The sequence below is a fragment of the Micromonospora zhanjiangensis genome, assembly GCF_042650605.1.
GTDB classification, from domain to species: domain Bacteria; phylum Actinomycetota; class Actinomycetes; order Mycobacteriales; family Micromonosporaceae; genus Micromonospora_J; species Micromonospora_J zhanjiangensis.
The window spans coordinates 282,849-338,497 of record NZ_JBHSBN010000001.1; the positions used below are offsets into that span (position 1 = coordinate 282,849).

A 55,649-nucleotide genomic window follows, 5' to 3' on the forward strand; every position below is an offset into this window, starting at 1 on the left:
TCGGCGTCGTTCAGGAAGACGCACGGCCCGTCGGCCGAGCGGGTGGCCGTACGCCGGGCCGGGGTCTTGCCGTCGACGGTGTCCATCTCGGTGTAGTTGCGGAAGCCGCGCCGGTGCCGCTGCCAGGTCTGCGGGGTGAGCTTCCGGGCCGCGGCGCGGACCCGCTTCTCGTCGTCGGCGTCGGTGAAGAAGGCGCCGTGCGAGCAGCACCCGTCCTCGGCCCGGCCGGCGACGATGCCGTGGCAGCCCTGGCCGAAGACGCACGTCCAGCGGGACATCAACCAGGTCAGGTCGGCCCGGATCAGATGCTCGGGATCGGCCGGGTCGACGAACTCCAGCCACTCCCGGGGAAAGTCGAGCGGAACCTCGCGGCTGCGGGGTTCGTCCGGGTCGTCGACGAGTCCGGAAAGTTCGGTGCGGCCTGCCATTACGCCAGCGTACGCCCGGTAAGTGCGGAACACCGGCCAGGCACGCACGCGCGGCGCGCGACCGCTTAGGGTCGGTGCCATGCGGCTGGGTGTGCTCGACGTCGGTTCCAACACCGTCCACCTGCTCGTGGTGGACGCCCACCACGGCGCGCATCCGTGGCCGGCGCACTCGGAGAAATCGGTGCTGCGGCTGGCCGAACAGATCGGCCCGGACGGCGAGCTGACCCGGGCCGGGGAGGACGCCCTGGTCGCCGCCGTGGCCGAGGCCCGCGCCGCGGCCGACCGGGCCGGCGTCGACGACCTGCTCACCTTCGCCACCTCGGCGGTCCGGGACGCCACCAACGCGCCGCAGGTGTTGGCCCGGGTACGCGCGCAGACGGGGGTGCGGCTGCGGGTGCTCTCCGGCGCCGACGAGGCCCGGATGACCTTCCTCGCCGTCCGCCGGTGGTTCGGCTGGTCGGCCGGTCGGCTGCTGGTGCTGGACATCGGCGGCGGCTCGCTGGAGGTGGCCGCCGGCATCGACGAGCAGCCGGACGTCGCGCTCTCCGTCCCGCTGGGCGCCGGCCGGCTGTCCCGGGAACGGCTCCAGGTGGGCGAAGACACCGCGACGCCGCCGGCCGCCGAGCGGATCGAGAAACTCCGGGAGTACGTCGAGCAGACCCTCGACCCGGTACTGGAGAAGATGGGCCGGGCCGACTGGGAACGGCCGGTGGCCACCTCGAAGACGTTCCGGATGCTGGCCCGGCTGGCCGGCGCGGCGCCGTCCGGGGCCGGCCTGTGGACCCGGCGGACGCTGACCCACACCGGGCTGCGGCAGGTGATCGGCTTCATCCGGCACATCCCACCGAGCCAACTGTCCGAACTGGAAGGGGTCGGCAGCAGCCGGGCCCACCAGTTGCTGGCCGGTGCGGTGGTGGCGGAGGCCGCCATGCGCCGGCTGGGCGTCGAATCGCTGGACATCTGTCCCTGGGCGCTGCGCGAGGGCGTCATCCTGCGCCGGCTGGATCAACTCGAACCGACGTGATCTGCGCTGCGCCGACGGTCGTTTTGGGGCGGCTCGTCCCGGTGGCCGTCGCCGGGGAGGGCTACCCTGGGGTTCGTGAGTTCCCGTGTCCCCGTACTGCTGTCCAGCTCCTCGGTCTTCCCGGAGCCCACGGCGGCGGCCTTCGAGATGGCCGCCGCGCTGGGCTACGACGGCGTCGAGGTAATGGTCTGGACGGACGCGGTCAGCCAGGACGCCGGGGCGCTGCGGGGCCTTTCCGCCCACTACGGCGTACCGGTGCTGTCGGTGCACGCGCCGTGCCTGCTGGTCACCCAGCGGGTGTGGAGCCCGGACCCGTGGCAGCGGCTGCGCAAGGCCGCCGAGCTGGCCGAGACCCTCGAGGCCCCCACCGTCGTGGTGCACCCGCCGTTCACCTGGCAGCGGGACTACGCCCGGTCGTTCGTCGACGGGCTCGGCACGCTGGCCGGGCAGTTCGGCGGGCTGCGGGTCGCCGTGGAGAACATGTACCCGGTGAAGATGGCCGGCCGGCGGTTCGTGCCGTACCTGCCCGGCTGGGACCCGACCGCGACCGGCTACGACGCGTACACGCTCGACCTGTCGCACTGCGCCGCGGCGCACACCGACTCGGTCGAGATGGCCGACCGGATGGGCGCCGGACTGGCCCACGTCCACCTCGGCGACGGCACCGGCGAGGGCCGCGACGAGCACCTGGTGCCGGGCCGCGGCAACCAGCCGTGCGGCGAGCTGCTCGCCTCGCTGGCCGGTCGCGGCTTCACCGGCGCGGTCGCGGTCGAGGTGGCCACCCGGGGCGCCAAGAGCCGGCCCGACCGCGAGGCCGACCTGCGGGCGTCCCTGGAGTTCGCCCGCCAGCACCTGACCGCGTCCAGCCCGGTGGACGTCTGACCGGTCAGCTCACCCGGGTCAGCGCCCCGCCGGCCCGTCCGGTCGGCGTGTCGGCCCGCCCGGCGGGTACCGCGGCAGGTGTCACCGTCCGCCCGGCGGCCGGGGCCGTCTCCGGTTCGGCCGGCGCGGGCTGCCCGGGTGCGCCGGTCCGCTCGCCACCGGCGGCCCGCTTGCGGGCCCGGTGGGCGGCCACGTGCGACCGGGTGGCGCAGCGTTCCGAGCAGAACCGCCGGCAGCAGTTCGAGGACGTGTCCAGGTAGACGTTGCGGCACCGGTCGTCGGCGCAGACGCCGAACCGGGCGCTGCCGTACTCGCACAGCCACACCGACAGACCCCAGGCGGCGCCCGCCAGGTATTCGGCGCTGACCGAGGCGCCCCGGCTGGTCACGTGCATGTGCCAGTCGCTGGAGTCGTGTCCGGAGATGCGCGGCTGGACCGGGAAGGCCTCCAGCAGCGCGTTCAGTTCGGCGACGGCGTCGGCGTCCCGGCCGGCGGTGCCGTACTCGAAGACGTCCCGTAGGCGCTTGCGCGCCCGCCGGAAGATTGCCACGTCCCGTTCGGTGACCTCGTCCCGCATCCAGGCGTTCTCCGCCGGGAAGATGGCACGCAGGTCGTCGAGGTCGTCCAGCCGCGCGTTGACAAGGTCAACCCCGGTCCGGGCGTACGCGTCGAAGTCCACCCGACAACCGTAGACGACTCACGGCCCCCGTGGCGCGTCCACGTAGTGGGGAAGGAACCGAGCGTACCCGTCGGTGATCAGCCCGGGGCTCTCCCGGATGCCGGCGCCGGCCGACTCGCCGTCCACCACCCAGCTGCCCAGCACCATCCGGTTGCCGGCGAAGTCGGGCAGCGCCCGGAACTCCTGGTAGCACCAGCCCTCCTCGCCGTAGCTGCCCGGATTGCTGATCTCGCCGCCGGCGGTGACGATCCGCACCGAGCCACCCTCCCGGCCGAGCAGCGGCTTCGCCACGTACTCGGACATTCCGCGCGGTGAGTCGAGAAACGCCGGCAGCAGGTACGGGTGGTCCGGGTACAGCTCCCAGAGCACGGCCAGCAGCGCCTTGTTCGACAGCAGCAGCTTCCAGGCCGGCTCGATCCAGGTGGTCGGGGTGCCCGGCTCCAGCGCCGGCCGGCCGTACGGCTCGGCCAGCATCCACTCCCAGGGGTAGAGCTTGAAGCAGGTGGTGATCGGCTCGTCGGCGGCGTCGACGAACCGGCGACCCTCCCAGCCGATCTCCAGCATCGGCAGCAGTTCGGTCTTCAGGCCCGCCTGCCGGGCGGTCTCGGCCAGGTAGCCGGCGGTCATCAGATCCTCGCCGGTTTCCTCCTCGTTCGACCAGGCCACGTGCAGCCGCCGGTCGTGCAGCCCGGCGCCGATCCGGCCCCAGGTGCGGACCAGCAGCTCGTGCAGGCTGTTCCACTGGTCCAGGTCCGGCCGGGTGTCCTCCAGCCAGTACCACTGGATGATCGCCGCCTCGACCAGCGCGGTCGGCGTGTCGGCGTTGTACTCCAGCAGCTTCGGCGGCCACGAGCCGTCGTACCAGAGGTCGAACCGCCCGTACAGGCTGGGCGGACGCTCACGCAGGGACCGGCGGACGGCCTCGGCCGCCCACGGCGGGATGCCGAAGTCGGCGAACCGGTCGCGGGCCACCACGTGTTCGGCGGCGGCCACCGACATCTCGTGCAGTTCCTCCGTCGCCTCCTCCAGCCGGAGCACCTCGGCCAGGTCGAGCCGGTAGCAGGCGGTCTCGTCCCAGTACGACATGATCCCGCCGTCCGGCAGCTCGGTGTCGACGTAGACCAGCCCCTGGCCGCGTACGGTGGCGTCCCAGTCCGGCCGGGGCGCCGAGTCCTCCCGACGCACGCTCAGCCGCCGCAGGAGGCCAGCTGGGTGCCGAACCCGCCGCGGTCGGGCAGCGCGGCGGTGGTTGTCTGCCCGCCGGTCGACCCGGTCGACCCGGCGGCCAGGACGGTCACCGAGCCGGCCGCCACGGTGACCCCGGCGGCGGAGGACCGCTTGCGGTCACTGTCGCAGCCGTCGCCGGTGGGGTCGCAGGCGGTGAGGCTGAGGGCCAGGGCGGTGACGGTGCCCAGCCGAACGCTGGTCGAGCGGAGCCGGCGGTGCGGAGTGCTGTTCACGTGAACGTTGTAGCCGATCCGGACCAGTCCCGCCGCCCGGCCTCGGCGCCGGATCGCCGGCCAGCCCTTACCCGGGCCACTGCCGCGACCGGTCGGGCGACGGAGGTTACTCTCAGCTCATGCTCCGATCGGTCATCCTCGCCGCGGCCCGGTCATCCCGGGTCGAACGGCTCGTCGAGACGGCCCCGTTCACCCGGGACGTCGTCCGCCGGTTCGTCGCCGGCACCGCCACCGACGACGCGCTGCGCGCCACCCGCGAGCTCGTCGGCGATGGACTCACCGTCACCCTCGACTACCTGGGCGAGGACACCGTCATCGCCGAACAGGCGGCCACCGTCCGGGACGCCTACCTCGAACTGCTGGCCACGCTGTCGGCCGCCGGGCTGACCCCGGCCGCAGAGGTGAGCGTCAAGCTCTCCGCGCTCGGCCAGAAGTTCGACGAGCAGCTCGGCTACGACAACGCCCGGGCGATCTGCGCCGCGGCGGCCGAGGCCGGCACCACGGTCACCCTGGACATGGAGGACCACACCACCACCGACTCGACCCTGGACATCCTGGCCAAGCTGCGCGGCGACTTCCCGGGCACCGGCGCGGTGCTGCAGGCGTACCTGCGGCGGACCGAGTCCGACTGTCGGGAACTGGCCACCACCGGCTCCCGGGTACGGCTCTGCAAGGGCGCCTACAAGGAGCCGGAGTCGGTGGCCTACCAGTCGGCCGTCGAGGTGGACAAGTCGTACGTCCGGTGCATGAACATCCTCATGTCGGGTGACGGCTACCCGATGCTGGCCACCCACGACCCGCGGCTGATCGCCATCGGCCAGGACCGGGCCCGCTGGTTCGACCGGGACGTGAACTCCTTCGAGTTCCAGATGCTGTACGGTATCCGCCCCGAGGAGCAGGCCCGGCTGGCCGCGCAGGGGCACACCGTCCGGGTCTACGTCCCCTACGGCGACGAGTGGTACGGCTACCTGATGCGCCGCCTCGCCGAGCGCCCCGCCAACCTCGCCTTCTTCACCCGCGCCCTGGTCTCCCGCAGATAGCGCGCCCCCGCCTCGCCGACCCCGCTCGCGCCGGCCCCGCTCGCCGCCTTCATGATCATTGACAGTTTTTCGGCTCCTCCAACGGCGTGTCGAGCCGAAAAACTGCCAGCGTTCATTCGTTGCCGGGGTGGCCGCTGGTCACCACGGTCGGAGGGGCGGCGGGAACTGTGAGCGCCAGTCCCGCATCGCGTTCTTGATCCGGGTGTTCTCGTCCCGGGTCCAGGCCAGCTCGTTGCGGACGGCGGCCAGCTCGGCGGCCACCCGGTGCAGGAACAGGTCCACCTCGGCCGGGTCGAGTCCGCGCCAGGCGCGCGCGAACCGTTGCGTACGGATCTGCCGCTCGCTCAGGGCGGGCCGGGCGGTGGAGCGGTAGTAGGTGCCGGCGTTGGGCCGGCGGGTCTCGGGGCGTGGACCGGCCGCGTGCCGTGGGGCGGAGCGCGGCCAGAGGCGTCGAAGGAACCTGCGCACGATGAGGGCACCTTCCGTCGTAAAGGGGTGGGTGGATGGGCGGCCCGACCGCGACCGCGTTCGTGGTCGGGCCGCCCGGCCCGGCAGCCGCAGCCTCCCTCGGCGAGTACGGCCACCGGACCCTCTCGTGGGTCGGGGCGGGGGGACCCTTCCATGCCGTTTTCCCGCCCCGACCGGGGGACGAGCTCTCGTCGTTGCCACGCGAGGAGCGCTCGACAGCCAACATAACCATTGAAGCCATTGAAGACAAGATGAATGGCTTCCTCTTGTCGAATTTCTGCCTGCCGTGATCGAATGGAGGTGCCACGCGAGGAGCGCCGATGCCTGCTACCCCGGATTACATCCGGATCTCCGCTGAGATCATGAACGACGTCAGGTCGGGCCGGTACCAGCCGGGCGACAAGCTGCCGTCCATCGCCCAGTTGTGCGAGCAGTACAACGTCAGCTCGTCGACCATCCAGATCGTGCTCGTCCGGCTCGAAGCGATCGAGGCCGTAGACCGCAGGCAGGGCAAGGGCGTCTTCGTGACCGATCCGAGTACCTGGCTCCGCAAGCCCTGACCGAATCGCGTCAGCGCGGCTACCCGGTCGATCCTGGCGCGGGTCACGCTATCCTCATGGGTAAACTGGGTGGCGTCTTGAGCCCTGACGTGCAGACTTTTCGCACGAGAGGGCACAAGGCGGGGTTCGTTGGTCGGAGAGGACGAGGCGGTGCTTCTGAGTTTCCGGGTTGCCAACCACAGATCGATTCGCTCGGACCATCACTTTTCCTTGGTTGCGACCGAGTTCAACGAGGGCACTGCCCGGCCGACCGGCGTCCGTGCCGAGGGGCGTGAGATCGAGGCCGTTCCGGTGGCCGGGATCTTCGGCGCCAACGCCTCTGGAAAGTCCAATTTGCTCGCCGCCCTGTGGGCTATGCGGGAGGCCGTGCGGTCGTCGCTGGCGCAGTGGGCACAGGACGCCGGCGTTCCGCGAGAGCCCTTCGCCCTCGATCCGGCGGCCCGGGACGAGACCACGCTGTTCGAGGTCGACCTCCTGTTGGGCAAGGGGCCGGTCCGCTACACGTACGGCTTCGAGCTGTCGGACGAACGGGTCGAGGCGGAGTGGTTACACGCTTATCCCCGTGGCCGTAAGCAGGTCTGGTTCGACCGCGAGGCGGATCGTGAGCACGGGGAGGAGTTCCTTTTCCCCGGCGAGGGCCTGAAGGGAGGCAAGGAGCGACTCGCTGAGTTCACTCGGCCGAATTCGCTGTTCCTGACGGTAGCCGCGAGTCTGAACCATCCTCAACTCAGCGCTGTCCATCGCTGGTTTCTCGACGGTCTGCGGATTGTCGCCCCCGGCGATGATTTCCGGGCCCGGAGCGAGGACACCCGTCGGCTGCTCACGGAGCCGCGCGACAACGGCGAGCGTCGACGGCAGATCGAGGCGTTACTACGGGTGGCCGACCTGGGCGTCGTCGGCCTGAAGATCGACCCGTCTCTCGTGCCGGAGCAACAGGTCCGTCTCCTGCACCACAGCACCACCGGCACGCCTGTCCCGTTGGAATTCGTACGGCAGGAGTCGTTGGGTACGTCGGCCTGGTTCAGCTTTCTCGGCCCGCTGCTTGATGTCCTCGACCAGGGATCGGTGCTCATGGTGGACGAGTTGGACGCCAGCCTGCATCCGATGCTCGCCGCCGAAGTAGTCAGACTTTTCCAGGACCCGGCCGCCAACCCGCGCGGTGCCCAACTGATCTTCACCACTCATGATGCCACGCTACTGGGCCCTTCGATGGTCGACCGGCCGCTCGACCGTGACCAGGTCTGGATAACGGCCAAGCGGCAGACTGGTGAGACGGAGCTGTATCCGCTGATTGACGCGAGGCCGCGTCGAGAAGAGAACCTGGAGCGCGGTTACCTTCGCGGTCGCTATGGCGGGGTACCTCGCGTGACCAGTGGCGAGTTGGCCAGAGAGGTCGCACGGGCGCTGGCGGAGGCCGCATGAGTCGGCGCCGCCGTAGCGATCCCGAAGCGGAACGTCGTGTTCACCGAGGCGCCGCACCGGCCTGGCGCGGCAACCGGGTGTTCTACGTAGCGGTCGAGGGCGAGTCGACCGAGCCGGACTACCTGGCCTTTCTCAACCACGAGTTCGGCTCCCAACACCAGTTCCTCATTCACCCACTGTGGAAACGCAACGGTATGACGCCGCGTCGGGTCGTCGAGAGAGCCCTGGAACAACGGGACGAGGTGACCGTCGGCGAAGATCGGGTGCAGCTCTGGGCCATGTTCGACCGTGACCAGCACCGTGACATTCCGCAGGCGATGCGGTATGCCCGGGACAATGGCGTGCGGGTCGCGTTCTCTCATCCGTCCTTCGATCTGTGGTTGCTCCTGCACTTCACCGGCGTATCCGGTCGGCAAGGCGGATCGAGCCGAACCGTCCACCAGAAGCTGCGGGAGTTCGCCGGGTTCGAGACATTCGACTCGCACAACGACAAGAGCATGACCGGCCGGCGGGCCCTGGCATTGCAGGGCAGGCACCTGGCCGCCGCCAAGCGGGCGAAGAGGCTGGTGGACGACTGCCCGACCGGGGACTGCACGAGCAGCGGGGGTCATGCGAACCACTGCGATCCGTTGCGTCGGGACCCGTCGACCGACGTGTGGATGCTTCTCGTTGAGCTGGGCATTGTCCAGCCGTGAGTGCTGCGGGCGATCGTGGCTATCGATGACTTCGCGGATCGTGTGTTCGGCTCTCCCAGGCCGGCTGTTGGGGCTCGTCGTTGTGCACGATGATGTCGGCGTGTTCGGTCGGGCGGACCGTGGCGAAGTAGAGCCGCTGGGCGGGGAGGTAACGCTCCCGCCAGCGCCGTTCGACCTCGGCCCGGGACGACACCTGGTGCTCCCGGATCACGGCACGATCCACGGTCTTGTCGAGGTCCGTCGAGACGAAGACGCGCAGCTCCCACCGGTCGATCAGTTCCGGGCGCAGCAGGAAGACGCCGTCGAAGACCAGCACGGCGTCGGCGGGGGCGGTCGTGCCCGGTAGGGACAGAGCGGTGTCCGTTGCGTGGTCGTAGACCGCGGGTCGGAAGCGTCGATCTCCGCCCGGACCGAGCGGATCGAGCAGCACCCGGTTCAGCGCGTGGTGGTCGTGGGCGTCGAGGTAACAGCCCTCGGCCGAGTACTCGCCGCGCGGATAGCGCCGTGCCCGGGGGAAGAGGAAGTCGTCGATCGTGGCGCGGATGACGTCGCGGCCCTGGTCGCGCAGCGCGACGGCCAGTTCGTCGGCGAGGGTGGTCTTGCCGGCGGCGGGCGGCCCGTCGACGGCGACCCGCGTCGGGTGCGCGACGGCGACGGACTCGACCGCCTCCGCCAGGCGGCCGAGCAACTCGTCGCGGGTGCCTCGCTCCATGTCCGCCCCCGTCCCGGTCTCGCGAAGGCCGCCGTGTGCGGCCGACCCTGTCCCGAGCTGGTCGCGCGACGTCCCCGTCACCGCGGCGATGAGTCTCCCATCCCGAGGGGGTCTACCGCTGCGACGGCAGGAGGACATGATGGTCACGGTTGAGACCCCGACGGGTGAGCGGGAGGCACGGTGAGCGGCACCAGGGTGTTGGTGACGGGGGCGAGCATCGCGGGGCCGGCGCTGGCCCACTGGCTACGCCGGCGGGGGGCCGAGGTGACCGTGGTGGAGCGGGCACCCGAGCTGCGTCCCGGCGGGCAGGCGGTGGACGCGCGCGGGGTGACCAGAGAGGTCATTCGGCGGATGGGGCTGGACGCGGCCGCGCGCGCGGCCCGCACCGAGACCGCTGGCGCGTACACCGTGGATGTGGACGGGAACGTGATCGAGACCTTCCGCGCCGATGACGACGGCGGCGACGGGTACATCGCGGAGATCGAGATCCTGCGCGGAGACCTGTCCCGGGTGCTCTACGACGACACCCGGGACGGTGTCGAGTACGTCTTCGGCGACCGGATCGCCGACCTCACCCAGGACGCGGACGGGGTCGACGTGACCTTCGCGGGCGGCGACCGGCGGCGCTTCGACCTGGTGGTGGGGGCGGACGGGCTGCACTCGGCGCTGCGCGTGATGATCTTCGGGCCGCACGAGCGGTATGTCCGCCACCTCGGACGCATGATGGCCTTCTACACGGTGCCCAACGAGTTCGGGTTGGACCGCTGGCTGATCTCCTACGAGGAAACCGGGACCGGGCGTACCGCCGGCCTGCGGCCCATCCAGGACGCCACCCGGGCGATGGCCCTGTTCTCCTTCCCTACGGTCGACCTCGCCGTCGACCAGCGCGACGTCGCGGCCCAGAAGCGCCTGCTGCGCGAGCGGATGGCCGGAATGGGCTGGTTGGCCCCGCGCATCCTCACCCGGCTGGACGACACACCGGACTTCTACCTGGACCAGGTCGCCCAAGTGGTGCTGGACCGCTGGTCGAGCGGCCGGGTCGGGCTGCTCGGGGACGCGGCGTTCAGCTCGTCGCCGCTGTCCGGCCAGGGCACCGGCCTGGCCCTGGTCGGCGCCTACCTGCTGGCCGGGGAACTGGCCGCCGCCGGCTGGGACCCGGCGGCCGGGTTCGCCGGCTACGAGCGGCGGATGCGCCCGTTCGTCGAGGCCAACCAGGAGATCGGTCGGGCGCACGCACGCAGCCTCGACGTTCCCGGACCGGACGCCGCGACCGGCCCGGAGGACTGGCCTGCCGACCTGATCGAGCGCGCGCTCAACGGCGTTGAGCTGCCCGACTACGCGGGGGTGCCGGACTCCGGGGCGCCGGCCGGGCCGCCGGTCGCCTCGTCGGCCCTGCCGTAAGCCGTCGTTGCCGTCGTTGCCGTCGCGCGAAGGTAGACCGGCTGGCCGGCGAAGTTGCCGACCGGGTCGATCCAGCCGGGCACGGCTTCACGATCCCCCTGTCGTCCCCGGCCGGTCCGGCGGCCGGTCTGCCCGCCGGACCGGGTCCGGTGTTCTGAGCCGAGCCGGCCCTCGACGCGCACCGTGCGGAACTGCGTCGGACGTGGACCGGGGGGCCGGCTTCGTCGTACCCTCCGGCAGTGACCGACGGGACCGACCAGCCGCCGCCCGACGAACCTCCGCGACCCCCGGCCGGTCCGCCGGCGGACCGGGCCGTGTCGCCGGCGGGCCGGGCCGTGTCGCTCGCGGTTCAAGCGGACCCGGCCGTGTCGCCGGCGAGTCAGGCGGACCCGGGCGGGTTGCCGCGCGGCCGGTGGTGGCGGTGGTTCGGGCTCGGGCTGGTCGCGGTGCTGCTGCTGTGCGGCGCTCCGGTCGCCGTGCTGGCGGCGGTCGGGAAACTGCCCGGACGGTCCGCCGACGCCGCGCCCGGTCCGGCCCGCAGCCCGCGCCCCGGTGATCCGGACGAGGTGGTCGGGGCCTGGCTCGCCGAACGGATCCGGGAGCGACTGGACCGGCAGGCCGAGGCGCTGCTGCGCGGCGACGAGGCCGGCTTCCTCGCGGTCTCCGATCCGGCCCGGCCGGGCGCCGCGCAGTTGCGTCGGGAGTTCCGGTCGTTGCGCGCGCTGCGGGTCGTCCTCTGGCGTCCGGAACTGCGCACCGGGCCGACCCGGGTGCCGGACCGGCCCGGCGAGTGGCGACAGCCGGTCACCTTCCAGCACTGCTACGCCGCGCCCGGCTGCCCGCCGGGCGGCGTGACCATGGTGACCCGATGGGCCGAGAACGGGGCCCAGCCGCGGCTGGTCGGGATCGAACCCTCGGTGTCGGCGGACGAGGGGCCCCGGCCGTGGGAGGTGGACGACCTCGTCGTGGCCGCGGGGCGGCGGGTCGTCGTGGCCACCACGGCCGACCTGCGGGGCCGGCTGTCCGGACTGCTGGCCGAGGCCGACCGGGCCGCCGCGGTGGCCGACCGGTACGCGGTGACCGGCGCGCCGCCCGACCGCTACCGGATCTTCCTCGCCGGCCCGCCGCAGTGGAAACGGTGGTACGGCGGTGACCTGCCGGAGTGGACGGCCGGTTACGCCGCGTCGGTCGGCGGTGGCGGGCACGAGGTCGTGCTCAACGCCAAGGGCCTGACCGACGGCGCCGCCGACGAGCTGCTGCGGCACGAGATGACCCACGCGGCGTCGCTGGTCGGCCGGGACAACGTCGACAAGGCGAACTGGTGGCTGGTGGAGGGGATCGCCGAGCACGCCGCCGCCGCGGGCCGGCCGCCCCGCCGCTATCCCGGCCTGCCGGACGTACGGCGGCTGCTCGGTTCCGGTTGGGACGGCCGGCTGGCCGACCTCGAACCGGCCCGGGACGCGGCGGGTTGGCGGGTCTCCGGCAGCTACGGCATCGGTTACCTGGCCTTCCGGCACCTGGTCGACCGGTACGGCGAGAGCACCGCGCGCGCCTTCTTCACGGCGGTGGTCCGCGACGGACGGTCGGCCGAGGAGGCCGCGCGGAAGGTGTTCGGCGAGGACTGGTCGGCGCTGCACGACGACTGCGTGGCGTACCTGCGGTCGGTCACCGGCTGAGCCGAGGCCGACGGACGAGGGGCGGCCTGGGACAGACCGTCGCGGGGTGGCCTGAGATAGTGGAGGCCGCTCCCAGCGCGGAGCCTCGGCTCGCGTCCGGAAGCGGGCCGGGGCACCCGTCCGGTGGCTCCGGTGGCGCCGCCGGAGCCACCGGGCGCCTTCCGCGGCCCGGATCGAGCGGCCACGCACCGCGAGGAAAGATCAACGTCGGGTCACAATCACTTCATGATCAAGAGTGCGAAGGGATCGCGCCGGTAACAGCAGTCCCGCTACCGTACTGATAACACGCGCGTTGCCCGCCGGGGCGCGGAGCATCCGGCCCGGCGGCACGCGCCGGGGATGGGATTGGGTTGGTGAGCCATGGCGGGATCACCACAGGCCGAGGACCGGCTGTCGGAGGTGCGGTTCCTGACCGTCGCCGAGGTGGCGGCGCTGATGCGGGTCTCCAAGATGACCGTGTACCGGTTGGTGCACTCCGGTGAGCTCACCGCGGTGCGGGTCGGGCGGTCGTTCCGGGTGCCGGAGCACGTCGTGCACGAGTACCTCCGGGGCGCCTTCCAGCAGTCGGCCTGACGAGCGGGCGGGTAGGCCCCGCCGGCGGGTCGGACCGGGTGCCGACGGGGTCGCGTTGGCCCCGCCGGATGCCGGCGGCTACCCTGGACCGCGACCGCGGCCCGGAACAGGTGTGTGCCACACCCACCCGACGGGCCCGGTCCGCTGTCCAACTCGGGTGCCGGTTCGCCGCAGGGCGACTCCGGCCCGATCCGCATGTTGTATTGGAAGGGCTGTCGTATGGGCTCGGTGGTCAAGAAGCGCCGCAAGCGCATGGCTAAGAAGAAGCACCGCAAGCTGCTGCGCAAGACCCGCGTCCAGCGTCGCCGCCTCGGCAAGTGACCGCGGCCGGGCGGTCGCCCGGTTCGCGGACACACCGGCTTCTCCTCGATCCTCGGAGGCGCGTGTGAAGAGGTCGCGGCAACGCGGGCTCGGCCCGTGCCGGCCGGTGGTCAGCGCGCGATGAACCCCGGTCACTCTCCGGATGTGCCCGGGGTCGTCGTCGTGACCGGGGTCAGCCGGTATCTGGGCGCCCACGTCGCCGCCCGGCTCGCGGCGGAGCCCCGGGTCGGCCGGGTCGTCGGGCTGGACCCGCACGATCCGTCGCCGGAGTTGGCTTCCCTGCTGACCGGGATCGAGCGGATCAGGGCCGACGCCGGCTCGGCGGGCACCGTGATCGCCGATCTCGGCGCCGAGGCGGTGGTGCACCTCGCTTTGGTCACCGCGCCGGAGAAGCAGCACGGCGGCCGGGCCGCCATGAAAGAGCAGAACGTCATCGGCACGATGCAGCTGCTCGCCGCCTGCCAGCGGGCCCCCCGGGTCCGCAAGCTGGTCGTCCGGTCGTCCACCGCGGCGTACGGTGCCTCGTTCCGCGACCCGGCGGTCTTCACCGAGGAAACCGAGCCGCGGGAGGTCCCCCGCGGCGGGTTCGCCCGGGACATCCTCGACATCGAGGGGTACGTCCGCGGCTTCCGCCGCCGCCGGCCGGACGTCACCGCCACGGTACTGCGGTTCGCGCCGTTCATCGGGTCGGCCGCCGACACCACGCTGACCCGCTATTTCTCCCAACCGGTCGTGCCCACCGTACTGGGCCGCGACCCCCGGCTGCAGTTCCTGCACATCGACGACGCGCTCGAGGTGCTGCACCGATCGGTGGTGGAGGACCACGGCGGCACCTACAACGTCGCCGGCGCGGGGGTGCTGGCGCTGTCCCAGGCGATCCGCCGGGCCGGTCGGATCGGCGTACCGGTCGTCGAGTTCGGGCTCTCCGGCGCCGCCGGGGTGGCCCGCACCCTCGGCATCGGCCGGTACGGATTGGACCAGGTCGACCTGATCGTGCACGGTCGGGTGGTGGATACCACCCGCCTGATCGACGAGTACGGCTTCGCGCCGCGTTCCACCGCCGAGGCGTTCTACGACTTCGTCCGGGCCCACTCCGGCCGTACCCTGCTGCGCGACGGCCAACTCGCGCAGGCGGAGCAGGCCGTGCTGGACGGCATCCGGCAGATCCGGGCAGCCGTCCAGGAGCGATCATGAGTGAACCCGGCCACAACGGGCACCCGGTCGGACCCGTATCCGCGCGGGACGGAGCGCCGCCGGCGCACGCCAACGGGCACAAGCCGGTGGCCCGGCCGGCGCCTGCCGTGTCGGACCGGCCGGGCGACGTCTGGGACCGTCGGGTGGCGTCCGGGCTCGCCTTCCTGCGTCGCCGGCTGACCGGCCAGTACGAGGTCGACGAGTTCGGCTTCGATCCCGAGCTGACCGACCAGCTGTTCCACCCGGTGCTGCGCCGGCTCTACCGGGACTGGTTCCGGACCGAGGTCAGCGGGCTGGAGCACCTGCCGACGGACGGACCCGGCCTGGTGGTGGCGAACCACTCCGGCACCGTCGCCCTGGACGCGTTGATCCTGTCGACCGCGGTGCACGACAGTCACCCGGCGCGTCGCTACCTGCGGCTGCTCGGCGCCGACCTGGTCTTCCGGATGCCGGTGGTGTCCGAGCTGGCCCGCAAGTCCGGCGGCACGGTGGCCTGCAACCCGGACGCCGAACGACTGCTGAACCGGGGCGAGCTGGTCGGGGTGTTCCCGGAGGGCTTCAAGGGGATCGGCAAGCTCTACTCCGAGCGCTACAAGCTGCAGCGGTTCGGCCGGGGCGGCTTCGTCTCCGCCGCGCTGCGTACCGGCACCCCGATCGTCCCGGTGGCGATCGTGGGGGCGGAGGAGACGTACCCGATGCTGGCCGACGTGAAGCCGCTGGCCCGGCTGCTCAAGCTGCCGTACTTCCCGGTGACGCCGACGTTCCCGTGGTTGGGGCCGCTCGGGATGGTGCCGCTGCCCAGCAAGTGGTTGATCGAATTCTGCCCGCCGATCCCCACCGACCAGCTGACCGACCAGGCCGACGACCCGCTGGTCGTGTTCAACCTCGCCGACCAGGTGCGGGAGACCATCCAGCAGACCCTGCACCGACTGCTGGAGCGCCGCCCGGACCCGTTCGGCCCGTGACCCGCCCCCCGACGCTGACCGCGACGCCTCGCCGGCGACCCCGGCCGCGATGCCTGGTCGGCGGCCCCGGCCGCGATGTCTGGTCGGCCGCCGGACCGCCCGGTCGGGCCGGGTCAGCTCGCCCGGCGGCGGCGGTGCAGTGCCAGTCCGGCGGACGCGGCGCCGGCCAGTAGCCCGGCCGCGACCGTCGACGGTACGGCGATCCGGGCGGCCCGGCGGACGGTCCGGAAGTCCCGTACCTCCCAGCCGTGGGACCGGGCCGCGCGCAACAGAGCGGGATCCGGGTTGACCGCGACCGACCGGCCGACGGTGGAGAGCATCGGGATGTCGTTGACGGAGTCGCTGTACGCGGTGCACCGGCTCAGGTCGAGGCCCTCGGCGGCGGCGAGCTGGGTGATCGCCTCGGCCTTGGCCGGGCCGTGCATCAGCTCGCCCACCAGCCGTCCGGTGTACACGCCGTCGCGTATTTCGGCGACCGTGCCGATGGCGCCGGTCAGCCCCAACCGTTCCGCGATCACCCGGCCGATCTCGACCGGGGCGGCGCTGACCAGCCAGACCCGCTGCCCGGCGGCCAGATGGAGTTGGGCCAGCGCCCGGCTGCCGGCCCAGATCCGGGGCGCCATCAACTCGTCGAAGATCTCCGCGGTGAGCCGCTCGATGTCACCCACCCGCCAGCCCTCGACGAACGCCAGCGCCGCCTCCTTGGCGTTCGACATCGCGCCGGCGTGTTCGGTGGCGAGCAGCCGGAACCGTAGCTGCTGCCAGGCGAACCGGGCGAGGTCGGCGGCGGTGAAGTAGCGCCGGGCGGCCAACCCGCGGGCGAACCAGTAGAGCGAGGCGCCCTGCATCATCGTGTTGTCGACGTCGAAGAACGCGGCGGCCGAGTCATCCTGTCCGGCGGCACCGGGGGCCAGGTCGGTGGTGGCCCAACCGGTGGTGTGCCCGTGCCGGTCCGTGCTGACGGTCACCTTGCCGCTGCTGGCCAACGCCGGTCCCGCTCCGCTCGTCGGACGCCAGGTACGCATCCTGCGAGGGTATCCGGCCAGGTCGACGGGCCGGTGACGGCCGGGAAACAATCCGTCGCCGGGGTGGGCCACGTGCGTCGGCGCGGCCCGACCCCGGCGACGGGCGGGAAACGGTACGGGTTATCCGCGGGGCTGCAGCGGTAGCGGCGGGGCCAACTTCTCCTGGTTGTCGTCGACCGGTTCCTGACTCTGGACGGCCGACGAGCCGGGCTGCTCGGTGCTGCGTTCCCGCCGGGGCTGGTTGCCGGAGCGGGGCGCGCTGGGCCGTTGGTCCGGCGTCGGGGTGCCAGGCTGACCCCCGGTCGGGGTCCGGGAGTCGGTGCAGGTGCGCGGCAGCGGCCCCAGCGCGTCGGCGCGGACCGACTGCTCCGCACCGCAGGTGAGGCCGGCACGCAGCCCGTCGGCCCGGTTCCTGATCTGGTCGAGTAGGGCGAGCGAGTCGGTCACCCGTTCCCGCTCGACCGGGCCGGCGCCGTTCAGCAGGGCGCCCACCTGGGCCCGGTGCCCGGCCACGAAGCCGCCGAGGGCGTCGAGCGCCGCCGCCTCGTGCCGCTGGACCGCGGCCGTGGTGAGCAGCTTGACGCCGTAGCGGGTGTCGGCGTCCATGTCGTCGAGCACGGCGGCGAAGCCGACCGCGTCGCCGCGGACCACCACCGCCTCGGCGAGCCTGGTCCGGGCGAAGTTCAGGAAGAGTTGTCCACGGCTCAGGTCGGAGGTGGCAAGCGCCAACTGGGCCCGCTCGGTGGACCGCTTCATCCCGTACAGCGGGTCGCCGGGGACGGCGTTCTCGCTGGCCGCCGACATTCCGGAGACGGCCACCGCACCGGCCGCGATGCCGATCAGGATCGCGCCCCGGGCCCGGGTACGCGAGCTGTTCAGCGACCCGCGACGGGTGCCCCGGGTGGCCGGGTCCGGATCGGCCGTCGCGGTGGCACCGATGCCGTCCCGTTCCGCGGCGGCCATCAACACCGCCCGCAGGCCGGTACGGAACTCGGGCTCGACAGTCACCTCGGGTCGGGCCGCCCGTATCCGGTGTCCGACCGCCACCAACTCGGCCAGCTCGTTGTCGACGTGGGATCGAACGCGGTGGCGACGGACGCCGTCGGCTTCGTTGAGCAGATGCGCGAAGCGCTCGGCGCGCCGGCGGTAGAAAGTTGGAGTTGTCACCGCCGGCACCTCCCTTCGCTGGTCACGGCCATCCGGCCGGCATCGGTTACCGGCCGGGGCGACGGGGAGTTCGAGCCCTGTGCGCAACCACAACGGTTTCGGAGCGGGGGACGCGGCGCCCGACCCTCTCGGGGTTCGCGGGAGACCGGGCCAACCACCCGTCGTACCCGGACAAACGGTCGGTGGGCCGGAGCGGTTACGGGCGGGTCAACTTACCGCCGGACAACCGTGACAGACGTCACCGGCACGGGCAGGTCAGGGCTGGAAGCCGTCCGGCAGCAACCGGGCGAGCGCGCGGACCGCGCGGTACTGCAGCGCCTTGATCGCTCCCTCGTTCTTGCCCATCGCCCGGGCCGTCTCGGCGACCGAGAACCCCTGCAGGAACCGCAGCACGATGCACTCCTGCTGCTCCGGGTTGAGCCGCTTCACCGCCGACAACAGCGCCACGTTGGTGATGTGCTCGACCACGGCGGCCTCCGGGCTGCCCTCCGGTCCGCGGTCCTCGCGTTCGGCGTCGAGCACGTCCCCGGTGGTGACCTCCAACCGGTAGCGACCCGACTTGAAGTGGTCGGCCACCAGGTTGCGGGCGATCGTCACCAGCCAGGCGCCGAGGTCCCGCCCCTGCCAGGTGAAGCTGCCGATCCGCTTCAGGGCCCGTAGGAAGGTGTCCGAGGTGAGGTCCTCGGCGAGTTGCCGGTTGCCGACCCGGAAGTACACGAACCGGAAGACCGTGTCGACGTACCGGTCGTAGAGCAGGCCGAAGGCCTCGGCCTCGCCGGCCTGGGCCCGCTCGACCAGCGTCCAGACCTCGGTGGCCGGATCGGACGGGTCCGGTCGGTCCGGATAGCCGCTCGGCGGGCCGGCCGAGGGTGGCTCCTCCCGGTCCGCGATGACCGGGAGGATCGTGGTCTCCGCGTTCGACGCCTCGGGCCGGTCCTTGTCGGCAGTTGGGGGGTGGCCGGCCGGCGGCTGCGCCGGCATCGCCGGTCGGGCCGGCGATGCCACCCGGCCGTTGCCGAGTGGCTTGGCGTTGGCGCCCGGCGTGTGGCGTACCGGGGTCTCGTTCTGGTGCGGTCGGTTGCGTACCCGTCTGGATCCGCCGTCGTCGCGCACCGCCAGGCTGACCATGTCGTCGACCGACGCGCGTAACTGGCCGAGCCCTTCGCCGAGTGGCCGGCGCGCGGCCGGCACCTCACCGTTGATCAGACCGTCACCGTAGACGTGTGAAGTCACAGGCCCTCCCCGACCGGACCGCCTCCGGACAGGACCGGCTGGCCGGTCCCGCCCGTGGCGGCGAAGCGGCGTGGTCCCCGGTGGGCGTACTGGCCCACGGCGGGGGTGGGGCGTGCCGGCCGGCGGCACGCACCCATGAGGTGCTGGTGCAGTGCTCTGACAGGCACGGCGGCCTCCTCGGGCTGAGGGGTGTCGACTCACGCCAAGCCGGGTGGGCCGACCCGAGTGATGATAGGGCCAACGTCACCCATGTGTGGTGGGTCCATTACACAGAGCCAAAGTTTTTCCCGAATTCACGCGGGGACGCCGCACGCTTTGTGCGTTGTCGGATGCCGGACAGTCGGCAAAATGGAGAGTTTTACCAGCGTGGGGGAGCACGAAACGCCGGGGGAGCGGCGCGGCTCCCCGGCGTGTCGGGAACGGTAGCTATCGATGCCTCGGTGGTCGCCGTCCCTGGCTCAAACCCCGGTCCCATCGACGGTACCGCCGGGATCCGGCACCCGTCGAGAGCCGGCGGCGAACGAAGTGCAAATTGCCGATGAATGCCACCCCCGGGTCGCGGGCGGCGCGGGCGGACCGGCTGTGCCAGACTCGGCGACCGTGCAGCAACGACCTGGTGTTCCCGCCGCGGAGCCGGACCGGACGCTCGCCGACCGGGTCCGCCGCGCCGCGCTCGACCGGCCCGACCGTCCGGCGCTGATCTGGTACGACCGGACCATCACCTGGTCCGAGCTGGACGACGCGGTCGACCGGGTGGCCGCCGCGCTGGCCGCCCACGCGCCGCCGACCGGGGACCACCCGGCCCGGATCGCCGTCGCGCTGCCCAACTCGCCCGACTTCGCGGTCGCCTTCTTCGCCATCCTGCGGGCCGGGTTGGTCGCGGTGCCGGTGAACCCCGGCTTCACCCCGCCCGAACTGCGCCACGTGCTGTCCGACTCGGGCGCGTCGGTGCTGATCGGCACGGACCGGGTGTGCGACGTCGTCGCCGGGCTGCGGTCCGAGCTGCCCGCCCTGACCACCGTGCTCGGCAGTCTGCCGACGGGCGTCGACGGCGTCCGGGCCGAGCCGGTCCCGGTTGACCGGGAGGCACTGGCCCTGTTGCTCTACACCTCGGGCACCGAGGGCCGGCCGAAGGGCGCCATGCTGTCGCACCGCGCGCTGCTGGCCAACCACGAACAGATCGACCGGATCGAACCGACGGTGCTCGGCTCGGACGACACCGCCCTGCTGGCCCTGCCGTTCTTCCACGCGTACGGGTTGAACAGCGGGCTCGGCGCGGTCGCGTACCACGGCGCCTGCGGCGTCCTGGTCGAGCGGTTCGACCCGGGCGAGGCGCTGTCGGTGATCGCCCGGCATCAGGTCACGGTGCTGGTCGGCGTGCCCTCCATGTTCCTGGGCTGGTCCCTGCTGCCGGACCTCGACGAGGCGATGGCCACCGTCCGGGTGGCGGTGTGCGGCGCGGCGCCGCTGGAGAACAGCACCGCGAGCCGGTTCACCGAGGCGACCCGGCACCCGGTCTTCGTCGGCTACGGACTGACCGAAACCGCCCCGGTGCTCACCTCGACGCTGGTCAGTCCGGTCGCCAAGGCCGGCTCGATCGGCCGGGCGATTCCCGGTGTCGAGGTCCGCCTGGTCGCCGCCGCCGGGGAGACCGTCTGGGCCGGCGCCGACACCGGTCCCGGGTACGACGACCCGGACGAGCCCTACCTCGACCTGGAGTCGGCCGGCACCGACCCGGGCGAGATCGTCGTGCGTGGCGCGAACCTGTTCTCCGGCTACTGGCCGGACGGGCGGGGCGGTCCCGACCCGGCGGGCTGGTGGGCGACGGGCGACATCGCGTACGCGGACGCCGACGGCGATCTGTTCCTGGTCGACCGGCTGGGCGAACTGATCCTGGTGAACGGCTTCAACGTCTATCCGCACGAGGTCGAACTGGCGATCGAGGCACACCCGGGCATCGCCGAGTCGGCCGTGGTGGGTATCCCCCACCCGTACACCGGACAGACCGTCAAGGCGTACGCCGTCCGGGTGCCCGGCGCCGCGGTCGGTGCGGAGGAGTTGCTGGAGCACTGCGAGCGCAACCTGGCCCGGTTCAAGTGCCCCACGGCCGTGGAGTTCGTGGCGGAACTGCCGCACTCGGCCATCGGCAAGGTCCGCAAGACGATGCTCCGGACCGGTACGACCGGCGCCCCGGGACCGGCCGGCGACCCGGGACCGGCCGATGCTCCCGCGATGCCGGTCGGCGGGCCGGCGACCGAGCCCACGGAGGTGCCCGATGCCCGGTGACCCGCGGCTGACCCTGATCACCCGGCCCGGCTGCCACCTGTGCGAGGTGGCCAGGGAGGCGATTGACCGGGTGGTCGCCGTGACCGGCGACCGCTGGGTGGAGGTGGACGTCACCGGGGACCTGGAGCTGGAACGGGAGTACGGCGACCGGCTGCCGGTGGTGCTGCTCGACGGTCGGGAACACGGCTACTGGCGGGTCGAGGAGGACCGGCTGCTGCGCGATCTGACCGCGCCCCACGGCGGCCGGTGACCGGTTCCCGCCGCCCGGCCGGACGGGCGTAGGGTGCCCGGGTGACCTCCGCGCGCGACCACCTCGTCTGGGACTGGAACGGCACCCTGCTCAACGACCTCAGCCTGGTGGTGACCTCGACCAACGCCGCGTTCGCCAGCGTCGGGTCGGTCACCGTCTCGGCACAGGAGCACCGGGTACGGTTCCGCCGGCCGGTCTCCGACTACTACGCCGAGGTGCTGGGCCGGGCGGTGGACGCCGAGGAGTTCGGCCGGCTCGACAAGATCTTCCATGACGCGTACCGGATCGGCCTGACCAACTGCGAACTGGCCGACGACGCCGTCACCGCGATGCGCGCCTGGACCGGCACCCAGTCGCTGCTGTCCATGTGGTTCCATGACGAACTGGTGCCGACGGTGGCGGGCTACGGACTGACCGAACAGTTCGTCCGGGTGGACGGCCTGCGGGCCAGCCTCGGCGGCGGCCCGAAGGCCGAGCATCTGGCCGAGCACCTTGCGGCGATCGGGGTGGACGGCGCGTCGACCGTGCTGATCGGCGACTCGATCGACGACGCCGACGCCGCCACGGCGGCGGGTGCCCGGTGCGTGCTCTACACCGGCGGGTTCACCGATCCGGACCGGCTGCGCGCGGCCGGACACCCGGTCGCCGACACCCTGACCGAGGCCGTCCGGTTGGCCGCCACCCTGCGTTGACTTCCTCCAACGCCATGAATGGCGGGGATTCCCTCCACGCTGCGCATGGAACGCGCAGCGTCCGGGCGGGTTCCTGTTTCACCGCGCGGTGCCGGGACGAGTCTCGGTCTTACCCGCGCTCCACAGGCGTTTTCCGTCTCCGCAAGCCCAGCGGCGACGTTTCGTGCTTGGACCCGGGCTTGGTTATCGCCCGGATCCGTTTCGACCGTACCACGGTCAACGGCACTGCTCGGGCCTTGGCGGCCCTCCCAGCGCGGGCCTTCACCCCGGCCTGAAGGCCGGAGCACTGGCCCGCATTCCGGTAGCGACCGCGCGGCCAGCGGCCGGCGCACCCGGCGGGGGTCGGGCGGGTCGACCGACCCGGCTCAGGCCCGCAGGTAGGCCAGGACGGCCAGCACCCGGCGGTGCTGCTCGTCGTCGGGTGGCAGTTGGAGCTTGGTGAAGATGTTGCGGACGTGCTTCTCGACCGCACCGTCGCTGACCACCAGGGCGCGGGCGATCGCCGTGTTCGACCGGCCCTCGGCCATCAGCCCGAGCACCTCCCGCTCGCGCGGGGTGAGCTGCTGCAACGGGTCGTCCCGGCGGCGCCGGACCAACAACTGGCCGACCACCTCCGGATCGAGCACCGTGCCGCCGGCGGCGACCCGGTCCACCGCGTCCAGGAACTCGCCGACGTCGGCTACCCGGTCCTTGAGCAGATAGCCGATGCCGCCGGCCGCGTTCTGGCCGCGGCTGGGCCGGACCGTGGCGAGCAGGTCGTCCGCGTACGACACCTCGACGTACTGGGAGAGCACCAGGATCGGCGAACGGGGAACCAGCCGGCGGGCCTCGACCGCGGCGCGCAGCCCCTCGTCGGTGTGCGACGGGGGCATCCGGACGTCGACGATGGACACGTCGGGCCGGTGCGTCACCACGGCCTCGACCAGGGCCGGTCCGTCACCGACCGCGGCGACCACCTGGTGACCCTGCTCGGTCACCAGTCGGATCAGGCCCTCCCGCAGCAGGACGGCGTCGTCGGCGATCACTATGCGCATGGCTGGTAGGTCCACCAGTCGTCCAGTCGGTTCGTCAGCAGGGCAGGTCGGCGTGGATCAAGGTCGGACCGCCCACCGGGCTGTCCACCGAGAGGGTACCGCCGGCCGCCCGTACCCGGTCGGCGATGCCGGCCAGGCCGTGGCCCTTGGCCAGGTGCGCGCCGCCCTCACCGTCGTCGGCCACCTCGATGACCAGCCGGTCGACCGCTCGCCGCACGGTGAGTCCGCAGGCGGTCGCCCGGCTGTGCTTGGCGACGTTGGTCAGTGCCTCGGCCACCACGAAGTAGGCCGCGCTCTCCACGCCGGGTTCCAACCGGCCGGCCGAGGTGCCCAACTCCGGATCGACGGTGAGTTCGATCGGGATGATCCCCCGGGCGGCCAGGGCGGCCAGCGCGCTGGGCAGGCCCCGGTCGACCAGGATCGGCGGCGCGATCCCGCGGGACAGCGCGCGCAACTCGGCGAGCGTGTCGCGGGTCTGGGTGACCGCCTCGTCCAGAGCGCGACGGGCGGCCTCCGGGTCGCTGGTCAGCTGGTGGCGGACCCGGCCGAGATCCATGGCGAGCCGGACCAGCCGCTGCTGCGGTCCGTCGTGGATGTCACGTTCGAGTCGCCGCAACGCGGTGGCCTCGGCGGACTGGGCGGCGCGTTTCTGCTCCTCGAGGACCGTGATCCGGTTGCGCATCTCGGCCACGCCGGTCAGCAGCGCCTGGCCGGCGGCGGCCTGGAACAGGGCGCAGCCCCGGGCCACGATCGGCAGGGTGATCAGGAAGAACACCCCGAACGCGCTGTTCAGGCCGATCCGGGCGCCGGCCGAGTCGCCCAACCCCAGCAGCCCGCTCAACTCGCCGTTGCCGGGGGAGTGCGGCAGCGCCCAGTCGTACGCCCAGTAGAGGCAGCCGCAGACGGCGCCGGCCCACCAGACCACGGTGATCACGAAGGCGATGGCCGCCATCGGCAGCCGCAGGACGGTGTGCGCGACGTCCAGCCACGACTGGGAGTCCGTGATCGGGACGAAGATCCGGCGCCAGGCGGTGGCGCCCGGTTGCGCGGCGAGGTACCGCGGGCGGACCCGGGGCTGGCGCAGCACCGCGGGCAACCGGAGCCGCTCGAGGTCGGCGAAGCCGCGGGCCACGTACAGCACGCCCGCGATGATCGGCAGGCCGACGACCGTGACCACCAACCCCAGGCCGACCGCCAGGCCCACGACCACGACGACGAAACTGACCAGGGCGAGCGGGAGGCCGAGCAGGACGTACCCGGAATCGGCGCCGAGTTGGCGCATCATGCCGGGGTGCTGGGGGCCGGGGTCCGGCGTGGTGACGGTGGTCATGGTGACGACGGTAGGCAATGCCGCCGGAGATCCCCATCCGGTCGGCCGGCATGTTATGGGTAGGGCTGGCACCACCGGATCGGACGGCCGCGGCCGGCGGGTCGGCGCTGCACGGGCCGCCCGCACCGGAACCAAGATCGACGGGTACGACTCGCCGGGTTGGCCGAAGAAGTCGGAATTGAGCAATAATCGCCAGCGGCCCGGGACGGCCGACTAAACGATCTTTGAAATGGAGCACCTGGTGGGAGTGGGCAGCGATTTATCAAGATCGCGATTTGTGCACGCCTTCACAAGCGCCTACTCTGTAACTCCGACGAGCCCCGTTAGCACAGCCGGTCACAGCGGTTGTCGGCGGGCGTCCCACAGCGGCCCGCCGGTCTGGCTGGTCGAGGATCGCATCGCACGGAGTCATATGAGTCAGCACCGCCCCGCAGGCGCGTCCGGCAGCCCCGGTGTCGTCCCGGCACTTCCGGACCTCCCGGAGGCGACAGTGGCCCGGCTCCCCGAGTACCTCCGCGCCCTGCACCACCTCGCGGAGAGTGGTCACGACACCGTCTCCAGCGAGGGCCTGGCCTCGGCGGCGGGGGTGAACTCGGCGAAACTGCGCAAGGACCTGTCGCACCTCGGCTCGTACGGCACCCGGGGGGTCGGCTACGACGTCGCGCTGCTGGTCGAGCAGATCGAATACGTGCTCGGGCTCACCCAGCGGCGGGCGGTCGCCCTGGTCGGCGTGGGTAATCTCGGTCACGCTCTGGCCGGCTACGCCGGCTTCGGCACCCGGGGCTTCCGGATCGCGGCCCTGTTCGACGCCGACCCGGGCCGGGTGGGCGAGCAGATCAACGGGCTGACCGTGCGGCACATCGACGAACTGCCGGCCTGTGCCGCACAGGAATCGATCGCGATCGGCGTGATCGCCACCCCGGCCCGGGCCGCCCAGACCGTCGCCGACCAGTTGGTCGCCGCCGGTGTGACGAGCATCCTCAACTTCGCCCCGTGCGTACTCTCGGTTCCGGAGGGGGTCGACGTGCGCAAGGTCGACCTCGCGATCGAGCTGCAGATACTGTCCTTCCACGAGCACCGCAAGGCGTCCCTGACGGCACTGCCCGACACCCCCGGAGCGGGCATCGCCGCGATCCCGAACCGGCTCGGCGGGGGCGGGCTCGGCTCATCCGGCACCCAGGAGGCGGTCGGCTCGTGAACCTGATCGTCGTGGGCGCGTCCCACCGCACCACTCCGGTTTCCGTACTGGAGCGGCTGGCGGTGGCACCCGTCGACCAGTCACGCATCCTGGACCGGCTGCTCGCCCAGCCGTACGTGGGGGAGGCGGTGGTGGTCTCGACCTGCAACCGGGTCGAGGTCTACGCCGCCGTCTCCGGCTTCCACGGCGGGCTCGGCGACATCTGCGCGGTGCTCGCCGCGCACGCCGGGGAGCAGCCGGCCAGCCTGGCCAACCACTTCTACGTGCACTACGACGGCGCCGCCGTCGAGCACGCCTTCCGGGTGGCCGCCGGACTCGACTCGATGGTGGTCGGCGAGGCGCAGATCCTCGGTCAGCTCCGCGACGCGTACCACGCGGCGACCGAGGTGGACGCCGCCGGCCGGCTGCTGCACGAGCTGATGCAGCAGGCGCTGCGGGTCGGCAAGCGGGCGCACGCCGAGACCGGTATCGACCGGGCCGGCCAGAGCGTGGTCAGCGCGGCCGTCGACGTCGCCGCCGGCCACTTCCCGGACGGGCTGCCCGGCCGGCCGGCGCTGGTGATCGGTGCCGGCGCGATGGGCGCGCTGTCCGTGGCCACCCTGTCCCGACTCGGCGTCGGGCCGCTGACCGTCACCAGCCGGGGGGCCGACCGGACGGTCCGGCTGGCCGAGACGTACGGCGCGACGGCGCTGCCGATCGCCGAACTGCCGGCGGCGCTGCGCGAGGTGGACGTGGTGGTCACCGCCACCGGGTCCACCACGCCGGTGCTCACCCGGGAGACGGTCGGCCCGGCGTTGGCGCAGCGGTCCGGTCACCGGTCCGGACCGTTGGTCCTGCTCGACCTGGCGGTGCCGCGCGACGTCGAACCGGCGGTCGCCGAACTGCCCGGCGTCGTGGTCGTCGACATCGACGGGCTGGCCGCCGGACTCGCCGACGGACCGGCCGCCGCCGACACCGCTGCCGTACGGCAGATCGTGCTGGCCGAGGTCGAGGCGTTCACCACCTGGCTGCGCGGCGCCGACGTGGCGCCGACCGTGGCGGCGCTGCGCAGCCGCGCCGAGGACGTGGTCACCGCCGAGCTGCGCCGGCTCAACCACCGGCGCCCCGAGCTGACCGACGACCAGCGGGCCGAGGTGGCCCGCACCGTGCACCGGGTGGTGCAACGACTGCTGCACTCGCCGACCGTACGGGTCCGGCAGCTCGCCGCCGAACCCGGCGGCGACCAGTACGCCGCGCTGCTGCGCGAGCTGTTCGACCTGGACGTGCCGCCGACCGCGGGGGCGGCCGACGTCGTCCCGGACCTCTCCGCGCCGGCCGGGTCGCACCGGCCCTCTGGAGGTGACCGATGAGCGCCCCGTTGCGACTGGGTACCCGGGGCAGCGCCCTGGCGATGGCCCAGTCCGGCCACGTGGCCGACGCCGTCCGGGCCGCCACCGGCCGCGAGGTCGAACTGGTCGAGGTGATCACCGCCGGCGACCGGTCCAGCGCGCCGGTGCAGCGGCTGGGTGTCGGCGTGTTCGTCTCCGCGCTGCGCGACGCCCTGCTGGCCCGCGAGATCGACTTCGCCGTGCACTCCTACAAGGACCTGCCCACCGGCGGTGAGGGTGGGCTGCACATCGCCGCGGTACCGCCCCGCGAGGACCCGCGCGACGCGCTTGTCGCCCGCGACGGTCGTACCCTGGCGGAGCTGCCCCCCGGTGCCACGGTCGGCACCGGGGCGCTGCGCCGGATCGCCCAACTGAACGCGCTCGGGCTCCAGTTGACGGCCCAACCCATCCGCGGCAACGTGGACAGCCGCATCCGGCGCGCGCTGGGTGCGGACGCGGATCTCGACGCGGTGGTGCTGGCCCGGGCCGGGCTGGCCCGGCTGGGTCGTACCGCCGAGATCACCGAGACGCTCGATCCGATGCTGATGCTGCCCGCGCCCGCCCAGGGTGCCCTCGCGGTGGAGTGCCGGATCGACGCCCTGGACCTGGTCGAGCAGCTCGCGTTGCTCGACCACGCACCGACCCGGGCCGCGGTCACCGCGGAACGGGCGTTGCTCGCCACCCTGGAGGCCGGGTGCAGTGCCCCGGTCGCCGCCTACGCGGAACTCGCCGAAGGCGACGACCGCGAAGAGATCTACCTGCGCGGGGCGGTGATCAGCCCGGACGGTTCGCGAGACATCCGGCTGTCCCGCACCGGTACGCCCGCCGACGCGGCGGAGATCGGCAAGGCACTCGCCGCCGAACTCCTCGAACTCGGCGCCGACTCGATCCTCGGCCCGCCCGGTGGGCCCGGCACGAGGACCCAGCAATTTGGGAGCACAGAATGACCCGCACCCGTAAGCCCGCAGGCCACATCGCGTTCGTCGGGGCCGGCCCCGGCGACCCTGGCCTGCTGACCCGTCGGGCGCACGACGCCCTGGTCGACGCGGACCAGGTGGTCTTCGACCGGGGCGTCCCCGAGGGGCTGCTCGACGCCATCCGCGCCGAAGCCCGCTCCGACGCCCAGTTCAGCCCCGCCGAGGGTGCCCCCGGTGACGTGGCGAAGGTGCTGCTGTCGGCGGCCCGCTCGGGCCTGGCGGCGGTGCACCTGGTCGCCGGGGACCCGTTCGGGCACGACACGGTGGTCAAGGAGGTGCAGGCGGTGGCCCGCACCGCCGTGCCGTTCGAGGTGATCCCGGGGGTCGGCCAGGCCGAGGGCGTGGCCAGCTACGCCGGCGTGCCGCTGCCCGGGGTGCGCACCGCGGCCGACGTCGACGACGTCGCCACGCTGGACTTCGAGGCCCTCGCCGCGGCGGTGGCCCGCGGTACGCTGGCGCTGGCGGTGGACGCCGGTGACCTCGCGGCGGTCCGGGACGGTCTGCTGGCCGCCGGGGTCGACGGCGCGACGGCGGTCGGCGTGACCGGCGACGGCACCGGCGAGACGCAGTACACCACCACGTCGAGCGTGGACAGCTTCGTCGCCGCGGCGCTGGGTTTCACCGGCCGGGTCGTGCTCACCGTCGGCGCCGGCGTCACCGCCCGGGACAAGCTGAGCTGGTGGGAGAACCGCCCGCTGTACGGCTGGAAGGTGCTGGTCCCGCGCACCAAGGAGCAGGCCGGCGTGATGAGCGCCCGGCTGCGGGCGTACGGGGCGATCCCGTGCGAGGTGCCGACCATCGCGGTCGAGCCGCCGCGCACCCCGGCGCAGATGGAACGGGCGGTCAAGGGCCTGGTCGACGGCCGGTACGCCTGGGTCATCTTCACCTCGGTCAACGCCGTCCGCGCGGTCTGGGAGAAGTTCGCCGAGCACGGCCTGGACGCCCGGCACTTCGGCGGCGTCAAGATTGCCTGTGTCGGCGAGGCGACGGCCGGGGCGGTCCGCGCCTTCGGCATCCAGCCGGAGCTGGTGCCCGCCGGTGAGCAGTCGTCCGAGGGACTGCTGGCCGAGTTCTCCCCGCACGACGAGATCCTCGACCCGGTCGGTCGGGTGCTGTTGCCGCGCGCCGACATCGCCACCGAGACCCTCGCCGCCGGGCTCACCGAGCGCGGCTGGGAGGTCGACGACGTGACCGCCTACCGGACCGTCCGCGCGGCGCCGCCGCCGGCCGACATCCGGGACGCCATCAAGTCGGGTGGTTTCGACGCGGTGCTGTTCACCTCGTCCTCGACCGTCCGGAACCTGGTCGGCATCGCCGGCAAGCCGCACGCGCGTACCGTGGTAGCGGTGATCGGCCCGAAGACGGCGGAGACCGCCACCGAGTTCGGCCTGCGGGTCGACGTCGAGCCGAGCCAGGCGTCGGTACCCGACCTGGTGGAGGCGCTCGCGTCGTACGCGGTGGAACTGCGGGAGAAGCTCGCCAGCATGCCGGCGAAGCAGCGTCGCGGCTCGAAGGTGCAGGGGCCGACCGCACTCCGGTTCCGGTAGTCCACACGGAGGTTTCCCTCATGCCGTACCCCGAGATCCGGCCCCGCCGGCTGCGGCGCAACCCGGCGCTGCGCCGGCTGGTCGCGGAAACCCGGTTGTCACCCGCCGAGCTGGTGCTGCCGATGTTCGTCAAGGAAGGGCTGTCCGAGCCGCGGCCGATCGCGTCCATGCCGGGGGTGCTGCAGCACTCCCGCGACTCGCTGCGCAAGGCGGCGGCCGAGGCGGCGCAGGCCGGGGTCGGCGGCATCATGCTGTTCGGCGTGCCGACGGCCAAGGACGCCACCGGCTCGGGTGGGATCGACCCGAACGGCGTGCTGAACGTCGCGATCCGGGACGTGGTCGGCGAGGTCGGCGACGCCACGGTGGTGATGAGCGACCTGTGCCTGGACGAGTTCACCTCGCACGGGCACTGCGGCCTGCTCGCCGAGGACGGCACGGTGGACAACGACGCGACGCTGGCCGCGTACGCCGAGATGGCGGTCGCCCAGGCCGCCGCCGGGGTCCACGTGGTCGGGCCGTCCGGCATGATGGACGGCCAGGTCGGCGTGGTACGCCGGGCGCTGGACGCCGCCGGGCACCAGGACACCTCGATCCTGGCGTACGCGGTGAAGTACGCCTCCGGCTTCTACGGTCCGTTCCGCGAGGCGGTGGAGTCGAGCCTGGAGGGCGACCGGCGCACCTACCAGCAGGATCCGACGAACCTGCGGGAGTCGCTGCGTGAGGTGGAGCTGGACGTCGCCGAGGGCGCCGACATGGTGATGGTGAAGCCGGCGCTGCCCTACCTGGACGTGGTCGCCGCGGTCCGGGCCGCGGTGGACGTCCCGGTCGCCGCCTACCAGATCTCCGGCGAGTACGCGATGGTCGAGGCCGCCGCCGCCAACGGCTGGCTGGACCGGGAACGGGTCATCCTGGAGACGTTGACGTCGATCCGGCGGGCCGGTGCGCAGATCACCCTGACCTACTGGGCCGTCGAGGCCGCCCACCTGCTGCGCCGGAACTACTGACCGCGGGCGGTCGGGTTCGGTCGGTCAGCCGGTGGCGGTGTCCAGGCGGTGCACCAGTTCGGCCACGTCGACGCCGTACTCGCACCACTCCCGGTCGGGCTCGTAGCCCAGGTCGGCGTTGACTTTGATCATCGCCTCGTTGGCCTGGGCGTTCCAGGTCTGCACGGCGGACACCACGGGCTCGGCCGACCGGAGTTCCAGCAGCATCCGCGCCTTGATCGCCCGGTCGATGCCGTAACCGCGGTGCTCCTGGGCGACGATCGTGTCGTACTGGTCGGCCCGGGTGGGGTGCTGCGCCGACACGACGACCTCGGTCAGGCCGGCCACCTCGCCGGACCGCTCGTGCAGGGCCAGCACGATGTACGGTTTCATGCCGCGGCGGTGCAGGCAGTCCAGGCTGTCGCGCAACCGCTGCGGATCGTACGAGCTGGGCCGCAGGTCGAGGTCGCCGTCGTCGACGTCACGCACCGCGGCCTTGGCCCGGGCGTACGCCTCGAGCAGTTCCTCCGGCGGCCCGCCCGGGTGGAATTCGAGGTGGTAGCCGGCGGCGATGCCTCCGGCCATCTCGCCGACGGCGGCCCAGTCCACCTTGGACAGCCGCAGCACGCTGCGGGTCTCGACGAACTCCCGGACGAAACCGAGCGACTCGTAGAAGCCGACGGCTGGCGTGCCGCCGACGACCTCGACCCCGATCGAGCTGAAGCCCTCGTGGTAGACCCGTCGGGCGGCGGTCGCGACCAGCTGCCTGCCCAGCCCTCGTCGTCGGGCCCGTGGGTGCACGACGACCTCCATCACACCGATGTCGCCGAGCAGCAGGACCTGGATGTGGCCGGCCACCTCGCCGGTCCCGTCCGGGGACGTTGGCTCCTCCTGCGCGATCCAGGAGATCCGGCGCTCACCGGGCATCACCTCGGAGAGGTACTCCCGCATGGAGCTGTTGTGCCACGGCGGGTCGCCCGGCAGATCCGTCGCCAGGACCGCGTTGAGCGTATCCAGCAGCGAATCAATCTCCGCGGAAGACGCGGTACGGGAATCCCACTCGCGCACCATCACCTGTACAGCTTGCCGCCATCTTTGGCCAGGCGAAAGTGGCCAGTTCGGCAATGTGTGGACGCCGTTACGCTAAGTGCGGCTCCTTGATCCGTACACGTTGGCGAACTGATACACCGATTCGGCGTAAGTCTGCACGTCGTTGTAGGACAGGATAGCGTTCCACCAGTCCTGTGCGACCGACAGATTTCGGTCACCGCTGCACAGATAGTTACCGGCGGCGAGTGCGGAATCGTAGATGTTCTGCGGGTTCTTCTGCCCGTCGTTGTCCGCGTCAACGCCGCTGGTGCGCCAAGTGCCCGGAATGAACTGCATCGGCCCTAATGCCCGGTCATAGGTCGGATCGCCGTCCAGCGCGCCCAGGTCGGTGTCCGCCACCTTCTGCCGGCCGCCCGTACCGTCCAGCGGCAGCCCGATGATCGGCGGGTCGGCCAGCCCGTCCGGCGACAACCGGCCACCCCGCACGGCCCCGTGATTGGACTCGACCTGCCCGATCGCCGCCAGCGTGGTCCAGGTCAGCCGGCACTGCGGCTTGGTCTGACCGAGGACCAGTTCGGCGTAGCCGTACGCCTGCATCGCCACCTGTGGGATGCCGGCCCGGGTCCCGACCTGGCGGGCCCAGTCGGCGAGCACGTCGGCGGGACGCCCGGCGCCCGCACCGGGCAGGCCGGGGGTGGGGGTGCCGACCGGTCCGTCCGGTCCGATCGGCGCCGTCGGCGTCGGCGGCGCCGGGCTCGGCAGGTCGGGAGAGGGCGAGGCGGTGCCGGCGGCGGCCGGTCGGGGCGCCCGGACGGCCGTGGGTACCAGCACGGCGCCGGCCGCGCCGGCGGCGACCACCAGCACCAGCAACATCGCGGCCGGCAGGGCGAGCCGGCCGCTCGGCCGACCGGACCAGGCACGCACCGCGCCCGCGCCGGCCGCCAGGTTGCGCGGCGTGGGAGCCAGCCGGCGCGCGGTGCCGACCAACCGCCGCCTCCGCCCCGCCGGTACGTCCGACCCGGTTGTGGGCTCCCCGGCCGCCGGTTCGACGGCGGTCCTGTCGGCGTCCGGCCCCGACGCGAGTTTGTCGCCGTCCGGCGCGGTGGGCGTCTTGTCGCCGTCCCGCCCGGTCGCCGTTCCGTCGGCGTCCGGAAGGGTTGTCGTGCTGGCGGCGTCCGAGCCGCCGGTCGGGGTATCGGTGGATTCGGTCGGCGCCTCGTCGGGCCGCGGGTCGGTTCCGGTCCGGCCCGGTGCGAGTTCGGGGCCGTCCGCGGGTTCGGCGGCACTCGCCGGGTCGGGAGCGTCCGCCGGGTCCGGCCGGCGCGCGTGCCGGGGCGGGTAGCTGCGCTGGGCCGGTACGACCGGCCGGTCCTCGGTGGACGACCGGTCGGGCGCCGCCCCGGAACTGGCCAGCGGTCCCTCCATCGCCGGCGCCGCCGGACGCAACTTCCGAGTCTTCGGGGTCTCCTCGCCGTCCGCCACGCGTCGAGTATTACCCATCCACTCCGACGGCGCGGGCCGCGCGCCCCGGGCACGACGGCCGACCGGCGGAAGGACTCGGAGTGCGACATCGACCCGTCGGCGGGCCGTACCCTGGTGCCATGCCCCGGTACGAATTCCGTTGCCGCGCCTGCGGCGACACCTTCGAAGTCAGTCGGCCGATGGCCGACGCGTCGTCACCCGCCGCCTGTCCACAGGGGCACGACGACACCGTCAAACTCCTCTCCACGGTCGCGGTCACCGGTCGCGGTGCCGGTTCGGCCGGTCCGACCGGTCCGCCCGCTCCGGCGGGCGGCGGCTGCTGCGGTGGCGGGTGTGGTTGCTGATCGCGGGGTGCCCGTGTTCTCCTAAGGTGTCGCTTCCAGCCTGATCAGTGCGGATGACCCGGTCTGCCGAGATCTTCTCGCGATCACCGATTGGCACCTTGGGACGGCCCCTCGCCATCCGTTCCTACGATGCGCCAGCCCGCGGTTGTGCGACAGCATGAACGCGACTTCCAGGGGCGGAGGTTCCACGCATGTCGGCACGGATCCATTTGCCGAGTGGGTTGGTCACTTTCATGTTCACCGACATCGAGGGCTCGACCCGGCTCGCCCAGATGCTCGGTTCCGGCTACCGGCCGGTGCTCAGCGAGCACCGCCGGCTGCTGCGGGCCACCCTGGCGGAGAGCGACGGCACCGAACTCTTCACCGAGGGGGACTCGTTCTTCGTCGCCTTCGCCGACGCCTCCGCCGCGCTGGACGCTTGCCTGACCGCCCAGCGGGCGCTGGCCGGTCATGACTGGCCCACCCCGGAGTCGGTGCCCCGGGTCCGGATGGGCCTGCACACCGGCCACGCGGAACCCCTCGCCGGCGAGTACGCCAGCGCCGAGGTGCACCGCGCGGCGCGGATCGCCGCCGCCGCGCACGGCGGTCAGGTGCTCTGCTCGGGCGCGACCGCCCGGCACGCGGCCCCGCTGCCGGACGGCGCCTCCCTGCTCGACCTGGGGCTGCACCGGTTGCGCGGCTTCGACGACCGGGAACGACTGTTCCAACTCGTCGCGCCGGGGCTGGAGCGGCAGTTCCCCCGGCCGCGTACCGCCGAGGCCGTTCCGCACAACCTGCCGACCCAGATCACCTCGTTCGTCGGTCGGCGTACCGAACGGACCGCGCTGGACCGGCTGGTCAAGGCACACCGGCTGGTCACCGTGGTGGGCGCCGGGGGTGCCGGCAAGACCCGGCTGGCGGTCGAGCTGGCGTCCGGCGTCGTCGAGTCGTATCCGGACGGGGTCTGGTTCGTGGACATCGCGCCGGTGACCGATCCCGGCCTGGTCGCCTTCGCCGTCGCCGCCGTGCTCGGCCTGCGCCCGGAACCCGGCCGGCCGATGGTGGACACCCTGGTCGAGTACGCGGCGTCCCGTCGGATGCTCTTCGTCCTGGACACCTGTGACGCGCAGCCGGCCGCCTCGGCGGAACTCATCGCGCGGCTGCTGACCGGCGGCGGCGGGGTACGGGTGCTGGCCACCAGCCGGGAGTCCTTCGGGCTGCCCGGCGAGGTGGTGTGGCGGATCCCGCCGCTGTCGGCCGACCCGGATCCGGCCGGTGGTCCCAGTGACGCGATCGCCCTGCTGCTCGACCGTACCGCCGCGGCCCGGGGCGGCCGGGACGCCGGTGCCACCGAGACCGCGGACCTGCAACGGGTGGTGGCCCGGCTGGACGGTCTGCCGCTGGCGATCGAACTCGCCGCCGCCCGGCTGCGGGTGTTGTCGGCCAGCCAACTCGCCGAGCGGCTGGACGACGTGCTCGGCGCGTTGGACGCCGGGCGGGAGGCCGCGCAGCCCGCTCCGGCGGCCGGTCGGCGGTGGGTGGCCAACCAGCACGACACCGTCGACCTGGCGGCCGCCGCGCTGGGCGGTGCGCCGCCGCCGGCCGCCCGGGCGGTCCAGCGCTCGGCGACCCAGCGGCACGTGACCATGGAGGCGACGGTCACCTGGTCGTACCGCACGCTCGGGCCCCGGGCGTCCCGGCTGCTGCGCTGGCTGGCGGTGTTCTCCGGCCCGGTCGACCTGGCCACCGTCGAATGGTTGCTCGACGACGATCCGCTGGACCCGCTGTCGGTGCTGGTCGACAAGTCGATGCTCCAGGTGGAGCCGCACGCGTCCGGGAGCACGTACCGGATGCTCGACCCGATCCGCGCGTACGCCGCCCGGCGGTTGGTCGAGGCCGGTGAGGAGCAGACCGCCCGGGACCGGCACCTCGCCTGGTCGTTGCACGCGCTGCGACGGGCCTACCTCGGTCCGGACGACCGGCCGGTGACCCTGTCGCTGTACGCGCTGGACCCGCTCGCCGACGAACTGCGGGCGGCGTTGCGGTGGACCGTCACCGGCGGCAGCGCCCGCAGCGGGCTGCAACTCGCCGGCGGGCTGGACCAGTGGTGGCGGGAGCGGGGCCTGGCCCGAGAGGGCCGGCTCTGGCTGTTCCGGCTGTACGGCCGGATCGCCGAGACCGGAGAGCGGGTGCCGGAGGCCGAGCTGGCGGCGGCGTACCACATGCACTCGTTGCACGCGGGGGCCGACGGTGAGTTCGCCGAGGAGATGCGGTTCTCCCAACGGGCGGAGGCGGCGGCTCGGCGGGCCGGCGACGCCGGCCTGCTGGCCCGGGTGCTGGCCGGTCGGGCCGGGTCGTTGGTGGACATGGACCAGTTCGCCGAGGCCGAGCGGGTCTGCCGGGAGGTCATCGACCGGGCCGAGGAGGCGGGCGTGCCGGGCGACGGCCTGTTCGCCATCTACCGGCTGGCCGAGCTGCTGTGGCGGCGCGGCGTCCTCGACGAGGCGGCGGAGCTGCTCGGCCGGGCCCGGCCGAGCGAGGCGGCCCGACCGGCCGAGCGGGGGCGCCGCTCGGTCGACATGCTGCTCGGCATGGTCGCGCTGACCCGGGGCGACCTGGTGGCCGCGCACGATCACCTGGTGGTGGCGTTGCGGTCCCGGATGAGCCACGGTTTCCACGGCCGGGCCTGCGACACCCTCCAGGCCATCGCGGTGCGGTGCGCCTGGGGCGGTGATCCGGTGCTCGCCGCCCGGCTGTTCGGGGCGGCGCAGGCGACCCGGTCGGCCCTGCGCTGCTCACCCGGCATCTACGGCCCGTACTGGTCGGAGGAGCAGGCGGCGCTGCGCGCGGTGCTCGGCGACGAGGCCTTCGACGGGGCCTACGCGGAAGGCGCGGAGCTGCGCCTGGAGGAGGCGGTGACGGTGGCGCTGGCCGTCGAGCACCCGGACCTGTCGGCCGGCTCGATCCGGTTCGCCGGCATGGATCCGCAGTGAGTTCGGGTCCCGGCCGGGGGAGGTCCGCCCCCGGCCGGGGTGCGCTCGGTCAGCGGACGGCCGGTGCGGCCCGGCGCTCGGCCTCGGCCTTCAGCGTGGCGGCCCGGTCCAGGTCGGCCTGCCTCACCGCGACGCTGCCGAAGTTCTTCACCGCCTGGTAGTAGGTCCAGGCCAGCGAGAGACAGGCCGGTCGGACCACCGCGTTGTAGGTGGCGCAGACCCGCTTGAGGTCCTCGTAGAACGCGCTGTCCAGGCGGGCCTTGGCGCCGCCGAACTGGCCGGCGGCCTTGTAGTTGCGATAGCCGAAGTCGTGCCGGGCACAGGACAGCTTGAAGTTGAAGCCCAGCGGGTTGTCCGGGCTGGACGAGCAGTAGTCGGTGGACCAGTCGAAGGCGTAGGCGGCCCAGGCCGACTGGTTGCCGCGGGCCGCGTTCCAGCTGGTGAAGCTGCTGGCGGTGGTCTGTGTCCAACTGGACAGCACGGCCGGCTTGTCGGCCGGTACGGCGAGCGCGGGGGAGCCGAGGCCGAGCACGCCGGCCAGCGCCAGTGCGCCGCCGACGAGCAGGGTGCGGAATCGACGAGGCATGTGGGGGTCACCTCCGAGGCGGCGGTCGCCCGTGGTGCGGGCGGTCGCGGGGGGTCCGGCGGTTACCGGGACCACAGTCTCCGGCAATTCCCATCCGTCGATCATTACCCTTTGTGAACTTTTGGCGACAACGGTTGAAACAGTCGACTGCCCCCGCAGCGGTGCCGCTCCGGGGGCATTCGGGTGCCGATCGTCAGCGGACGAACCAGGGCAGGCTCGGCACGCTCTCGTTGGCGAGCCGGTCGACCGCGCTCACCACGTACGTGTAGCGCTTGCCGGGCTCGGCGGTCCGGTCCACGAAGGACTGGCCGCCGGGACCGCTGCCGCGCACGGTGGCGAGCAGGTGAGCCGCGTCGGCGAAGCCGCACCGACCGGGCAGGCCCACCCCGTCGAACCGGTAGATCGCGTACGAGGTGGCCGCGCCGAACGGGCCCACGCCGTCGACGGGCTGCCGGAAGGCGAGGCGTACCCCGTCGGCGGTCCGGCCCGCACCGGTGATCACCGGGAAGAGCAGCGGCTTGGCCGGCAGGTGCGGCATGGCGGGCACCAGGGCCGGACGGGAGTAGTGCTCGGCGGCGTAGATGTCGGTGGCACCGAGCTTGTTAGCCCGGACCTGGACCGCGCTGAAGTGGACGTTCCCGGCGACCTGGGGGTAGTCCCGGTTGAACGTGAGGTGCCGGGACATCTCGTTCGGGTCCTGCCACGGCGCCGGCTGGGCGGGCTCACCGATCTTGTAGTCGGCCTGCCCGATGTAGAGCTGGACGTGGGTGCCCTGCACCACGTCGGCCCACCACGGGACCAGCTTGGCGTAGTCGGCGACCGCGAGGCCGATGTTCCAGTAGATCTGCGGGTTGATGTAGTCGAGCCACTGCTCCTTCACCCACTTGCGGGTGTCGGCGAAGTTGGCGTCGTACGACTGGGAGCCGCCCGTGTCCGAGCCCTGCGGATCCGCGGCCTTGTTCCGCCAGATGCCGAACGGGCTGACCCCGAACTTGACCCAGGGCTTGGCCGCCTTGATCTTCTGGTTCATCTCCTGGATCAGCAGGTCGATGTTGTGCCGGCGCCAGTCCGCCTTGTCGGCGAAGCCCGCGCCGTAGGTGGCGAAGGTGGCGTCGTCGGCGAAGTCCTGACCGGCGGCCGGGTACGGGTAGAAGTAGTCGTCGAAGTGCACGCCGTCGATGTCGTACCGGTTGACGGCGTCCATGATCGCGGTCTGCACGAACTGGCGTACCGCCGGGATGCCGGGGTTGTAGTAGAGCCGCGAGCCGGCGGCGTTGACCGGGTAGGCCACCGCCCAGTCCGGGTGCTGGCGCACCGGGTGGCCCGGCGCCAGCTTGCCGATGTCCGGTCCGGCGCCGTCGGGCATGGAGACCCGGTACGGGTTGAACCAGGCGTGGAACTCCAGGTTGCGCCTGTGCGACTCGCTGACCAGCCAGGCCAGCGGGTCCCAGCCCGGGTCCTGCCCGCGCACCCCGGTCAGGTACTCCGACCACGGCTCGTACGGCGACGGCCAGAACGCGTCAGCGGTGGGCCGGACCTGGACGATCACGGCGTTGTGGTTGAGCCGTTGGGCCAGGTCGAGCCAGCCCGAGTACTCGGCCTTCTGCGCGGCGATCCGGTCCGGCGCGGTGTAGGACGCCTTGGTCGGCCAGTCGATGTTGACCACCGAGGCGATCCACATGGCGCGGAACTGGCGCTTGGGGGTGGCCGGGGCCGGCGTGCAGTCGGTCGTCGTCGTGCTGCCGGCGGCGGGGCCGGGGTCGGTCGCCGGGGTGGCGCCGGCGGGTGTCGCCGTCGCGAGTGCGCCGAGCAGCGCGACGGCCAGGCCGGCGGCGCGGAGCCGGTATGCCTTCATGCGGTGTCCCTTTCGTCGGGCTCCCGGGGGTGGGGAGGTGGCGGCTCGACGGCAAGATTCGCCGATGACGATCTACCACTAGAAGAAAATTTTCACAACGGCGGGCCGAACGCAACCCCTCCGGACGGGTTGATCGGAGGCGGCGGTCCGGAACGCCGGGGTCGGACCGACTAGGGTGAGCCCGTGCGAGTGGGCCGGACGGAGCGGCGGAAACGACCGTGATCCATTTTCCCGCCGTCCGCAGGGGTCCCCTGCGGGCGCTGAGCAGCCGCCTGCTGGCCGCGCTCCTGTTGGTCCTGGTCGTCGTCGGCATCGTCTACCTCGACCGGGGCGGCTACCGCGACGTCAACGAAGACGGTGTGAGCCTGCTCGACTGCTTCTACTACGCGGTCGTCTCGCTCTCGACCACCGGCTACGGGGACATCACCCCGATGTCGGCCAGCGCCCGGCTGGTGAACGTCCTAGTCGTCACCCCCGCCCGGGTGCTCTTCCTGATCATCCTGGTCGGCACCACCCTCGAGGTGCTGACCGAGCAGTACCGGACCGGTCTCCGGTTGTCCCGGTGGAGGAGAAGCGTGAAGGGCCACGTCATCATCTGCGGCTACGGCACCAAGGGCCGCAGCGCGGTCTCGGCCCTGCTGGAGACCGGCTTCGACAAGCAGCGGATCGTCGTGGTGGAGCGCAACCCCGCGGCCATCCGGCAGGCCACGGCCGCCGGCCTGGTCACCGTCGAGGGGTCGGCGACCCGGTCGACGGTGCTCAACGAGGCGCACGTCAGGGGCGCCAAGGCGGTCATCATCGCGACCGACAGCGACGACGCCTCGGTGCTGGTGTCGCTGACCGTGCGGCAGCTGACCGCCGGACAGGTCCGGATCATCGCCGCGGTACGCGAGGCGGAGAACGCACCGTTGCTCAAGCAGAGCGGCGCGCACCACGTCATCGTCTCCTCGGCCACGGCCGGCCGGCTGCTCGGTCTGTCCACCTCGGCGCCACCCCTGATCGACGTGGTGGAGGACCTGCTCACTCCCGGACAGGGCATGGCGCTGGCGATGCGGTCCGCCGAACGGGACGAGGTGGGCCTGCCGCCGCGGGAGTTGACCCCGCTGGTCATCGCCCTGGTGCGGCGCGGCAAGGTGGTCTCGCTGACGGATCCGGCCGGGGTCAAGGTGGAGACCGGTGACATGTTGGTGTACGTCCGGGACGACCGCGCCGGTGCCGGCACGTCGAGCGCCAACTGACCCGGACCGGCGGCTGGAAAACCCCGGTCAGCCGGTCAGTCGGAAACCACCCGAAAAGTTCTTCCGTTCATCGCTCGGTCCTTGCTAACGTTCGAAAGCTTCGAATGCGAATGGGTATCGGATCGAGTGGCCAGCCATTCGCAGATTGGGTTCACACGGGGGTTCCAGGCGACGATCTCGTCGTGACGATGCCAGGTTGCCGGCCGGCATCCTCGGTTCCGCCTGTCTATCCACCGCTGCGAGCAGCGTGAAGCTGTCCTTGGCCATCCCTTGTGTTGGACGACAGGAGAACGGTTTGTCCACAGTGGTAACAACGGCCGGTCGGCGTCGGATCGTCGGCGCGTTGGCAGGCTTGGCGATCGTTGGTGCGGCCGCCCTCGTTCCGGGGACGGCGGCGCAGGCTTCAGCCTCCGGCAGGCCGAGCGCCCCCGTACCGGCGGGCAAGTTCGACGTCCTGCCGAAACCGAAGCAGGATGTCAAGATTCCGGCCGGGGCACGCCGGCTGACGAGCGGCCAGAAGCCGACCGTCGGTGCGAGTGGACCGGCCTTCCAGCGGCCGACGTCGACCCGGTCGGCGGCGTCGCCGCGGATCATCGGCGGCCAGCTGGCGGACCCGCGCAACTACCCCGGCGTGGTCGGCATCCAGACCTACTTCGCCGAGGGGACTCCGGACGGTGGGTGGACCTACTGGGTCTCCACCTGCACCGGCACGGTGCTCAGCCCGACCAAGGTGCTGACCGCCGGGCACTGCACGGTCGGCTTCACGGGCGCGACCTCGTTCGTGATCGCCGGACGGCAGAACCTCGACGACAGGAGCAGCGGGTTCGTGGCCCGGGTCTCGGCCGTCTGGACCCATCAGGGCTTCAACTACGCCGCCGCCAACGCCGGGCGGGCCGCCCCGGTCGACGACGTCGCGGTGCTCACCCTGAAGGACCCGCTGCCGGCGGTGTACACCCCGGTCACCCTGACCGCGCAGGGCGACCAGTCGCCGTACGTGGCCGGGACCCAGGCGAAGATCGCCGGCTACGGGGTCACCAGCAACACCGTCAACAACGCCGGCACGCTCTACGAGGCCACCGTGCCGATGCAGAGCGACACCACCTGCGCGAACACCTTCGGTTCGTCGTACGACAAGAACCGGATGATCTGCGCCGGCGTCGCCGGCACGGTGGACAGCTGCCACGGTGACTCGGGTGGACCGATCTTCGTGAACGGCCTGCAGGCCGGGATCGTCGACTGGGGTCACGACCCGTGCGCCAGTGACTACGGTGTCTACGAGCGGCTCAGCTACTACGCCGACGCGATCAAGCAGGACTTCACCCGGCCGGACGTGGTCAACCTCGACTGGACCGGTGACGGGCACAGCGACCTGTTCGCCCGCACCGCGCAGGGTGAGCTGCTGGAGTACGACGGCAGCGGGCTCGCCAGCGACGGCAGCGGCGGCTTCGCCCCGTACGTCGCCACCTGGGGCACGGGCTGGAGCGGCTACAACAAGATGTTCCGGGTGAGCAACTGGAACGGCGACGGCAACCCGGCCATCTTCGCCCGCGACGGTTCCGGTCGGCTGTACCAGTTCAAGGGGGACGGGATGGCCGGTATGTACGACCCGATCCAGGTCGGCAACGGCTGGAACTCGTTCACCGACATCATGGTCACCAACAACTGGACCGGCGACGGCCGGCCCAACCTGATGGGCCGCAACGCCAAGGGCGACCTGTACCTCTACACGAGTGACGGGAAGGGCGGCTGGCTCAACAACGGCATCGGCATCAAGATCGGTGTCGGCTGGAACAACTTCAACACCGTGCTCACCCCGGGCACCTGGGACGGCGACGGCCACCAGACGCTGATCGGCCGCAACTCGGCCGGCGACCTGCTGCTCTACAAGAGCGACGGCAACGGCGGCTGGCTCAACAACGGTATCGGTGTGAAGATCGGCACCGGCTGGGGGACCTTCCGGGTCTTCATGAGCCCCGGTGACTGGAGCGGCGACCGGCAGGTCGACCTGCTCGGCGTCAACGCGGCGGGCACCCTGCTGCTGTACAAGACGGACGGCCGCGGCAAGTGGCTCAACGGTGGCAACGGGCAGACGATCGGTGGCGGCTGGAACGCCTTCAACGCCGTCTTCTGAGTCAACGGCACCACCGGCTCCACAGCACCACGACGACGGGCCCCGCGAATCATTCGCGGGGCCCGTCCCGTGTGTACGGGTGGCTTCGTCGTTACCGGATGGTCCAGGTGTCGCCGCTGTGCAGCAGCTCGGTCAGCCGTTCCGCCGGGGTGCCGGTGCTGCCGGCCCTCGCCGTGGCCACCTGCTCCTGGACGACGGTGTCGTACGCCGGCCGGCTGACGTTCCGGAACACCCCGATCGGAGTGTTCCGCAGGTCGAAGCCGGGCAGCCGGGACAGTGCGAAGGCGTAGGCCGGCTCGGCGACGGTCGCGTCGTGCACCACGATGTCCTCGGCCGCGACGGACGCGGTCTCGCGGACCTCGAGACCGAACCCGCCCGGCGGGTGCACCACGCAGAACTGGCCGTCCCCGCCGAACGTGATCGGCTGCCCGTGCTCCAGCCGGATCAGGTAGTCGTCCCGGGTGGCCGGCTCCTTGAGCTCCTCGAAGGCGCCGTCGTTGAAGATGTTGCAGTTCTGGTAGATCTCCACGAACGCCGAACCCTGGTGCTCGGCCGCGGCGCGCAGCACGGACTGCAGGTGCTTGCGGTCCGAGTCGATGGTCCGGGCCACGAACGTCGCCTCGGCGCCCAGCGCCAGGGACAACGGGTTGAACGGGGAGTCCGCGGAACCGACCGGGGTGGACTTGGTGATCTTCCCGATCTCCGAGGTCGGCGAGTACTGCCCCTTGGTCAGGCCGTAGATCCGGTTGTTGAACAGCAGGATCTTGAGGTTCACGTTGCGGCGCAGCGCGTGGATGAGATGGTTGCCGCCGATCGACAGCGCGTCGCCGTCACCGGTCACCACCCAGATCGACAGGTCCGGCCGGGTGGCCGACAGGCCGGTGGCGATCGCCGGGGCGCGACCGTGGATGGAGTGCATCCCGTAGGTGTTCATGTAGTACGGGAACCGCGAGGAGCAGCCGATCCCCGAGACGAAGACGATCCGCTCACGCGGGATGCCCAGCTCGGGCATGAACTGCTGGACCGCCGCCAGGATGGCGTAGTCACCGCAGCCCGGGCACCAGCGCACCTCCTGGTCGGACTTGAAGTCCTTCGTGGTCAGCTTGACCGGGACCGCCCGCGCGGGTGCGGGTCCGGCCGCGTTGCGTGCCTCAGGCATTCTTGACTACCTCTTCCAGCATGGTCTCCAGCTCCACGGCGGTGAACGGCAGACCGCGTACGTGGTTGTAGCTGATCGCGTCGACCAGGTATCGCGCCCGGATCACGTGGGCGAGCTGGCCGAGGTTCATCTCCGGGATCACCACCCGCTCGTACCGGCGGAGCACGTCGCCGAGGTTGGCCGGCATCGGCGACAGGTGCCGCAGGTGCGCCTGGGCCACCGGCAGGCCGCGCTGGCGCAGCCCGCGGCAGGCCGCACCGATCGGTCCGTACGTCGATCCCCAGCCGAGGACCAGCACCCGGGCGTCCGCGTCCGGGTCCTCCACCTCGACGTCCGGCACCTCGATGGCCTCGATCCGGGCCGCCCGGGTACGCACCATGAAGTCGTGGTTGGCCGGGTCGTACGAGATGTCGCCGGTCTTGTCGGCCTTCTCCAGGCCGCCGATCCGGTGCTCCAGCCCGGGCGTGCCGGGGATGGCCCACGGCCGGGCCAGGGTGACCGGATCGCGCAGGTACGGCAGGAAGGTGCTGCCGTCCTCGCCGTTCGGCTCGGTGGCGAAGTCCACCCGCAGGTCGGGCAGCGACTCGACGTCGGGCAGCAGCCACGGCTCGGAGCCGTTCGCCACGTAGTTGTCCGACAGCAGGATCACCGGGGTGCGGTAGGTCAACGCGATCCGGGCCGCGTCCAGCGCGGCGTGGAAGCAGTCCGACGGCGACCGCGGCGCGATCACCGCCACCGGCGCCTCACCGTGCCGGCCGAAGAGGGCCATGTTGAGGTCGGCCTGCTCGGTCTTGGTCGGCATGCCGGTCGACGGCCCGGCCCGCTGCACGTCGACGATGACCAGCGGAAGCTCCAGCGCGACCGCGAGGGAGATGGTCTCGCCCTTGAGGGCGACCCCCGGCCCGCTGGTGCTGGTGACCCCCAGCGCGCCGCCGTACGAGGCGCCGAGGGCGGCGCCGATCGCGGCGATCTCGTCCTCGGCCTGCATGGTCACCACGCCGAAGCGCTTGTGCTTGCTCAGCTCGTGCAGGATGTCCGAGGCCGGGGTGATCGGGTACGCGCCCAGGAAGACCGGCAGGTTCGACCGGACCCCGGCGGCGACCAGGCCCAGCGACAGGGCCGCGTTGCCGGTGATGTTCCGGTACGTCCCGGCGGCCATCCGGGCCGGCTTGACCTGGTAACGGACGCCGAAGTCCTCGGTGGTCTCGCCGAAGTTCCAGCCCGCCTTGAAGGCCGCGATGTTGGCCGCGACCAGCTCCGGCCGGGCGGCGAACTTCCGCTCCAGGAACCGGAGCGTCGACTCGTACGGCCGGGAGTACATCCAGGAGAGCAGGCCCAGCGCGAACATGTTCTTGGCCCGCTCGGCGTCCTTCTTGGACACGTCCTGCTCGGCCAGGGCGCCGACCGTCATCGAGGTCAGCGCGACCGGGTGCAGGGCGTACCCGTCCAGCGAGCCGTCCTCCAGCGGGCTGGTCTGGTAGCCCACCTTGGCCAGGTTGCGCCGGGTGAATTCGTCGGTGTTGACGATGATGTCGGCACCCCGGGGCAGGTCACCGAGGTTGGCCTTCAGCGCGGCGGGGTTCATCGCGACCAGCACGTTCGGCGAGTCGCCGGGGGTGAGGATGTCGTAGTCCGCGAAGTGCACCTGGAAGCTGGAGACCCCGGGGAGAGTGCCGGCGGGGGCCCGGATTTCCGCGGGGAAGTTCGGCAACGTCGAGATGTCGTTGCCGAGCTGCGCGGTCTCCGAGGTGAAACGGTCGCCGGTGAGCTGCATCCCGTCGCCCGAGTCACCGGCGAACCGGATGACCACCCGGTCCAGTTGACGGAGCTGCTTCGTCACCGTCTTACCTCACTTCGCTGCCCGGTCACGTGACCTCCTTGACGTACCGGTGGGCGGCGGGCGCGATCGGCGTCGACCGCCCTGCCGCCCCCCTTCCGTATTCCCCTTGAGCCTACGTCGAACGGGTCCACCATCCTTCGTCAAGGTGAACAGTCAGACATCAACCGGCCAGGGATTTTGCCCCCTTTTCGGTGGCTCCGGGGGGAGGGACGGTAACTCAGATCACCGGATTACTCGCCCGACCGGACCGTCCCGGCGGTGGGCGGGACGGTGGGCGGGTTGCTCATCCGGCGCCGCAGCGAGGTGGTGGCCAGGGCCAACGCGATCAGCACCAGCAGCACGGAGAGCACGATCAGCGCCACGGCCGCCTGCTGCGTGCGGGACAGCCCGCCCTTCGCCTCGGCGACCCGGCCGGCCGGCGGCAGCGCGCCCTGCGACCCGGTGGGCCCGACGCCCTCCGGCACGGCCGGTCCGGCGGACGCGACCGCGGTGATCCGGAAGCTCATCTGCAGCCGTTTCGCGTTGCCGGCTCGCGGCGTGAGCGTGCCGATCACCCCGCCGGACAGCGGTGCCGCCCGCTGCGCCTCGGGGGACGCCGCGACGGGCAGGCGGACGGTGCCGGCCTGCCCGGCGGCGAGCGCGCCGAGATCGCAGCGAGTGTGTCCGGGGCCGCCGGAAACACAGCCGGCCGGCGGGGCGGGCACGCTGACGCCGGCCGGCAGCAGAACCTCGATCGCCCCCGTCGTGTCGGTCCGGCCGGTGTTGCCGAGCCGGACGACGAGGTCACCGGCCCGACCGGTCACGTCGAAGGCGACCTCGCTCGCCGAGAGCGAGACGCCCGGCACCGGTGGTCCCGGCGGGAACAGCACGGCGAAGCCCTCGGTGTCGCTGACCGGCGTCCCCGATTCGGACCCGAGCGGGCTCGCGGTGACCTGTACCGAGCCGCTGAGCGGCAGGCGCTGCCACGCCGTACCGGCGACCCGGACCCGGATCTGGGTGGCGAACCGCGCGCCCGCCGCCACGGTCCACGCCGCGCAGCCGTACGACCGGTCACCGGTCGGCGCGCAGCCGGGGGTGCCGGCGTCGGCGAGTCCCTCCGGCAGCGTGTATCGCAGCGCGACCGCCTCCGCGCGCCGGCTGGTGTTGGTCACCGTGACCGGCAGGTCGACCAGCGTGTCGGCGGCGTTCCAGTAGGCCGGTGTGAGCACCAGGTCGTCGGTGGTCACGCCGACCCCCAGCGCGGCATCCTGCGGCGAGGACCCGCTGCCCGGGCCGGGTGGCGGCGGTGGCGCCGACGTCTTCGCGGCCGGCGGCGAGGTGGTGGGCGGCGCCGGCGGGCCGGACGTCGGTGGCGCCGGTGCCGTGCCGGTGGGGGCCGGGTCGACCGTCGGGGTGCCCGGTGCCGGGTCCGTCGGCGAGGTACCCGGATCCGGGTCCTCGGCCGACCCGTCGTCCGGGGAGGCGGCGAGCCGGACGACCGGGTCGGTCCGCGGCGCTCCGGCCGCCGCGGCCGGGCCGCCGGCCGCGGCGTCGACGGTCAACACGACCGCTGCGCAGAAGGCGGACAGCACGCCCGCGAACCGGGCACGCGGCAGGGCCCGGCCGATCGGCCTGAGCTCGTCGCATGCCATCGCGTTCCTCCGGGTACGGATCATGGGGAGTCCATTATTCGGGGGTGGTTGCCGTTGAACACTAGTTCGCGATGAAACAGATCCGTAACGAGCCGGACGGACCTCGCGCCGTTACCGGGACCGGCCGGAGTAGGCTCCGGCCATGACCGGCTACCTGGGGTCGTACGCGACGCTCGGGCTTCTCCTGCTCGCCAGCGTCCTGGTCTTCGTCGGCGCGTTCGGCGCCAACCGGCTCCTGCGGCCCGCCCGACCGGCCGATCCGCCGGGCAAGCGGGCGACGTACGAATGCGGCCTCGACCCGGTCGGCGAGGACTGGGCGCAGATGCAGATCCGCTACTACGTGTACGCCTACCTGTACGTGATCTTCGCTGTCGAGGCGGTCTTCCTCTTTCCCTGGGCGGTGGTGTTCGACCGGCCGGGCTTCGGCGTGGCCACGGTCGTCGAAATGGCGATCTTCGTCGCCGTCCTCGCACTCGGCATCCTGTACGCCTGGCGGAAGAACATCCTACGCTGGACCGGCTCCTGAGCCGCAGCTCAGCGACCCGCACCGCGCGGGCCGGGCCGCGCCGGGACACCGCCGCGGCCGGGCCGCCCGTCGGGACACCGCTCAGGCCAGGCCGCGCCGGGACACCGCCGGCGGCCGGTCGCCCCGGATCGAGGCGACCATGTCGAGCACCCGCCGGGTCTGCCGTACCTGATGGGCCCGGAACACCCGGGCGCCCAGCCACGCCGAGACGGCGGTGGCCGCGAGCGTCCCCTCCAGACGCTGGTCGACCGGCAGGTCCAGGGTCTCGCCGACGAAGTCCTTGTTCGACAGCGCGACCAGCACCGGCCAGCCGGTGGCCGCCAACCGGTCCAGCCGGCGGGTGAGTTCCAGCGAGTGCCGGGTGTTCTTGCCGAAGTCGTGCGCCGGGTCGATCAGGATGCCGTCCGGGCGTACCCCGAGGTCGACCGCACGCTCGGCGAGACCGGTGACCGTGTCCAGCGTGTCCGCCACCACGTCGTCGAAGGCGGGCCGGTGCGGTCGGGTACGCGGTGCCAGGCCGCCGGCGTGCGAGCAGACCAGACCCGCGCCGGTCTCGGCGGCGACCTGGGCGAGCGCCGGGTCCGCGCCGGCCCAGGCGTCGTTGAGCAGGTCCGCGCCGGCCGCTACGGCCTCGACCGCCACCACGGCCCGCCAGGTGTCGATGGAGATCACCACCTCCGGGAACTCGGCCCGTACGGCGGCGATGGTGGCGACCGTACGGCGGATCTCCTCGGTCGCGTCCACCTCCGCACCGGGGCCGGCCTTGACCCCACCGATGTCCACGATCCGGGCGCCCTCGGCGACCGCCCGCTCGACCGCCCGCAGCGCGTCGTCCGGGTGGTACGTGGCCCCCCGGTCGAAGAACGAGTCCGGGGTGCGGTTCACGATCGCCATCACCACCAACTCGTCCGGGCCGAAGGTCTGCCCGCCCAGTCGCAGCGCCCGCCCCATCGAAGCTCCTCACCGTCGTATCCGTTCCGACACCGTCCGCGGCCGAAAACCGCTCCCGGATCCGCCCGACGCTAAACGGCCGCGACCTGCGGCCGCGCGGCCGGGGTCGGGATTGCCCGGGACCGCGCGGGGTGGCGGGCTATCGATGTCCGGCCGGTCGTGCCACGATCGGTGCCATGGGTCAGTTCTTGCTCGTTCTGGTCGCGGCGCTCACCGTCGCGGCGATCGTCTTCGGCGTGGCCGTACTGGCGACCGGTGGCGACGGCGGCCTGGCCGCCGCCGAGCCGGACGACCGGTCCGTCCCGCTGCCCGGCCACCGCCCGCTGCTGGAGCGGGACGTCACCGATGTCCGTTTCGACACCGCCGTCCGGGGGTACCGGATGGCCCAGGTCGACCAGGCGTTGCGCCGGGCGGCCTACGACATCGGCTACAAGGGCGAGTTGATCGGTGTGTTGGAGGCGGAGGTGACCGCGTTGCGCGAGGGGCGTACCGCGGACGCCGAGGCACTGCGCCAGGCCCGGCTCGCGGCGGTGGCCCAGACGGCCGCGCCGACCCCGACCGACGCCGACCCGGGCACCGCGACGGGCACCGACTCGGTCACCGTGACCGACGACGGCCCGGTAACCGTCACGGACACCGAGCCGGTCGGCGGTAAGACCACCGAGCCGGTCGAGCCGGTCGGCGGTAAGACCACCGAGCCGGTCGAGCCGGTCACCGGCGAGCCGACGGACCCGACCGCGGCAGGACCGGACGAGCCGGCCGACCTCCGGGACGACCGGACCGAGCCCGCCGATGCCGTGGGCCGTACGGAGCGGGCGTGACCGACCCGAGTGGGACCGGGCCGGCCGGGGAACTCCGGGCCGCCGCGAAGCCCGGCTCGGGCGAGGTCACCGCGACGGTCATCGTCAACGCGTCGGCGGAGCGGGTCTTCGCCGGGTTCACCGCCTGGGAACGACAGGGGGAGTGGATCCCGTTCACCCGGGTCCGGGTGGTCGAGGGGGACGGTGGCGAGGGCAGCCTGGTGGAGGCGCTGACCACGGTCGGCCCGGCGGTGCTGCGCGACGAGATGCGGGTGACCCGGGTCGACGCGCCGTACGAGTTGCGGGTGGTGCACTGCGGCAAGCTGCTGCGCGGGCCGGGGGTGCTGCGCTGCACGCAGATGGACGCCGACCGGACCCAGGTGGTCTGGCACGAGTGGTTCCACCTGCCCGGCGGCGCCACCGGGCGGGTGGCGTGGCCGGTGCTGTGGCCCGGCTCGAAGGTGGCGCTCACCCAGGCACTGAAGAAGTTCGCCCGGCTGGTGGAGACCGGTCGGCTGCCGTGATGCGTCCCGGCGCCGTCCGGCGGCCGCGCCGCCCGGCAGCCGCAGCGCCGGTAACGGCGGTAGCGGCGGCGGTGTCGGACCGGTGGCCTACCGTGAGTGCCGTGACTGACCTGGTGATCGGTGCGGACGGCCTGGCCCGCTGTGGTTGGGGTGCGAGCACCCCGGACTACGCGGTCTACCACGACACGGAGTGGGGCCGACCGGTGCGCGGTGACGACGCCCTCTACGAACGGCTCACCCTGGAGGCGTTCCAGTCCGGCCTGTCCTGGCTGACCATCCTGCGCAAGCGGGCGGCGTTCCGGGCCGCCTTCGCCGGGTTCCGGATCGAGACCGTGGCCGGCTACGACGAGCGGGACGTCCAACGGCTGCTGGCCGACGCCGGCATCGTCCGCAACCGGGCCAAGATCGAGGCAGCCGTCGCCAACGCCCGGGCCGCCCTCGACCTGCCGGACGGCCTGGCGGCGCTGCTGTGGTCGTTCGCCCCGCCGCCGCGGGCCGGCCGGCCGGCGTCCTTCGCCGAGGTGCCGGCCGTCACCGCCGAGTCGACGGCGCTGGCCAAGACGCTGCGCAAGCGCGGCTTCCGGTTCGTCGGGCCCACCACGTCGTACGCGCTGATGCAGGCCACCGGCATGGTCGACGACCATCTGACGGGCTGCCACGTACGACCGGCGTCGGGCCGTGATGGGATGGAGGCCATGTACGACACGGGCGTGCCGGCATGACCGCGTGGGCGGTCGTCATCCCGGACGAGCGGTACGAGGCGGAGCGGCTCTTCCACCACGACACGTTGGAACTCGCCGGGCGGGACGACCGGCACCGGCCGGCGATCGGCGACGAGGTACTGGTGGTGCACCGGGACGGCCCGCCGCGGGTGGTGGCACTGGGCCGGGTGCGGGCCACCCCGGACGGGCGGGAGGGGGATCCGGACGACCCGCAGGCGGGGACGGAGGAGCCGGGGCCGCTGGTGGTGACGTACACCCGGCGGGTCTTCGACGACCCGGTGCCGGCCGACCAGCTCGACCTGGACGGGCCGGTGGTCCCGGTCGACCCGGCCACCTGGCGCTCCCTGGCCGACCGGCTCGGTCCCCCGGTCGACCGGAGCACCTGGCTGGTCAGCCTCGACCTGCCGATCGAGGCGTCCTCGCCGGCCGAGGCGGCCCGGCTGTTCTGGTCGTACGTGATGGAGCTGGGCCCGCGGGAGTTGCCGGCGTTCGTCTCGCCGGCCGGCGACGAGTTGGCCATGCAGGCGTTCGTGCTGGGGGCCGAGGCCAACCAGGACCCGGAGGAGGACGACTGAGTCCGGGGCGCAGGCCCCCCGCCGGGTCCGCCGTCAGTTCGGGTCGAACACCCCGCCCAGCCGGCCGGACCAGCCGCCCAGCACCCGTCCCGGATCGGTGTCCAGCACCCGTTCCAGCAGGGTGGCGTAGACGTCCCGGAAGTCGATGCCGAACTTGAGGTCGCCGTCGTCCAGGTCGGTCAGGCTGGGCTGTTCGCCGTGCAGGCCACCGCGTACCCCGGAGCCGAGGAGCAGGACGTTCGAGGCGGTGCCGTGGTCGGTGCCGTCCGAGGCGTTGGCTCGCACCCGCCGGCCGAACTCCGAGTAGACCAGCACGACCACCTTGCGGCCCGCCTCGGTCCGCGCCATCCGCTCGACGAAGCCGGCCAGCGCCTTGTCCAGCTGGCCGAGCAGGACCGCCTGCAGTTGCTTCTCGTCGGCGTGCGTGTCGAACCCGCCGAGCGAGACCGAGAAGACCCGGCTGGCGACCCGGGCCTCGACGCACTGCGCCACCAGGTCGAGCTGCGCGGCCAGCGGGGTCCGTGCTCCGCCGGTGCCGGTGGCCGGCGCCTGGTCGGACTCGGCACCGGACTGCGCCTGGGCGGCGTCCCGTACCTCGGTGATCATCGTGTCGACCGCGCGCAGGTCGGCGAAGCAGGCGGCGGCCCGGGCCTGGGCCGGCGGCTCGCCGGCGGCCGGTGCGGCCAGCGCCGTGACGGTTCCGTCCGGCAGGCCGCGCCGCGCCTTCCGGCCGGCCACCGGTACGGCCGCCCCGGCGCTCCGCTCCCCGGCCAGCAACGGCGGCAGCGCCGGTTCGAACGACACGGCCAGCCGCGGGTCCCCGCCGGCCCCGTCCAGCCACCGGCCCAGCCAGCCGGTGCTGCCCGGACGGTCCGGCTGGCCGGTCTGCCAGATGTCCATCGACCGGAAGTGGCTGCGGTCCGGCTTCGGGTAGCCGACCCCGCGCAGCACGGCGAGCCGACCCTGACCGAACAGCGTGTGCAGGCCGCCCAGGGCCGGGTTCAGGCCGGTGTGGTCGTCGAGCCGCTTCACCTCCTCGGGCCGGTACGCCAGCTCCGCCCGGGCGTCGTGGTAGGCCGGGTCGGCGTACGGGATCACGGTGTTGAGCCCGTCGTTGCCCCCGTACAGGGTGACCACGACCAGGGTGCGACCGCTGTCGCCGGCCCGGTCGCCGGCCGTGTCCAGGATGTCGGTGAGGGCCCAGGTGCCCAGGCCGGCCGCCAGTGCGCCACCACCGACCACTCCGCTGGCGATCAGGAACTTGCGCCGGGTCACGGTGTCCACGGGTGTCGCCTCCGCTCAGCTGACGGTGTATTCGGGGCTGACCAGTCCGGCGGCGAGCAGCCGCTTCGGCTCGTCGGCCAGCGGGGTGAGCGCGGCCCGGGTGCGGTCGGTCCACCGGTCCACCACGAGCAGCCGGGCCAGCGCGTCGACCCGGCCGGCCGCCGGGGCGGCGGCCAGCCGCTGCCCGACCGCCGGGGCCGCGTTCTGCGCGAGCAGTTCGGCCAGCCGGAGCCGGGCCTGCAGCGACGACGTGGTCAGCCAGGCGGTGCCGGCCGGCCACCCGCCGACGCTGGGCGGGCGCAGCGGCACCTGGTCCATCCCGTCCAGCCCGGACTGCAGCTGCTTGCGCAGCGGGTCGGCCAGCGCCGACGGCCGGATGTCGAGCTGGCGCAGCGCGCCGACCAGCCACTCGACCGGTTGCTTGACCAACTGGCCCCGGGTCCGTCCGAATCCGGGATCGGTGAAGATCGCCCGTAGCGTGCCGGTCACGTCGGGCCGGGCCACCCCGGCGGGCACCGGTACGGAGTCGCCGGCGAACCGGAACCAGAGCCGTTCGGCCAGGAAGTCGGCGGCCCGGGGCTGGGCGGCGAGCAGCCGGGCGTACCCGTCCGCGTCGAAGGCCGCGGTCCGGCCGAGGATGGTCTTGTCGCCGGGGTCGTGCCGCTTCGCCTCGAAGGTGGCGACGTCGGCGCCGCGGGCCACGGTCCACCCGGTCAGCGCGCGGGCACCCGCCTTCACGTCCGCCTCGCCGTAGTGGCCGATGCCGAGGGTGAACAGCTCCATCAGCTCGCGGGCCAGGTTCTCGTTGGGTGCCTTGCGGGTGTTCTTCTGCCCGTCCAACCAGACGATCAGGGCCGGGTCCCGGACCATCGCCCGGACCAGGGCGCCGAAGTCACCCGCGCCGTACCGGCGGAAGGTGTCGAGCTGGCCGAGCATGGGTCGGGCGAACTTGACCTTCTGCACGTCGGTCGCCCAGTGCCCGTGCCAGAAGAAGATCAGCTTCTCGGTGAGCTGGTGCCGGGCCGCCACCATCCGGTCCAGCCACCAGTGCTGCACCTGCTGCACCTGTTCGACGCGGATCTTGTTGGCCCGCTGCCGGTCGTCCCGGTCGGATTCCTTGCCGATCCCGGCGTACGGGTCGACGTCCAGCCGGGGCGGCGGGGTGGCCACCGCGCCCGGGTCGTCGCCGCCCGGGGTCAGCAGGCCGGAGAGGGTGGCGGCCGGGCCGGCCCGCTCGGCGGCGTCGACCTCGTCGGCGGTGGGGCCGAAGGTGGCCCGGCGCAGCAGGTGGGCGACAGCTTCCCGGTTGGCCATCCGCCGACCATAGGTCAGCGGTGTACGAATCAGGTCAATGTAGGGTCCGAGTCGGGTTCACCGTCCCTCGAACGTGGGTTTCTCCTTGTTCACGAAGGCGAAGGTGGCGGCCCGGTGGTCGGCGGTGGCGCCGCAGATGGCCTGCGCCTGTGCCTCCGCGGCGAGCGCCTCGGAGAGGGTGCCCGCGTCGCCGACGGAGAGCTGCCGCTTGATCGCCCCGTACGCCACGGTGGGGCCGGCGGCGAGCCGGGCGGCCAGTTCCTGCGCGGCCGGGAGCACCTGCTCGTCGTCGTCCACCAGCCGGGTGAGCAGGCCCAACCGGTCGGCCTCCCGGGCGTCCACCGGTTCGGCCAGCATCAGCAGTTCGACCGCCTTGGCGTGCCCCACCAGCCGGGGCAGCGACCAGGCGGCGCCGGTGTCCCCGGCCAGTCCGACCCGGGCGAACGCCATCAGGAACGTCGTTCCCGGGCCGCCGATCCGGAAGTCGGACAGGAAGGCCAGCGAGGCGCCCGCGCCGGCGGCCATCCCGCGGACGGCGGCCACCACCGGCTTCGGCAGGTCGGCCAGCCGGGCGGCGATCGGGTTGTAGTGCACCCGGACCGTCTGCAGGGTGTCCTTCGTGCCGGAGTTCAACGTCTCGACGTGCTCCCGGAGGTCCTGACCGGTGCAGAACGACCTGCCGGCGCCGGTCAGCACCACGGCCCGGCAGGACCGGTCGGACTCCAACTCGGCCAGGGTGTCCCGGAGCGCCTCCTTGAGCGCCACGTCGAGCGAGTTCATCGCCGACGGGCGGTTGAGGGTCAGGGTGACCACGGCGTCGGTGCGGTCGACGAGCAGCGGCTCGGTCACGGGTTACGGCCCCTTCCTCTGCTGGCCCGGCCCTCGGCGGTCCGGCCGACGGCCTGGTCACCGCCGGCCGCCCGGGCGTCGGGGATCCTGGCGCGGGCGACCCGGGTGTCCTTGGCCCGGGTGCCGGCGGTGCGGTTGCTGGCATCCAAGCACTGCTCCACGAACCGGTCGGCGGCGGGCCGCAGCCGCGCCGCGTGCCGGTCGAAGAAGGCCGCCGCGCTGGTGCCCGGCCAGCGGGGTGGCAGCAGGGCGGGCGGCAGTTGCGGATCCCGGAACAGGAACGTCCGCCAGGCGTGCACCAGCCGGAACCGGGTGGCGTAGGCGTCCTCGTCGTCGCTGCGCGCGGTGATCGCGGCGAGCAGCGGGCGCTGCTCCTCGACGAACCGCTCGTACGCCTCGCCGATCTCGGTGAGGTTCCAGGCGCGGCCGACCACGGCAGCGGCCCCCGGGGTGCCGGCGGAGTGGGTCGCGGTGAACCGCTCGTAGCGGATGCCGGCCTCGGCGAGCAGCTCGTCGACGTCCTCGCCCGGCCGGGTGGCCACCCAGGTCTGTTCGTCCAGCATGCCGTAGCCGAGGAAGGTCAGGTTGGCGCCGAGCCGCTGGCGGTCCCGGCGGGCAGCGGGGGCCTCGAGCGTGATCAGATCGAACCGGCCGTCCCAGCTGATCTTGGAGGTCCGGTAGATGCGAGCGGCCGCCTCGTCCAATCGGCGGGCCGCTTTCGGAGTGATCAGATAGCCGGGTCCGGCGGACAGTCGGAGCGGGTGCAGCCAACCCTGCCGGACCATCCGGGAGACGGCGGTGCGCACTGCGGGCGCCGCTATCCCGAGCGGGGTAAGTAGTCTGACCAGGGCAGCAACCGGTGCTCGACCACCTCGCGGTCGGAGATAGTCGCCGTAGAGGTCGAAGAGTGCCGACCGTGCCTGCATGACCGCATATTGTGACAGCCCTGGGCGGGATATGCTAGGTGCTGTTACATCAATACTGGTTCGGTTTGGGTCCGGCGGTGTTCATCAGGGAAAATCGTTGGTCGACACCGCGGCGTGCGCGCGGTGCCGGCTGGTTGAAGAGGCTGTGGGGCAACCCACGGACCCTGGTGAAGGTCTGAGGGGAGACGACATGGCGGCGATGAAGCCGCGGACGGGCGACGGTCCGCTGGAGGTCACCAAGGAGGGCCGGGGCATCGTCATGCGGGTGCCGCTGGAGGGTGGTGGCCGGCTCGTCGTTGAG

General features: G+C 72.6%; 51 protein-coding genes and 4 pseudogenes (2 of these 55 cut by a window edge). 31 read left to right on the forward strand and 24 right to left on the reverse strand.

The window, feature by feature from the left end; genetic code table 11:
- Window positions 1-428, reverse strand: the beginning of a protein-coding gene (locus ACFOX0_RS01315) for a hypothetical protein (RefSeq protein ID WP_377541511.1). It extends 439 nt beyond the left edge of the window; only the first 428 of its 867 coding nucleotides appear in the window; the start codon lies at window positions 426-428; its stop codon lies beyond the left edge, outside the window.
- Between the two features lie 79 nt (window positions 429-507).
- Here ACFOX0_RS01315 and ACFOX0_RS01320 point away from each other — a divergent pair, with 79 nt between their 5' ends.
- A complete protein-coding gene (locus ACFOX0_RS01320) occupies window positions 508-1,452 on the forward strand; it encodes a Ppx/GppA phosphatase family protein (protein WP_377541512.1) in 945 nt (314 codons plus the stop codon).
- Window positions 1,453-1,527: 75 nt separating this feature from the next.
- Window positions 1,528-2,334 (forward strand): sugar phosphate isomerase/epimerase family protein, encoded by an 807-nt coding sequence (locus tag ACFOX0_RS01325; protein ID WP_377541513.1) that lies wholly within the window; start codon window positions 1,528-1,530, stop codon window positions 2,332-2,334.
- A 103-nt stretch (window positions 2,335-2,437) separates the two neighbouring features.
- On the opposite strand, the pseudogene ACFOX0_RS01330 reads toward ACFOX0_RS01325, so the two are convergent.
- From ACFOX0_RS01330 to ACFOX0_RS01340, 3 genes and pseudogenes are all read right to left on the reverse strand, one after another.
- Window positions 2,438-3,013: pseudogene (locus ACFOX0_RS01330) on the reverse strand (CGNR zinc finger domain-containing protein); the annotation flags it as partial.
- Window positions 3,014-3,031: 18 nt separating this feature from the next.
- Window positions 3,032-4,198, reverse strand: coding sequence for a glutathionylspermidine synthase family protein (locus ACFOX0_RS01335; RefSeq protein ID WP_377541514.1), 1,167 nt, complete (start codon window positions 4,196-4,198; stop codon window positions 3,032-3,034).
- A 2-nt stretch (window positions 4,199-4,200) separates the two neighbouring features.
- Complete coding sequence (locus ACFOX0_RS01340; protein ID WP_377541515.1) at window positions 4,201-4,473, reverse strand: hypothetical protein; 273 nt, start codon at window positions 4,471-4,473, stop codon at window positions 4,201-4,203.
- A 119-nt stretch (window positions 4,474-4,592) separates the two neighbouring features.
- Here ACFOX0_RS01340 and ACFOX0_RS01345 point away from each other — a divergent pair, with 119 nt between their 5' ends.
- The gene (locus ACFOX0_RS01345) at window positions 4,593-5,513 is read left to right on the forward strand and encodes a proline dehydrogenase family protein (protein WP_377541516.1); all 921 of its coding nucleotides are present in this window, start codon (window positions 4,593-4,595) and stop codon (window positions 5,511-5,513) included.
- A 138-nt stretch (window positions 5,514-5,651) separates the two neighbouring features.
- Here the strand turns inward: ACFOX0_RS01345 and ACFOX0_RS01350 are convergent, their stop codons facing one another.
- Window positions 5,652-5,981 carry a DivIVA domain-containing protein gene (locus ACFOX0_RS01350; protein WP_377541517.1) on the reverse strand — a complete coding sequence of 110 codons (330 nt, stop codon included), beginning with the start codon at window positions 5,979-5,981 and terminating at the stop codon, window positions 5,652-5,654.
- Window positions 5,982-6,016: 35 nt separating this feature from the next.
- Here ACFOX0_RS01350 and ACFOX0_RS01355 point away from each other — a divergent pair, with 35 nt between their 5' ends.
- The 4 genes from ACFOX0_RS01355 to ACFOX0_RS01370 all read left to right on the forward strand — a co-directional run bounded on the left by ACFOX0_RS01355 (window position 6,017) and on the right by ACFOX0_RS01370 (window position 8,658).
- Window positions 6,017-6,271: a hypothetical protein gene (locus ACFOX0_RS01355; protein ID WP_377541518.1), complete on the forward strand. Its 255-nt coding sequence runs from the start codon at window positions 6,017-6,019 to the stop codon at window positions 6,269-6,271.
- Between the two features lie 30 nt (window positions 6,272-6,301).
- Entirely contained in the window at window positions 6,302-6,541 is a 240-nt protein-coding gene (locus ACFOX0_RS01360; RefSeq protein WP_377541520.1) for a winged helix-turn-helix domain-containing protein, read from the forward strand.
- Window positions 6,542-6,691: 150 nt separating this feature from the next.
- Window positions 6,692-7,963: an AAA family ATPase gene (locus tag ACFOX0_RS01365; protein ID WP_377541521.1), complete on the forward strand. Its 1,272-nt coding sequence runs from the start codon at window positions 6,692-6,694 to the stop codon at window positions 7,961-7,963.
- Window positions 7,960-8,658: an RloB family protein gene (locus ACFOX0_RS01370; RefSeq protein ID WP_377541523.1), complete on the forward strand. Its 699-nt coding sequence runs from the start codon at window positions 7,960-7,962 to the stop codon at window positions 8,656-8,658. The genes ACFOX0_RS01365 and ACFOX0_RS01370 overlap by 4 nt, the downstream gene beginning before the upstream one ends.
- A gap of 19 nt (window positions 8,659-8,677) precedes the next feature.
- On the opposite strand, the gene ACFOX0_RS01375 is transcribed toward ACFOX0_RS01370, so the two are convergent.
- Window positions 8,678-9,370: a cytidylate kinase family protein gene (locus ACFOX0_RS01375; protein ID WP_377541524.1), complete on the reverse strand. Its 693-nt coding sequence runs from the start codon at window positions 9,368-9,370 to the stop codon at window positions 8,678-8,680.
- A 180-nt stretch (window positions 9,371-9,550) separates the two neighbouring features.
- Between ACFOX0_RS01375 and ACFOX0_RS01380 the strand changes: the two genes are divergently transcribed.
- The 6 genes from ACFOX0_RS01380 to ACFOX0_RS01405 all read left to right on the forward strand — a co-directional run bounded on the left by ACFOX0_RS01380 (window position 9,551) and on the right by ACFOX0_RS01405 (window position 15,500).
- Window positions 9,551-10,771: an FAD-dependent monooxygenase gene (locus ACFOX0_RS01380; RefSeq protein ID WP_377541526.1), complete on the forward strand. Its 1,221-nt coding sequence runs from the start codon at window positions 9,551-9,553 to the stop codon at window positions 10,769-10,771.
- 239 nt (window positions 10,772-11,010) lie between these two features.
- Window positions 11,011-12,447, forward strand: coding sequence for a hypothetical protein (locus ACFOX0_RS01385; RefSeq protein ID WP_377541527.1), 1,437 nt, complete (start codon window positions 11,011-11,013; stop codon window positions 12,445-12,447).
- A gap of 360 nt (window positions 12,448-12,807) precedes the next feature.
- On the forward strand, window positions 12,808-13,020 hold the full coding sequence (locus tag ACFOX0_RS01390; protein ID WP_377541528.1) for a helix-turn-helix domain-containing protein: 213 nt from the start codon (window positions 12,808-12,810) through the stop codon (window positions 13,018-13,020).
- Window positions 13,021-13,239: 219 nt separating this feature from the next.
- Entirely contained in the window at window positions 13,240-13,341 is a 102-nt protein-coding gene (locus ACFOX0_RS01395; protein ID WP_007465623.1) for a 30S ribosomal protein bS22, read from the forward strand.
- 120 nt (window positions 13,342-13,461) lie between these two features.
- Entirely contained in the window at window positions 13,462-14,535 is a 1,074-nt protein-coding gene (locus tag ACFOX0_RS01400; RefSeq protein WP_377541529.1) for an NAD-dependent epimerase/dehydratase family protein, read from the forward strand.
- Window positions 14,532-15,500: a lysophospholipid acyltransferase family protein gene (locus tag ACFOX0_RS01405; RefSeq protein WP_377541531.1), complete on the forward strand. Its 969-nt coding sequence runs from the start codon at window positions 14,532-14,534 to the stop codon at window positions 15,498-15,500. Before ACFOX0_RS01400 ends, ACFOX0_RS01405 begins: the two co-directional genes overlap by 4 nt.
- Before the next feature lie 113 nt (window positions 15,501-15,613).
- Here ACFOX0_RS01405 and ACFOX0_RS01410 read toward each other — a convergent pair whose 3' ends face one another.
- From ACFOX0_RS01410 to ACFOX0_RS01425, 4 genes and pseudogenes are all read right to left on the reverse strand, one after another.
- Window positions 15,614-16,525: an HAD family hydrolase gene (locus ACFOX0_RS01410; RefSeq protein ID WP_377541532.1), complete on the reverse strand. Its 912-nt coding sequence runs from the start codon at window positions 16,523-16,525 to the stop codon at window positions 15,614-15,616.
- A 318-nt stretch (window positions 16,526-16,843) separates the two neighbouring features.
- A pseudogene (locus ACFOX0_RS01415) lies at window positions 16,844-17,701 on the reverse strand (DUF5667 domain-containing protein); the annotation flags it as partial.
- 246 nt (window positions 17,702-17,947) lie between these two features.
- A pseudogene (locus ACFOX0_RS01420) lies at window positions 17,948-18,778 on the reverse strand (ECF subfamily RNA polymerase sigma factor, BldN family); the annotation flags it as partial.
- A gap of 143 nt (window positions 18,779-18,921) precedes the next feature.
- The gene (locus ACFOX0_RS01425; RefSeq protein WP_377541533.1) at window positions 18,922-19,092 is read right to left on the reverse strand and encodes a hypothetical protein; all 171 of its coding nucleotides are present in this window, start codon (window positions 19,090-19,092) and stop codon (window positions 18,922-18,924) included.
- Window positions 19,093-19,525: 433 nt separating this feature from the next.
- Between ACFOX0_RS01425 and ACFOX0_RS01430 the strand changes: the two genes are divergently transcribed.
- Genes ACFOX0_RS01430 through ACFOX0_RS01440 form a run of 3 tightly spaced genes read left to right on the forward strand, consistent with a single transcriptional unit; the run spans window position 19,526 to window position 22,153 of the window.
- Window positions 19,526-21,211: an AMP-binding protein gene (locus ACFOX0_RS01430; protein WP_377541534.1), complete on the forward strand. Its 1,686-nt coding sequence runs from the start codon at window positions 19,526-19,528 to the stop codon at window positions 21,209-21,211.
- Entirely contained in the window at window positions 21,201-21,461 is a 261-nt protein-coding gene (locus ACFOX0_RS01435; RefSeq protein ID WP_377541535.1) for a glutaredoxin family protein, read from the forward strand. Before ACFOX0_RS01430 ends, ACFOX0_RS01435 begins: the two co-directional genes overlap by 11 nt.
- A gap of 41 nt (window positions 21,462-21,502) precedes the next feature.
- A complete protein-coding gene (locus tag ACFOX0_RS01440; protein WP_377541536.1) occupies window positions 21,503-22,153 on the forward strand; it encodes an HAD family hydrolase in 651 nt (216 codons plus the stop codon).
- Between the two features lie 365 nt (window positions 22,154-22,518).
- Here ACFOX0_RS01440 and ACFOX0_RS01445 read toward each other — a convergent pair whose 3' ends face one another.
- A complete protein-coding gene (locus ACFOX0_RS01445; protein ID WP_377541862.1) occupies window positions 22,519-23,187 on the reverse strand; it encodes a LuxR C-terminal-related transcriptional regulator in 669 nt (222 codons plus the stop codon).
- Window positions 23,188-23,221: 34 nt separating this feature from the next.
- Window positions 23,222-24,517, reverse strand: a complete 1,296-nt coding sequence (locus ACFOX0_RS01450) for a sensor histidine kinase (RefSeq protein WP_377541537.1) — start codon at window positions 24,515-24,517, stop codon at window positions 23,222-23,224.
- Window positions 24,518-24,929: 412 nt separating this feature from the next.
- Between ACFOX0_RS01450 and ACFOX0_RS01455 the strand changes: the two genes are divergently transcribed.
- The 5 genes from ACFOX0_RS01455 to hemB are packed head-to-tail and all read left to right on the forward strand — an operon-like array spanning window position 24,930 to window position 30,610.
- Window positions 24,930-25,715: a redox-sensing transcriptional repressor Rex gene (locus tag ACFOX0_RS01455; RefSeq protein ID WP_377541538.1), complete on the forward strand. Its 786-nt coding sequence runs from the start codon at window positions 24,930-24,932 to the stop codon at window positions 25,713-25,715.
- Window positions 25,712-27,064, forward strand: coding sequence for a glutamyl-tRNA reductase (locus ACFOX0_RS01460; RefSeq protein WP_377541540.1), 1,353 nt, complete (start codon window positions 25,712-25,714; stop codon window positions 27,062-27,064). Before ACFOX0_RS01455 ends, ACFOX0_RS01460 begins: the two co-directional genes overlap by 4 nt.
- Window positions 27,061-28,029: a hydroxymethylbilane synthase gene (gene hemC / locus ACFOX0_RS01465; RefSeq protein WP_377541541.1), complete on the forward strand. Its 969-nt coding sequence runs from the start codon at window positions 27,061-27,063 to the stop codon at window positions 28,027-28,029. The genes ACFOX0_RS01460 and hemC overlap by 4 nt, the downstream gene beginning before the upstream one ends.
- The gene (locus tag ACFOX0_RS01470) at window positions 28,026-29,606 is read left to right on the forward strand and encodes a bifunctional uroporphyrinogen-III C-methyltransferase/uroporphyrinogen-III synthase (RefSeq protein WP_377541542.1); all 1,581 of its coding nucleotides are present in this window, start codon (window positions 28,026-28,028) and stop codon (window positions 29,604-29,606) included. The genes hemC and ACFOX0_RS01470 overlap by 4 nt, the downstream gene beginning before the upstream one ends.
- Window positions 29,607-29,626: 20 nt before the next feature.
- Window positions 29,627-30,610, forward strand: coding sequence for a porphobilinogen synthase (gene hemB / locus ACFOX0_RS01475; protein ID WP_377541543.1), 984 nt, complete (start codon window positions 29,627-29,629; stop codon window positions 30,608-30,610).
- Between the two features lie 24 nt (window positions 30,611-30,634).
- Here the strand turns inward: hemB and ACFOX0_RS01480 are convergent, their stop codons facing one another.
- Window positions 30,635-31,660 carry a GNAT family N-acetyltransferase gene (locus ACFOX0_RS01480; protein WP_377541864.1) on the reverse strand — a complete coding sequence of 342 codons (1,026 nt, stop codon included), beginning with the start codon at window positions 31,658-31,660 and terminating at the stop codon, window positions 30,635-30,637.
- A gap of 72 nt (window positions 31,661-31,732) precedes the next feature.
- On the reverse strand, window positions 31,733-33,121 hold the full coding sequence (locus tag ACFOX0_RS01485; protein WP_377541544.1) for a lytic transglycosylase domain-containing protein: 1,389 nt from the start codon (window positions 33,119-33,121) through the stop codon (window positions 31,733-31,735).
- 119 nt (window positions 33,122-33,240) lie between these two features.
- Between ACFOX0_RS01485 and ACFOX0_RS01490 the strand changes: the two genes are divergently transcribed.
- The gene (locus tag ACFOX0_RS01490) at window positions 33,241-33,465 is read left to right on the forward strand and encodes an FmdB family zinc ribbon protein (protein ID WP_377541545.1); all 225 of its coding nucleotides are present in this window, start codon (window positions 33,241-33,243) and stop codon (window positions 33,463-33,465) included.
- Between the two features lie 191 nt (window positions 33,466-33,656).
- Window positions 33,657-36,437 (forward strand): ATP-binding protein, encoded by a 2,781-nt coding sequence (locus ACFOX0_RS01495; protein ID WP_377541546.1) that lies wholly within the window; start codon window positions 33,657-33,659, stop codon window positions 36,435-36,437.
- A gap of 49 nt (window positions 36,438-36,486) precedes the next feature.
- Here ACFOX0_RS01495 and ACFOX0_RS01500 read toward each other — a convergent pair whose 3' ends face one another.
- Window positions 36,487-37,023, reverse strand: a complete 537-nt coding sequence (locus tag ACFOX0_RS01500) for a phospholipase (protein ID WP_377541547.1) — start codon at window positions 37,021-37,023, stop codon at window positions 36,487-36,489.
- A gap of 193 nt (window positions 37,024-37,216) precedes the next feature.
- A complete protein-coding gene (locus ACFOX0_RS01505) occupies window positions 37,217-38,878 on the reverse strand; it encodes a glycoside hydrolase family 10 protein (protein ID WP_377541548.1) in 1,662 nt (553 codons plus the stop codon).
- A gap of 218 nt (window positions 38,879-39,096) precedes the next feature.
- On the opposite strand from ACFOX0_RS01505, the gene ACFOX0_RS01510 reads away from it, so the two are divergent.
- Together ACFOX0_RS01510 and ACFOX0_RS01515 are read left to right on the forward strand one after the other, a co-directional pair.
- Window positions 39,097-40,116, forward strand: a complete 1,020-nt coding sequence (locus ACFOX0_RS01510) for a potassium channel family protein (RefSeq protein WP_377541549.1) — start codon at window positions 39,097-39,099, stop codon at window positions 40,114-40,116.
- Window positions 40,117-40,459: 343 nt separating this feature from the next.
- Window positions 40,460-42,247 (forward strand): trypsin-like serine protease, encoded by a 1,788-nt coding sequence (locus ACFOX0_RS01515; protein WP_377541550.1) that lies wholly within the window; start codon window positions 40,460-40,462, stop codon window positions 42,245-42,247.
- A gap of 91 nt (window positions 42,248-42,338) precedes the next feature.
- Here the strand turns inward: ACFOX0_RS01515 and ACFOX0_RS01520 are convergent, their stop codons facing one another.
- The 3 genes from ACFOX0_RS01520 to ACFOX0_RS01530 all read right to left on the reverse strand — a co-directional run bounded on the left by ACFOX0_RS01520 (window position 42,339) and on the right by ACFOX0_RS01530 (window position 46,877).
- On the reverse strand, window positions 42,339-43,406 hold the full coding sequence (locus tag ACFOX0_RS01520) for a 2-oxoacid:ferredoxin oxidoreductase subunit beta (RefSeq protein ID WP_377541551.1): 1,068 nt from the start codon (window positions 43,404-43,406) through the stop codon (window positions 42,339-42,341).
- Entirely contained in the window at window positions 43,399-45,246 is a 1,848-nt protein-coding gene (locus ACFOX0_RS01525) for a 2-oxoacid:acceptor oxidoreductase subunit alpha (protein WP_377541552.1), read from the reverse strand. Before ACFOX0_RS01525 ends, ACFOX0_RS01520 begins: the two co-directional genes overlap by 8 nt.
- Window positions 45,247-45,476: 230 nt before the next feature.
- Window positions 45,477-46,877, reverse strand: a complete 1,401-nt coding sequence (locus tag ACFOX0_RS01530) for a hypothetical protein (RefSeq protein WP_377541553.1) — start codon at window positions 46,875-46,877, stop codon at window positions 45,477-45,479.
- 142 nt (window positions 46,878-47,019) lie between these two features.
- On the opposite strand from ACFOX0_RS01530, the gene ACFOX0_RS01535 reads away from it, so the two are divergent.
- Window positions 47,020-47,403, forward strand: coding sequence for an NADH-quinone oxidoreductase subunit A (locus ACFOX0_RS01535; protein WP_377541554.1), 384 nt, complete (start codon window positions 47,020-47,022; stop codon window positions 47,401-47,403).
- A gap of 81 nt (window positions 47,404-47,484) precedes the next feature.
- On the opposite strand, the gene folP is transcribed toward ACFOX0_RS01535, so the two are convergent.
- Window positions 47,485-48,354, reverse strand: a complete 870-nt coding sequence (folP, locus tag ACFOX0_RS01540; protein WP_377541556.1) for a dihydropteroate synthase — start codon at window positions 48,352-48,354, stop codon at window positions 47,485-47,487.
- A 176-nt stretch (window positions 48,355-48,530) separates the two neighbouring features.
- Here folP and ACFOX0_RS01545 point away from each other — a divergent pair, with 176 nt between their 5' ends.
- The 4 genes from ACFOX0_RS01545 (at window position 48,531) to ACFOX0_RS01560 (ending at window position 50,975) form a co-directional block, all read left to right on the forward strand.
- Window positions 48,531-49,175, forward strand: coding sequence for a DivIVA domain-containing protein (locus tag ACFOX0_RS01545; RefSeq protein WP_377541557.1), 645 nt, complete (start codon window positions 48,531-48,533; stop codon window positions 49,173-49,175).
- Window positions 49,172-49,678: an SRPBCC family protein gene (locus ACFOX0_RS01550; RefSeq protein ID WP_377541559.1), complete on the forward strand. Its 507-nt coding sequence runs from the start codon at window positions 49,172-49,174 to the stop codon at window positions 49,676-49,678. The genes ACFOX0_RS01545 and ACFOX0_RS01550 overlap by 4 nt, the downstream gene beginning before the upstream one ends.
- A 101-nt stretch (window positions 49,679-49,779) precedes the next feature.
- A complete protein-coding gene (locus tag ACFOX0_RS01555) occupies window positions 49,780-50,400 on the forward strand; it encodes a DNA-3-methyladenine glycosylase I (protein WP_377541560.1) in 621 nt (206 codons plus the stop codon).
- On the forward strand, window positions 50,397-50,975 hold the full coding sequence (locus tag ACFOX0_RS01560) for a hypothetical protein (protein ID WP_377541561.1): 579 nt from the start codon (window positions 50,397-50,399) through the stop codon (window positions 50,973-50,975). Before ACFOX0_RS01555 ends, ACFOX0_RS01560 begins: the two co-directional genes overlap by 4 nt.
- 33 nt (window positions 50,976-51,008) lie before the next feature.
- On the opposite strand, the gene ACFOX0_RS01565 is transcribed toward ACFOX0_RS01560, so the two are convergent.
- The 4 genes and pseudogenes from ACFOX0_RS01565 to ACFOX0_RS01580 all read right to left on the reverse strand — a co-directional run.
- Entirely contained in the window at window positions 51,009-52,259 is a 1,251-nt protein-coding gene (locus tag ACFOX0_RS01565) for a DUF1501 domain-containing protein (protein WP_377541562.1), read from the reverse strand.
- A gap of 15 nt (window positions 52,260-52,274) precedes the next feature.
- Window positions 52,275-53,573 (reverse strand): DUF1800 domain-containing protein, encoded by a 1,299-nt coding sequence (locus ACFOX0_RS01570; protein WP_377541563.1) that lies wholly within the window; start codon window positions 53,571-53,573, stop codon window positions 52,275-52,277.
- A 57-nt stretch (window positions 53,574-53,630) separates the two neighbouring features.
- Complete coding sequence (locus ACFOX0_RS01575) at window positions 53,631-54,422, reverse strand: enoyl-CoA hydratase-related protein (RefSeq protein ID WP_377541564.1); 792 nt, start codon at window positions 54,420-54,422, stop codon at window positions 53,631-53,633.
- A gap of 116 nt (window positions 54,423-54,538) precedes the next feature.
- Window positions 54,539-55,348, reverse strand: a pseudogene (locus ACFOX0_RS01580) (PaaX family transcriptional regulator); the annotation flags it as partial.
- A gap of 190 nt (window positions 55,349-55,538) precedes the next feature.
- Here ACFOX0_RS01580 and ACFOX0_RS01585 point away from each other — a divergent pair.
- Window positions 55,539-55,649 carry the 5' portion of a DUF3117 domain-containing protein gene (locus tag ACFOX0_RS01585; RefSeq protein ID WP_007455245.1) on the forward strand. The gene runs 57 nt beyond the window's last position, so 111 of the gene's 168 nt are visible here — the first part of the coding sequence; it begins with the start codon at window positions 55,539-55,541; its stop codon lies off the right edge, out of view.

What these genes read in the sequence shown, in the direction of transcription:
- ACFOX0_RS01320 (WP_377541512.1), top strand. Translation starts at nt 508, where the DNA reads ATGCGGCTGGGTGTGCTCGACGTCGGTTCCAACACCGTCCACCTGCTC.
- ACFOX0_RS01345 (WP_377541516.1), top strand. Translation starts at nt 4,593, where the DNA reads ATGCTCCGATCGGTCATCCTCGCCGCGGCCCGGTCATCCCGGGTCGAA.
- ACFOX0_RS01355 (WP_377541518.1), top strand. Translation starts at nt 6,017, where the DNA reads ATGGGCGGCCCGACCGCGACCGCGTTCGTGGTCGGGCCGCCCGGCCCG.
- ACFOX0_RS01360 (WP_377541520.1), top strand. Translation starts at nt 6,302, where the DNA reads ATGCCTGCTACCCCGGATTACATCCGGATCTCCGCTGAGATCATGAAC.
- ACFOX0_RS01370 (WP_377541523.1), top strand. Translation starts at nt 7,960, where the DNA reads ATGAGTCGGCGCCGCCGTAGCGATCCCGAAGCGGAACGTCGTGTTCAC.
- ACFOX0_RS01375 (WP_377541524.1), bottom strand. Translation starts at nt 9,370, where the DNA reads ATGGAGCGAGGCACCCGCGACGAGTTGCTCGGCCGCCTGGCGGAGGCG.
- ACFOX0_RS01390 (WP_377541528.1), top strand. Translation starts at nt 12,808, where the DNA reads ATGGCGGGATCACCACAGGCCGAGGACCGGCTGTCGGAGGTGCGGTTC.
- ACFOX0_RS01395 (WP_007465623.1), top strand. Translation starts at nt 13,240, where the DNA reads ATGGGCTCGGTGGTCAAGAAGCGCCGCAAGCGCATGGCTAAGAAGAAG.
- ACFOX0_RS01400 (WP_377541529.1), top strand. Translation starts at nt 13,462, where the DNA reads ATGAACCCCGGTCACTCTCCGGATGTGCCCGGGGTCGTCGTCGTGACC.
- ACFOX0_RS01405 (WP_377541531.1), top strand. Translation starts at nt 14,532, where the DNA reads ATGAGTGAACCCGGCCACAACGGGCACCCGGTCGGACCCGTATCCGCG.
- ACFOX0_RS01410 (WP_377541532.1), bottom strand. Translation starts at nt 16,525, where the DNA reads ATGCGTACCTGGCGTCCGACGAGCGGAGCGGGACCGGCGTTGGCCAGC.
- ACFOX0_RS01435 (WP_377541535.1), top strand. Translation starts at nt 21,201, where the DNA reads ATGCCCGGTGACCCGCGGCTGACCCTGATCACCCGGCCCGGCTGCCAC.
- ACFOX0_RS01445 (WP_377541862.1), bottom strand. Translation starts at nt 23,187, where the DNA reads ATGCGCATAGTGATCGCCGACGACGCCGTCCTGCTGCGGGAGGGCCTG.
- ACFOX0_RS01450 (WP_377541537.1), bottom strand. Translation starts at nt 24,517, where the DNA reads ATGACCACCGTCACCACGCCGGACCCCGGCCCCCAGCACCCCGGCATG.
- ACFOX0_RS01455 (WP_377541538.1), top strand. Translation starts at nt 24,930, where the DNA reads ATGAGTCAGCACCGCCCCGCAGGCGCGTCCGGCAGCCCCGGTGTCGTC.
- hemC (WP_377541541.1), top strand. Translation starts at nt 27,061, where the DNA reads ATGAGCGCCCCGTTGCGACTGGGTACCCGGGGCAGCGCCCTGGCGATG.
- ACFOX0_RS01470 (WP_377541542.1), top strand. Translation starts at nt 28,026, where the DNA reads ATGACCCGCACCCGTAAGCCCGCAGGCCACATCGCGTTCGTCGGGGCC.
- hemB (WP_377541543.1), top strand. Translation starts at nt 29,627, where the DNA reads ATGCCGTACCCCGAGATCCGGCCCCGCCGGCTGCGGCGCAACCCGGCG.
- ACFOX0_RS01480 (WP_377541864.1), bottom strand. Translation starts at nt 31,660, where the DNA reads ATGGTGCGCGAGTGGGATTCCCGTACCGCGTCTTCCGCGGAGATTGAT.
- ACFOX0_RS01490 (WP_377541545.1), top strand. Translation starts at nt 33,241, where the DNA reads ATGCCCCGGTACGAATTCCGTTGCCGCGCCTGCGGCGACACCTTCGAA.
- ACFOX0_RS01495 (WP_377541546.1), top strand. Translation starts at nt 33,657, where the DNA reads ATGTCGGCACGGATCCATTTGCCGAGTGGGTTGGTCACTTTCATGTTC.
- ACFOX0_RS01500 (WP_377541547.1), bottom strand. Translation starts at nt 37,023, where the DNA reads ATGCCTCGTCGATTCCGCACCCTGCTCGTCGGCGGCGCACTGGCGCTG.
- ACFOX0_RS01505 (WP_377541548.1), bottom strand. Translation starts at nt 38,878, where the DNA reads ATGAAGGCATACCGGCTCCGCGCCGCCGGCCTGGCCGTCGCGCTGCTC.
- ACFOX0_RS01520 (WP_377541551.1), bottom strand. Translation starts at nt 43,406, where the DNA reads ATGCCTGAGGCACGCAACGCGGCCGGACCCGCACCCGCGCGGGCGGTC.
- ACFOX0_RS01530 (WP_377541553.1), bottom strand. Translation starts at nt 46,877, where the DNA reads ATGGCATGCGACGAGCTCAGGCCGATCGGCCGGGCCCTGCCGCGTGCC.
- ACFOX0_RS01535 (WP_377541554.1), top strand. Translation starts at nt 47,020, where the DNA reads ATGACCGGCTACCTGGGGTCGTACGCGACGCTCGGGCTTCTCCTGCTC.
- folP (WP_377541556.1), bottom strand. Translation starts at nt 48,354, where the DNA reads ATGGGGCGGGCGCTGCGACTGGGCGGGCAGACCTTCGGCCCGGACGAG.
- ACFOX0_RS01545 (WP_377541557.1), top strand. Translation starts at nt 48,531, where the DNA reads ATGGGTCAGTTCTTGCTCGTTCTGGTCGCGGCGCTCACCGTCGCGGCG.
- ACFOX0_RS01560 (WP_377541561.1), top strand. Translation starts at nt 50,397, where the DNA reads ATGACCGCGTGGGCGGTCGTCATCCCGGACGAGCGGTACGAGGCGGAG.
- ACFOX0_RS01570 (WP_377541563.1), bottom strand. Translation starts at nt 53,573, where the DNA reads ATGGCCAACCGGGAAGCTGTCGCCCACCTGCTGCGCCGGGCCACCTTC.